The organism is Amazonocrinis nigriterrae CENA67 (assembly GCF_016056305.1).
In the GTDB taxonomy this organism is placed as follows: domain Bacteria; phylum Cyanobacteriota; class Cyanobacteriia; order Cyanobacteriales; family Nostocaceae; genus Amazonocrinis; species Amazonocrinis nigriterrae.
In genome coordinates, this window is record NZ_JAECZC010000010.1 from 100,835 (window position 1) to 158,505 (window position 57,671).

Below are 57,671 nucleotides of genomic sequence, written 5' to 3' on the forward strand. Positions count from 1 at the left end.
AATTACCAATTACCAATTACCAATTACCAATTACCAATTACCCATGCCCAACTTCACTTACCAGGTCTGACACAAGGTGTTGGACTAGCAGAAGCGGGATCGGCGTAAATTGCTAAAGTATGATAATCTGGGGCATCTTTTTGGTATAACAATCTGAAAGTGTAAAGCTTAGTTTTACCCTGCGCTTCAGTAATCACTGTTAAAAGTGTATTATCCGTGCTGGGCAACCCAGGAATTTTAATTTTTTGAATTCGTCTGAGTTGAATAACATTTGCTCCTGAGTTCTTACAATCTGCTGAATTCATATTACTTTGTTGACCGAATTGCATACAAATCGGCCCATCAAAATCTATCGTTACTTGTGATGGATCATTTAACCAAACTTTTTTAATTGTTTCTCCAGCGGGAATAAAGCTTAAGTTTGTACCTTGTTGATAGGAAACTATCAAAGTGGGCACTACTCCTCCTAAACCCTGTGCTTGGCAGGAAAACATAGAACGGAGGACGCTATTAGCCACAGCACGACCTGCCATCATTAACATTGCAGCCGAAAAAATTAAGCTTGCCAGAGGTAAGAATTTCAATTTACCTGAGGTTTTTCCCCGAAAATTAGTGTATTTCATGGCTGCAAATAAGTGCTATGGTACAAGTTTGATTGAGATGTCAAAATAGTTTAATAAGAAGATGTTTGGAAAAAGCCAAAAACTTACTCCCCATTCTTGACTCTCTGAAGTAAGGTTTCTAAGATTCAAAAAGACTTTTCAAACATTCTCTAAAACTGCATTGTTTGATTGACATATATTTCAACTTCTCTGCCAGCTTTCATAAACCAAACATTGGTTTGTTGCATCATTTGAGCGATCGCTTGCTGATTACGTTGTGCTATTTGGGGGACTAAAGAGTTTAAACCACCTTCTACAACCCCAGCTGTAAGGTTGCGTCTGTTGTCAGTAATTTGAAAACAGTTAGTAGAACTAGTAGTACTACCATCACTACTAGTATAAGTGTTCGGAGTACATTGTACTTTGGTATCAGCACGATTAAATAACTCTGCTGCTTTACCGATACCTCCCAATACAAACAATCCTGCATCCATAGATGCTATGGATGAAGATGAATTGGGAAATTTACTTGCTATTAGAGGTTTACCTTGAGTGCCGCGAATAATAATCGCATTGTCTGGTAAGCTTCTTTCGCTGATATTACCATTCTTATCTTTAATAATTATTTTGACTACATCCAACTGCAAAAAGCCTTGCTCAGAGATGGAGCGAACTTCAGTTAATAGCTCTGTCTTTGCAGGTAGAGCAACGCTACCATCTATAGCTTTTAGTGGTTCTTTTAACTGCACAACAAAGGTGTTTTTGGCTTCGTCTTTGTCTTTATCGTTATTATTATTAATATTTCTTGATGAGCGAGTAGTTTCCCCAAATATAGCTGTTGCTAACAAAGCTTTGGCACTAGTCCCTACTTTCACAGATTTTGAGTTTTGCGATTGTGCTTGGCTCACTAAAGAATTTGGTTGTTGTGGCATTGGGTTAGGATTTGGGTTGATATTCTGTGATGCCACACTGGTATTGTTAAGAGGTGGAGGACTAGCTATATTAACAGCAGACTGACCAGTGAAAGACACTTGTCCGTAGCTACCCAACTTCGCCAATTTTGCCCACTGTTCGAGGGGGTCAGGTGGGGATGGTTGGGTGTTTGGGTTGACAACTGGCGGTGGTGGTGCTGATGGCAAAGCAGCAACAGGAATTTGTGGGCGAATAGCTTGTGGATAGGGAGGGTTTTGTATTGGACGCTCAACTGGTACTCTCTGAGGCACGTAAACTGTGCGTACAGGTGTTTGTTGTGTCGTTGTGACTCTGTTTGTGGAAGCAGGTGAGGCTTGTACCCGTTGACTAGATGGAGTTGCTGAACGAGAACCAGTAGTGGTTGTAAGTCTCAAATTTTGTTGTGCTGCTGTCACCGCGTCTGCTTGTTCAGCTAGGGCTAATTTTGTTTTGAGAGTCTCAACTTCCTGTTCTAAAGCTTGCTGGCGGGATTCAGTCGTTGGTTGCGATTTGGCTGTTGAGGAAACTAGATTATTTGCTGGCTTTTGGTTGGTACTACTCATTAACTGCGATAGAAACACGCCAGCCACCATAACCATAGTTAAGGTAGCACCGCCCACCAAGGCTAATTTAGCGAAGGGGTTAGATGAAAGAGGTTGCTGTGTTGGGATTTCTTGTGGTTGAGAAGCCTCTGACTCTGGGACGGTAGACTCTTCTGTGGCTTCGACATCAATAGTTGGTGATTCTTCTAGCAAGCCAACTAATCTTGCCATCTTAGATTCCCAGTTTGAAGAATCTACTTCGAGTTGGGAATTTTCGTTACTTAGAGTATCTGGATTTTTTGCAGAAATTGAATAAGAAGTCATTGTGTATAGCTTGGTTGAAATTTCAAGAACAATTTTTATCTGTTGTTGCACATATATTGTAGATTTTCAACCTAGCTTGGCCAAGCCGGTAAGCTGCAAAATGCCACGGCAATGGCCCAACATCTGGCAGTGAAGTTGCTTGCTGATCTATTGCTTCGACAAAGATTTGTTTATTAAATGGAGTTGAAGTTCCTATATTGTCATAACTGCTAAAAGTTAATTGATTGGCAAGCATCTCTACCTTCCACCTACCCTCACCTACTGCTATTGGTTGAGAAATTTTTTCTATTACCAAAACCTGTTCAGTTCCTCTTTTGAGGTCTGCCAACTGGGGAGTTGCACTTAAATTTGTAATTTCTGATTGAAATTTTGGTTTTAAATCATTAGTTAAAAGTTGTGAACTAATTTCCCAAATTGTTTTTGGCGGTTGTCGTTCTGACCAGGTAAGCATGAGGGTCATAGTTTCACCCACAAAGCGGCGAATTGTCTCTGGATTTCGCTCGACACTTGGTTTGGGGTCTACGGTTATCGCCTGACCATCAACAAGTTGTACTAAACTTTGAGGTGTTAATTGTCGGCTTAAATTTTTTAACAGAGAACTGTGGAACATTAGTAACAGTAAGGTGAACAGATGTAAGCCAAATGTTCCTACAGCTAACAATGGTAAAATACTGCTTTTTTTATTTTCTGTTTTTAGGATTTGCATAAATAGACTTGTCAGTTGTCAGTTGTCAGTTGTTAGTTGTAATATCGTTTTTTTGTGAGGCTGGGCCAAACCTTTTTAACTTTTTATTTCTTTGTGTTCTTGGCGTTCTTTGCGGTTCGTTTCTCTTTCTTATACTTAAGTCATAATATAGTTGAGCGCATCTTCGTACAAAATTGGTAAAGTTGTCATTGGTATTAGATTTTGGCAGTTTTTATGTAAATAGATTTTTGGAAATATGTAAAATCAAATTTATCTGATGAAGTTGCCAGATTTATTTCTATTGGTACATTGCTTTAATTGCTCTTCTGTTAAGTTGCTATATTCATCTAACAAACACAGATTACGAATTTCATAAATTTCTAGTTTATCAGCGCGGTTGCTATAAATTGCTTTTTGCAGGTCGGTACTATTATCGTTTTGGGGATAAGGATAATAATCCACTGCACGAACGAGTAAATCTTTATTAAAAGGAGTTATTTTGCTTCTATTATCAATTCGTTTTTTTTGAATTAGGTCAGCTACCATCCCGACTCGCCATTTACCTGGGGCTATTTTTTTAGGTGGATAAACTCGTTTGATCACTAACTGTGCTGACATAGCTTGGTTGGGGTATGTAGCAAAAACTTCTGGTGGTGTCATTTGAGCGATCGCACTTAAGAAACCTTTACGAAAATCTTCTGATATGGCAAAACTAGCTACCCAACTACTAGTAGTAACTTTTTTGCTCCCTGCTACAGGTGTTTTCACCAGTATTCCAGGATCTGGTTGGGGTTTTGTGACTTCTTCAATGCTTGTTGGAGGTAAAGTTCCAGACCAGTTAAACATTGATGTCATGGTTTTAGTCACGAATTGTTGAATTGCTTCAGGGCTTCTTTCTAAATCATCAATAGCACCTACTGGTTTACCATCGATCATCTCTACAAAGTTAGGCGGCTTTCTCAGACTTAGTTGACGAATTTGCAACCCTTGGAAGATGAATAAAAGTATTACCAATAGATGCAGACTAAAAGTAGCGATCGCAAACGTTGTTAAAATATTCCCGGTTCGTTGTCTCTTCTTGTTGAGTAAATTTACCATCTTCTCATCCCACAACTACAATTTATTAATTACATTTGATGACACTGACTTTTTTAATTACGAATTACGAATTACGAATTACGAATTACCTATATCTTGTCCCTCACAAAAGAAGCTGTGTTACTAATAGCGTTAAAAACTGCAAATCCTCCTGCACCAGCCACAATCAAAGATAAAATTGGTGCTAAAATTCCGAGAAAAATTATGAACCACATCAAATCTGGATCGGCGTTATAATCTTGTCCTGGGCCATTAATAATGACTGCGGCAGTCAACACTGCAATAATATTGAATGATATCTTGGCGATTCCAGCAGATAAAAACCCCGTCAACCATGCAAAAATTGGTTTTCCAGCTACGGGAAGCAAAGACCCACCTACAGCCAATGGCCCTAAAGCTGCAATAAGCAACATGGTAGCTTCTATTAAATTCTGAAAAGCATATTGTAATGAAAATAAAAAGTTTTTAATAGTAGTTTGTACCGTGTTACCCAACAAAGCATTAAATGTAGTGTCTGATATAGCTCCTGTATTAAATCTAATCTGATTTACCTGATTTTCTAGCCTATCTATCCAAACTTTATTTCCATATAAATTTCTATATTGTAGCCAAAGAGTATCGATTTTTTCACCAGCTTGGGCAAAGCATTGGGTTTGTTGTTCACCTGTTAGTGACTGACAAGGACGTAGTAAAGAACCAGCTACTTCTTCAGCAACACTCAAACTCACTGCTTGCTGATAAGTTTGATCAACATCAACTGTGGTGATTACTTGTTGATTGACATTATTAAGGAAATTTCTCACACCTAATGTCAAATTAGAAAGGATGCTACCATTGTCAGAGTTGCTTAATAGCAAGACTACCAAAATAGGCCAAATAAAAGCTGATATGGGACGGGAATATTCGCTGTATATCAAATCTCTCAGCCATTGAATCATAAAAAACAGCAGAGTTCCGACTGCAAAAAAGATGCCTAGATTTGTCAGCGCTCCATATAAGTTATTAGTTGTGTTATTTTGTAATAAATTTAGCCATTGATTATCCCAACTTTCGGCGATGCTTCTGGCTGTTCTAGTACCATTATCGATAGTATCGTTGATGCCAAGTTGAGCAAGTATTGGCAAAATCTGAATCTGCATTTTGACTTTCTCTGAGAAAAAAGGTAGATGAATAGACTACATGTACGAATATTTGGGAATGAGATTTTTTTTCACGCAGAGGCGCAGAGGCGCGGAGAGTATGAGAGTTTTATCTGTTTATTAGTTATGGGTTGATTCGTACAAGTGTCTAATTATGAATACTAATTTTCAAGTTTTCTCCCAAATAAGTCTATTTGAGCAGTGGTGCGTAAAAGTCGTGCTGCTTCTGTTGATGCATCTACTCTACGCGCACGATTCGATTCTTCCATCTGCTGAGAAATGTTTGCTAGATTTAAGTTAGAGTATTGCAGAGATTGATTTGTCTGCAATGTTTGAGCATATGTTTCTGCTACAATTTTCACTTGTTCTTGTTGTATTCTCACGGTTTGTTGGTTGACAGTTAACAAAGAAAGTATTCCGCTAAATTGCGGATTATTTAAATTTGTAGCTTGTTTGGCTTGATTGATAAATTGCTCGATGATATTATTATTTTCATTGCTGGTTTCGCTAATACTTTTCAGTACTTCCTCAGTATTTTCTAACTTCGTTTTTGTTCGATTCTGAGCATCTGTTCCTAGAACACCTGTTACAACTCCACGGGTGAGAAGACGATTGAGTTCATTATTAACTGACCTTGCTTTCAATGATGGATTATTCTCAAATTTATCTGAAACAGAATAGTTATTAATATAATCTTGAATTTGTTGTCCAGCAGCAACAGGGTTTGGTATATTCAAATCACCATTAGCACCAGTAATATTACTTTGAGTCTGCAACTCTAGAGGCTTTAAAGTTTCGCTGAGATTATTGCTCAAATAGTTTTGCAAATCTGTAGAGTAAGATTTAAAATCAGTCCAAACATTGCCTAGTTGTGCTGTTGCTGGTAAGACTACTAATAAAGACAAAGTAAGTGTCAACAATGTAGTTTTACGCATGAGTTTATACCTCTAATAGCATAGTTAATGATGAGTCGATTTGACTCCTCTTCATACCTCTACCCTATCAGTAAAGAGGTTTCAAATGAGCTAAATTTGATTTTGTAGGCTAACGCACCATCCTAGATTTTCGGTGCGTTAGGACTATCGTCCATAACGCACCCTACTAGCCGAATTACGAATTACGAATTACGAATTACGAATTACGAATTACGAATTACGAATTACGAATTACGAATTACGAATTACGAATTACGAATTAATATTACCTCCCTTCTTAACTACCCTTGAGTGAAGCAACTAACTGACGTGCAAATGCAGAAACCGCTTCGTATTTATCACTGTAATGGCGCATCGCTTTTTGACGCGCAGCTTGTTCATGAGGATTGTTAGCAACTACTGCTAATTGTTCGTAACCTGGATAATAACGGCAAAAAGTATAAATGCCATTATCATCTAGTAGCCATTGGCTGTAAACTCCTTCTTTGCGAGGGAAAAAGCTTTCTGTAGCATTACGCGAAATAATCTCGCGGGGATATTTCAATATGTTGATAAAACTATCAACCGCCACTGGCTGAATACGTCCAATCAATCTTGTTGTTAAGTTTTGTAAAATCTTTGATGCTGCTTTTGATTTGGCAATGGTGTCGGGGTCTTGGGCTGATAATATAACTCTGATACCAGCTTTAGCGCCGTTTGCACAAATTCTGCCAACTAAGTCAGAAATTTGGTCAAATTCAAATAGAATTGGTGCTTCATCGATAAAGAATATGGAAGCTGGACTGCTTAATGCGCGTCGCAATGCTGCTGAATAAGCACTCAAAGATAGTACGGCTGCATCTTCGTTATCGGATAGGTTTCTTAGTGCAAAAACCAAAAGCTGTGCATCGGTGGGAAAGCTAGATGGTGCAGAAATTGATTGTCCGACGCGACTAGAAAGCCAGAATTGCAAGCGTAGGTGAATTTGACTTAAAGCATCTTCAACTCTACCACTCATGGTATCTAACAACAGATGTTCTGGTGAGCAGAAGTAGAGAAAATCTCTTAATGTGGGGGTTTTTTGCCAAGCGTCGCTACCAAAACCTCCTGCTATTGCTTGACGATATCGCTCTTGGATGCCTTCATCGGCAAAGAAGGCTCTTAATGCTAAGTTGAGAAGGGAACGGACGGTTTGTGATAGTAGCTGATTTTCTGTGGATGAGCCTAAAACCATCGTCATTAAGGCTGATTCTAGAAAACCAGTATAATCGAGCAAGCGATCGCGCTGTTCTTCTGGTGATAGCGATCGCAAATCTGGCTGTTCAAATAAGTTATTTGATTGTTTGGAAATATCAAAATACGCCCCATTCCCTTCCATAAACTCTGTATAGTCGGTAAATGTAGACGTACCATCTGGTTTAGGAAAGTCTAATGCGATTACAGGAATCCCATGAGCTAAAGCTTGAGTTAAAATTCCTGACACTAATACCGATTTACCTGCACGAGTTGTGGCAAACAATGCTAAATTTTTATGTTGATTAAATAAATCTAGATGTACTGGTGTACCCCCTTCTTCAGAAATCAACTCAAAACCGTGCTTATCACCTGCTTTAGTTAACACTAAAGGCATTAATCCCGGAACTTCACTTGTTAAATACAGCTGTCGGCGGTTAAAGGGTGTTACTAATAAACCTTCCCAAACTATCGGTAAAGATTGTAACCAAATTTTCCAGGTATATTCTGTTTCTCTAATTACCTGTGCGGGACGTTGAAAACAGTTTTCTATATATCTTGTAGCTTCATCTAATTTTTCTACACTGGGACGATGTACAAAAATTGCTATACCTGCATAAATAGGTACTGCGCCTTCAAATAATTGTTCTTGTGCTGCTACAGATTTCTTTAACTTTAATTGGGCATTAACATCAATAGTTTTACTTTTTTCTTGAGCCATGATGGCTGTCATATTTGACTGCTTCAGCACTCGTTGTAAGGTAGTTTTCACTATTGCCGGATTTGCCGCAGTTAATTGACAGAAAATTTCTGTATCTACTACTGTTTCTCTTGCTAGGAGTTCCCAAAAATAACGCAGTTGGGCAAATTTATTCGACCAACCACCGGGTTTCTCTAGAAATGTGAGTGCGCCAATGTAATTATTCTTAACATTAATCCAGCGGCGATCGGCAGTCGGTACACTAGATTCCATCAGCAAAGTTGTACTGTGGATATTTTCTACGAGCAATTTGCTACTATTTAAATCGGAAGCAACTTGTTCGTGTATACCGTTTTCATCTAAATGAATTAATTGAGGAATTTCTATAGGCTCTGTATCATTAAATCGTCTCCAGATGTTTTCCCAAAGTTCAGCGGCTGTCAAAGGCTTAATCTGCAATCCCATTTTGTTGGATAACAACTGCTCCCAGCGAGAAAAGCCTTGTTGGTAAGCATTATTGATGATAGTTTCAATACGCTGGTTTTCAGCATCTGCCAGTTCACCTTTAAATTTCAACCACCACAATTCAGCTTTACCTAAAAGTTTTTCTATCCAATCATCAGCATTTGTCGCATTTGGTTCAATGGTATAAGTAACATAAATCCGCAGAAATTTTGGCTTGCGAATCCCAGAACTAGTTAGTTCTCTAGCTCTGGCTCGTTCTGCCATCAATAAATATTTGATATCCCGTGATGGTGTATGCTTGATTAAGTCTGCTAGTTCTTGTTGGCGCTTTTTATCTGAACTAAAAGACCCCATATGCAGTGTCATTTTTTCACCGTATGGTATGTCTTTTAGACCAGATTCGATATTATTAAAAATAGTATCTATTTGTTCATCTCTTAAGGTCGTATGAATACCCCGACATTCAAAACCAAAAACGAAGCAAAACCTATCCCTTTGGGTTCCTTTTGTCAAAATATAAGCGCCAATATCACGCCCATTCAGCGAGATGCGTAGCATTGTTGCCAGATGTAAAGCATCTTCAAATGGTGTTAATCTTACGTCTTGACCTGCGATGCCTATGCTTTTTTTTCCGATTTTTTGCTTCATGGTTAACTTCCAGCAAGCTTTGATAACGAGCAAAGCCTCTAGTCCAAGTGGGAACTCCAATAAATTTACTTAAAAAGCGCCAACTCCTACCACCAGTTAATATCCACCAAGTCGCTATTCCCCAACCTGCAATTAGTATTGTCCACAACCATCTTTGAAAATCGTCTGGGAAAAGTCCCCCAAAAATTCCATTGACAATAAAGTATGAAGTTAATGCAATGACTATCCAGGGAAAAATCTGATCGGCGGGAAGTGGCCCTAAAGATGGTTGACTACCTAATATTTGATTAACTGGGCGAAATTCTTGTTCCCCTTTTTCAGCCATAACACATTTTTGAATTTTGCTCGATTCTACTAGAAATAATTACCTACCACTACTATCACCAATTACAAAGCCTGTGAGTACATCGGCAACAGTCACAGCCAGTACGACCAATAAAGGAACTCTCGCGACACTTTGCCAATCTTCATCTTTCCGCACTGCGTTAATTACACCAATTAAAGAAATGGCTATATAAAGTAAATAAATTCCTCTCAATACGTTGAAAATTAAACTTACTGCTGTGTTAGTACCAGTACTATTTGTTGTTGCTCCTTGTGTCAGGTTGTTTTTAAAGAAATCTTCAGCTTTCTTAAAAAATTGTGCTTGTGCAGGGGCTGCAAAGTAGTCTAACCAAAACAAACTGAGAATTGTGACTACTGCCAATATTTGTAATGGTACAACCCATTTTTTCGGTAAGTCTACTTGCTGACCAATTTTGTGTATGACTATTGCTATCAAACTGCCAAGTAGCAAGCAAAAAAGTAAGATAGGGCTTTTTAAGCTGATGACGCTTAAAAATACAGCGCAAGCAAGCAGAAAAGGTACAGATTCAATTAGGCTAAGATAGCAAAATTCTAGTATGCCTTTTAATTTATAAGATGTTTTGGTAGCACGACCAGCTACAACTTGGTAAAACTTTCTCACCTGATAACTCTTTCTAGACATGTGCTAATTTTCCTGCTAATTATTGATTACCAATATCGTAATTTTATCTGAGTTGTCATCATTACAAACTTCATCTTAAAATTCGATGAATTTACATCGTTTAACAATCAATTATGATGTTAGTTTATAATACCTACTTATCATATTAAACATTATTAAGACTTTGTTAATGCCTTTTTAATATTTGGTTAAATATATACTTGATTAAGGCTTATTTTGGGTTTTTATAATAGTCACAAAACTGCAAAAATTTGCTATTTCCAAGTTTCGAGCCTCATTTACTCTTCGACTCATCTATTGACAATGGAAAAAAATCTATCCTGCATACTATTGGAATTGCTATAAATGATTGATAACTTTGCCAGATGCTGTAATTACCTGTTCCACATTTGGCGTTGCATATCTAATAATATTGACTGATGACAGCCATTGGTCAACGACCTCCTGCTTTTTTAGTGTGCTTGAGCTAATTACATGCAATTTTTAATTCTATTATTTTTGATTTACTCCTTTGCTAGGTTACTTTTAGGTAGATTATTGAGGCATATTGACGAAGATTTATGTTTTTTGACAACTATCTTCTAAAATAGTGCAGGTACTAAAACTTGCTACGCTCTTGCTACCACAATCACCCCTCTCGACTAGAAAATCCAGTTTTGATTTTAACGCCAAAAGGAAAGTTGTCAAAAACAAAACTGGCAGTTCTTGATTTACTGCCGTGGTTTTAAGACAACTACAATACAGACATATACTGGTCATTGATAGCCATCACATCGATATAGCGCCAGTTAAGCACCTAAGTATAAACTTATCATTATTATCATTGTGCGACAATTTCCCAGGCAGATGGATGAGTTTTTCTGCGGTATGGCTAATTTGTACAAAGCCATATCTGACACAAATCCCAGTGTGTCTACGCCCGCCTTCACACCACCTTTTATACCACTGTTGTATAGTTCCGGTGTATTGCTCTTTACCACGGGAATCATGTCTAGAATTTTATCAAGTGCGATCGCTCGCCTTTGCTCATGTTTTGAATCATCACTATAGCAAGTTAGTTCTATGTAATTACCTACACCTTACTTGATTTCGAGGTGAGCCTTTGCACATTTTTGTTAAAAGATTTGAAAATTTAAGTAATTTTGTCAAGTTTAGCACAATTGTATCAGTTTTTTTTTATACAAAAATAATATTCACTATTTTTAGCCCATACGGTTAAACAACCAAAACTAGGTGTAGGCTGAGTGGGGAAAGGAGAAAAAGTTGTATTTTTTACACCCAGAAGCGAAATCAATAAGGGTACAGAGCTTTCCATCAAATCGTAGTTTTGGTGGTCTTTAATTAGTGGGGGGAAGAGAGCAAACACTAATTACCCCACACCCCACACCCTTGTTTTTGACCTATATTTCGACCCAGACTCGCACATGTTAATAACCCAGATGCCTGATTCTAGACATCTGAGTTTCTGTCAAAGTTTCTTAATTTGTGACTGGGCTGACAAGTTTAAATTTTATGCTTGATGTGTGAATAAAGAAGTTCGCGATCGCTTTGGGGATCGACAATCAAACATTGACAATTGTCTCCACCGGCATGATTTCCCAGGACGACAGCAACGCGACCCTTGGGGCAAACTCCCAAACAACTGGTGCTGACAACTCGAAATTCACCCCATAACCCCTCAAATTTCAGCCGAGATTTCAGCCAATTCTGTAAATCTTCTGAAGCCGTTGCACCTCTTTGATCGGAGCCAGATGGCGATCGCTCTTTCGCACACTGTGAACACACAAGCACTAAACCAGACCCCCACCGAGAAGAAACAGTAGGAATAGTAACGCTTGACGGGTGAGAATTGAGGGGTGATGGTTGTTGAGAATTGTCAGAAAATCGCTGAATGATGCTTTTGATCAATCGCTTGATATACTTTTTCAGCTTCTTCATAGACAACCCCATCTATTTCTCTGACAGGATAGTGTAAATTTCCCGTTTAGTCTCCTCAAGTAGCTCCCGCACCCGATTCATCCGCTCTACATTGCCGCTACGAGCCACCTGTATCACAACAGTAGCTAACTCTCCTACTACATTCCGCAACTCGATAAACTCTTGAGGCTTGCCTTTCACAAAGCTCTTGAAAGCATCCCAAGGAGAATCTGAGGTTTCCTGTTGGGCACGTTCTGCTAGTAGTTGTCTACCTTGCTCTGTAATCGTATAAACCCGCTTACCGCTTTGCTGTTCGCTCGTCAGATAACCCCCTTCTTCTAACATTTGGAGCGTGGGATACACCGAACCAGGACTGAGGCGACGAAAGCCCCCATAGCGGGCTTCCATCGCTTTAATCAGGTCATAACCATGACTAGGGCGCTCAGATAACAATTCCAACAGCAAAAACTTGATATCACCCCGACGAGTGCGGTATTCATCTCCCCAACCACGACCAAACATCTCATCAACAAAGTGCTTGCCATGATCTTTTCCATGATGATGACGATGCTGGAAGTGATGGCTGACATGGAATGGTTCGTCCTGGCTTATTCCTGCCCATGCCGGTGTGGGAACACGAAAGCGAAAGTGTCTAAACATAGGTAAATTTGAAATCAACTTTCTCTACTATACGATATATCGTAACATATCGCGATATATCGGAAAAATATTGATGACTGATGACTGTTAACTATTGACTGATGACTATTGACTGTTGACCGTTGACCGTTGACTGTGAACAGTGGGATATTTTTTATTTGGAAGTCCGTTATCAAATTTGCTCTAAAACCAAACACATATTAGAAAACTTCCCCAGTCCCCATTACCCAATCCCCAGTCCCCTTTAGCCAATGGATCAAAATCAGATCAACCTTCTTGAGTTGAAACTACGTGCAAAGGCTTTGAATGAGCGCAAAGCCGCTCTAGACGAACTGGCTACGTTGCCATCTGAAGTTGCTGTGCCCATACTCCAGAAGCTAGCTATTGAGAAAGACGTTGCATTGTGTCGCCTCGCTGTGATGGGTTTGGGTAATCACCGCACTGAAGCTTCATTTCAAGCTTTGCAAGAAATTTTGGAGCATAACCAAGATGCTAACGTGCTATCAGAAGCAGCGAATTCACTTTTGGAATTTGGCGATGTGGCGATTCCCCTGCTGCAACAGCTATTTGAGCGGTCTGACAACTGGTTAGTTCGTTCCTCAGTGATTTATATGCTGATGGAAACCCAGCATTACGAGGTTTTATTAGCTTTGGCAATGGATTCTCTTGAAGATGAGACACCAACTGTTCAAGAAGCAGGCATTCTCGCTTTAGGTCAAGTGTTGAAATCATCCTTGAAAAATCAGGCTTTGGCATTGTTAACAGAACTTGCAGCAGATTCATCTTGGCAAAAGCGGTGGCGAGTTGCGATCGCACTTGCTGGCTGTCAAGACCCCCAAGCCAAGCAGTTAATCGCTAAACTCCAGCAGGACGAAAATTTTCGGGTAGCAGCAGCAGCTTTAGAAACTGCATCAAAATAGAAATTTGGGAATTGGGAATTGGGAATTGGGAATGGGGGTGATAGTTAGATTGCTACAAGCAACACAAGCAACAAATGTATCCCAAACATAAATTAGCAGTAAGCTGTTTTAGGGACTTTTAAATAAAAAATATCCCATTCTAATTGTTCATTCCTGACTCTTCACAGTCATCAGTCATCAGTCCACAAATCTACTATGGCAACAATTAACGACAACTACCTCAAGCTGAAAGCGGGTTATCTGTTTCCGGAAATTGCACGACGGGTTAATGCCTTCGCCGAAGCCAATCCCGATGCTAAAATTATCCGTCTAGGCATTGGTGATGTCACCGAACCATTACCAGAAGCTTGCCGTACAGCTATGATCAAAGCTGTAGAAGAAATGGGCGATCGCGCTACCTTCAAAGGTTACGGCCCAGAACAAGGCTACGCCTGGTTACGGCAAAAAATTGCTGCTCAAGATTTCCAAGCGCGGGGAGCAGATATTGATGCATCAGAAATCTTTATTTCCGATGGTTCCAAATGTGACACTGGTAATATTCTCGAAATCTTCGGTCATGACAACATCATTGCCGTTACAGACCCAGTTTATCCCGTATATGTAGATACCAATGTTATGGCGGGAAATACAGGAAATGCCAATGATCAAGGTGAGTTTGAAGGCTTGGTATATCTACCAATTTCCGCAGACAACAACTTTACTGCTGAGATTCCCTCAAAGAAAGTCGATTTAATTTATCTGTGTTTTCCCAATAACCCCACTGGTGCAACTGCTACCAAAGAACATTTAAAAGCATGGGTAGACTACGCCAAAGCCAATAACTCAATTATTTTCTTTGATGCAGCCTACGAAGCGTATATCACCGATCCTTCGATTCCTCACTCCATCTATGAAATTGAAGGTGCCAGAGAAGTTGCGATCGAGTTTCGTTCCTTCTCCAAGAATGCAGGCTTTACTGGAACCCGTTGTGCATTAACCGTCGTACCCAAAACCTTGACTGCAAAAGCAGCCGATGGTTCAGATGTGGAACTGTGGAAACTGTGGAACCGTCGCCAATCGACCAAATTCAACGGTGTGTCCTACATCGTCCAACGGGGAGCAGAAGCAGTTTACTCTCCAGAAGGACAGGCACAAATCAAAGCATTGGTGAGTTTTTATTTAGAAAACGCCAAAATTATTCGTGAACAACTGACAGCAGCCGGTTTGGCTGTATATGGTGGCGTGAATGCACCTTATGTTTGGGTGAAAACCCCCAATGATTTATCTAGTTGGGAATTCTTTGATAAATTGCTCCACACAGTCAACGTTGTCGGGACACCTGGTTCTGGATTTGGTGCTGCGGGTGAAGGCTACTTCCGAATCTCAGCATTCAATAGCCGGGAAAATGTAGAAGAAGCAACCAGGCGGATTACTGAGAAATTCAAAGTGTAATTCGTAATTCGTAATTCGTAATTCGTAATTCGTGAGGCAGCCACCGTCTTGGACGCCACATCCTCTACTTGGGGAGACCCCAAGACCGGAGTGGCTCCGCTTTCCGTCGTTAGCGCAGCGTTAGCGAGTCTCCGAGCGTCTGGGGGACTGCCGTTAGCAAGAGCGTTAGCGAGCTTGCGAGCGTCACCCGAAGGGTAATTCGTAATCAAGAAAGTTAGATATGGTCTGCTTTCGGGGTTTGAATGTGTTGCCGGATTTTAGATAATTGGTGTAATACCAATTTTGGATTTTGGCTCAAAGTCTTGACCACAAGACTGTTCCGTGGAATCTCAAACAATACCACTTATCCAAAATTGGTATCAAAGTTTCTAATGGGCAATGCCCACCCTACTAACTCAATTACGAATTACGAATTACGAATTACGAATTATGCGGGTAAACTTGCAAACACTTGGTTGACTATCTCCTTAGTTTTATCTTCCAAACGCAGCCAATCTACTTCACCGAGTTCATCAATTAAACTAGTATCGATATTAACTGCTTCGTTCTCTGGACTATAGTCAAGAAAACAAACTTGATAACACAGTTCCCACAAATCAATACTGACTTGTTGCTCTTGACGTTGCAAATTCAGATGATATCCTGGATGGGGCATTGGCAGACGAGCAAGGGTGTCTCTGATTCTGTCTCCTCGTTCTGGTGTTGCGGTTTCCATTTCTTGCAACAACTGAGTTACTAGCGTTTTCGTCTCATCAGTGGTGCTAGCTGGCCAAATTAGTACATCTTCGTAAGTTCCCTTCCAGGCAGATGCATCAAGATGTTTACGAATATTATCGATAACGCGAATGAAAGCAGGTTGCATGAGGAGTTCAGCATACTGCCATGTCACTGGGTTTGTTATTCTAGGTGGCATCGGTAATCAACAGGGGCACTAAAAGAAGAATTAACAGTCTGCATTTATTAAAAAGCTGAGTTTTAGTCTAAATCTTTTCTCAAGATAGCGGATTTCATTGCAGAAAATTTGGAGATATTTATTACTAGCTGGAAAATTTAGGTAATAACTCTGGGGAATAATATGATAGGCAAGCTATTAGACCATCGTTACCAAGTAATTAAAGTCCTTGCCGCAGGAGGATTTGGTCAAACTTACATTGCCCAAGATACCAGGCGACCGGGAAACCCGATTTGTGTTGTCAAGCATCTGCAACCTGCTACTGACCCCAGAGTTTTTGAAACTGCGAAGCGTCTATTTAACAGCGAAGCCGAAACTTTAGAACAACTGGGGAACCATGACCAAATACCCAGGTTGCTGGCTTACTTCGATGAAAATCAAGAATTTTATTTAGTACAAGAATTTATTGAAGGACATACCCTGACAGAGGAACTCATACCTGGTCAGCAATGGAGTGAAGAGCAAGTAGTTCAACTGTTACAGGAAGTTCTGGGCATCTTAGAATTTGTTCATGCTCAAGGTGTGATTCACCGAGATATTAAGCCAGATAACATTATTCGTCGTGCTTCTGACAATAAGTTAGTTTTAGTAGATTTTGGGGCAGTGAAGCAATTGCGATCGCCACTAGTGACCGTTGGCGGACAACCCACTGCGACAGTAGCTATTGGCACTCCTGGTTATATGCCGACAGAACAAGGGCAAGGTAAACCCCGTCCCAACAGTGATATTTATTCCCTTGGCATTATCGCTATCCAAGCACTCACAGGAGTACCGCCAGCACAATTGCAAGAAGACACTGATACAGGTGAAATCCTTTGGCAGCATTTAGCAAACGTTAACTATCGATTAGCAGCAGTGTTAACCAAGATGGTGCGTTATCACTTCAAAGACCGCTACCAAACGGCGAAGGAAGCACTGCAAGCATGTCAAAACGTCCTTAATCCTGTGTTGGCAGCTGCCAAACCACAAGAATCTGTAAAAAATCACAGTTACCAACCTACTAATCCTGTATCTCAAGTATCTCGCCAGCCAACTGTTGCTGTTGCACCAGCAAATCCTGCCACTGCCAAACCAAACCGCCAGAGAAACTCTAATAAAACCGACCCACTGCCGCTTTTAATTGGCATATTATTAGCAGGTAGTGCTGCTGCCTTAGCAGCAAATGTATTTCCAAATATCAAAGATTTCGCTGCTAATTTTACAGGCAATAATGCTGCTACAACAGGCAAGTGTTCGGCTGTGGTTGTAGGTAATTCTAATATTCGTTCCGAACCAAGTTCTATTAATTCTGATAATGTTTTGCGAACAGTTGGCGATGATACTAAATTTGAGGTGACTGGCAAGCGGACAAAACGAGGTTGGGTAGAAGTTAAACTTAACTCTAATCGTTCGGCTTGGGTAAACTCGCAAGTGATAGCCAATAATGATCAATGGATTTCTTGCCTCCGGGATCAAGGCATTGCCATTAAAACAGTAGATGATAGTTCTTTAATTACTTCTCTACCAGTTCCCAAACCCAGACAAAAATCTAGAGATGTAGTAATTCCATCGTCAGAAATATCAAAAATACCAACTTCGGAATCAGAAAATTCTGACTCGGAAAAATCAGTGCAATCGCAGCCTAGTGTTGATAGTGGCAAGATTGTAGAACAAGCAAAAAAGAAGTATGATTCAGGAGATATAGTAGGAGCGATCGCACTCCTAAAATCAATTCCGGCAAATGCTTCTTCTAGTATTAAAGAAACAGGTGCCATGATTAACCAGTGGCAACAAGATTGGGCAAAGGCAGATGCTTTATTTAATGACATCAACAAAGCATTAGAAGATGGTCAATGGGATAAAGTTTTAGATTATAAAAACCACCCTGAAAAGTTGCCTAATACTCAGTACTGGCGAAATAAAATAGAACCGTTATTTAAACAAGCAGCCGCAAATTTGGCCAAACAGGTACTTGAGAATACTGAAAAACCAGCTAAACAAAATCATTCTCAGCAGGAACTTCCTAATACCGAGAAACCAGCTAATAGAAGCAATCCCCAGCAGGAATTACCCAATACTGACACAACAGAGGCAACTCCTGAAGGTGGGCTGTAGGGGTGCAGGGTGGCAGGGGTGCAGGGGTGCAGGGGAGAAATAACAACTGACCACTAACCACTGACTACTGACAACTAACTCTTAACTCCTAACTTCCCCCAACTGACATAGGGGAGTTTGGCAGCTGTTTGCCGTATTTGGTTGGTGTTAGCTACCAACTGACCGCAAGCGTCCCAGCTGCCAGAAATGAACATGTTTCTAGAACCTTCGCCTATGGAAACTGAAGCAGTATAATCACCAATTTGTACTTGCAAGGTTTCCAGATTAATTGTCACTGGTGCTTGAGGATTGGCGGCTACTAAATCTTGCAGTTGTTTAACAGTGGCTGCATCAACTGTCACACAGGGTATACCCATTGCCACGCAGTTACCGAAAAAGATTTCCGCGAAGCTTTCGCCGATGAGGGCTTGAATTCCCCATTTTGCGATCGCTTGTGGTGCGTGTTCCCGCGATGAACCGCAGCCAAAGTTACGGTTAACGATTAACACTTTCGCGCCCTGATATTGGGGTTGATCAAAGGGATGTTCACCTTTGAGTGCTTTACGGTCATCAATAAACGCCCCTTCGCCTAACCCATCAAAGGTAACGGCTTTCAAATAGCGGGCCGGGATAATGCGATCGGTGTCTATATCATCACCCACTAAAGGAATACCACGCCCTGTAACTTTTTTAACTTCACTTACCATAAATTTATCGAGATAGCTAGACGAAAATAAATACAATCATCCAAGTTGGGAATAGGTAATGGGTAATGGGTGAGATGTGATGGCTAATAGTAAAATCCAATTCCCAATTCCCAATTCCCAATTCCCAATTCCCAATTCCCAAAATTACAACAACTCCCGCACGTCTGAGACTTCACCTTTAATTGCGGCAGTGACAACCATTGCCGGACTCATCAGCAATGTGCGGCCAGAAGATGAACCTTGTCTGCCTTTGAAGTTGCGGTTGGAGGAAGAGGCGCTGATTTGTCTGCCTTGAAGTTTATCGGGGTTCATGGCCAAACACATCGAACATCCGGGTTCACGCCATTCAAACCCAGCTTCTTGAAAGATTTTATCTAGACCTTCGGCTTCTGCCTGTTCTTTGACCCGTTCAGAACCAGGAACAACAAAGGCTTTAATTCCTGCGGCTACGTGGCGACCTTGGGCTATTTTGGCGGCTTCTCGCAAATCGCTAATCCTGCCGTTGGTGCAGCTGCCAATGAAGCAAACATCAACTTTCGTACCTTTGATGGGTTGACCTGGTAACAAATCCATGTAGCGGTAGGCTTCTTCAGCTACAAAGCGGTCTTCTTCGGGCAATTCTTCAGGCTTGGGAACTAACTGATTAATGCCAATACCTTGACCGGGTGTGATTCCCCAAGTCACAGTCGGGGGAATTTCGGCAGCGTCGAATACCACAACATCATCGTATTCAGCATCAGCATCGCTCTTAATAGATTCCCACCAAGCGATCGCACTCTCCCATTCTGTATCTTTGGGGGCAAAGTCTCTACCCTTGAGGTAATCATAGGTGACTTGATCAGGATTGACGTAACCGCAACGGGCACCGCCTTCGATGGCCATGTTGCAGACTGTCATCCGTTCTTCCATGTTCATTTGCTCAAAGGTCGTGCCTGCATATTCATAGGCATAACCGACACCGCCTTTCACGCCAAGGGTACGAATGATATGCAAGATGACATCTTTAGCATAGACACCAGGGTTGAGGGTGCCGTTAACTTCAATTTTGCGGACTTTTAATTTCGAGAGGGCGAGAGTTTGGGAAGCCAGAACATCCCTAACTTGACTAGTACCGATGCCAAAAGCGATCGCCCCAAATGCCCCATGACTGGAAGTATGGCTATCTCCACAAGCGATCGTCATTCCTGGTTGTGTCAATCCTTGTTCTGGAGCAATCACATGAACTATACCTTGATTGCCAGAACCGATGTTATGAAAGGTGATGCCATTTTCTTTACAGTTCTGCTCTAGGGCTTGGATCATTTCTTCTGCCAAGCTATCAGCAAAGGGACGTGACTGATTTTCTGTAGGCACAATATGATCTACAGTAGCCACTGTCCGTTCAGGAAACAGTACTTTTAGACCTCGTTCCCGTAACATAGCAAAGGCTTGGGGACTGGTCACTTCATGAATTAAATGTAGCCCAATAAATAGTTGCGTCAGCCCTGAAGGAAGTGTACCAACGGTGTGTAAGTCCCAAACTTTATCAAACAGGGTACCTTTGCTCATACGTCAATGGTGATTAAACGAGTCAGACTCTTTATGGTATCAAAAAAAGTCAGGCTTGTTCTCTACGATTTACAGTAATTTTCAAACATTGACTTGTTCGTTGCTGGCTGTCAAAATTTTTACTGAACTCATCAAGTCTTCATCTACTTGAAGTGGGACTTCATTTCCTAGAAGGATAGAGCGGGAATACTAGAGTCTATAGGGTTGAGCAAGGTGGTTACCTATGAGCCAAAAATCTTCTATTTCCAAGACTTGTGCTTGTTGCCATGTTGCACACTGCCAGAGTGGGGAAGCAGGCAGACTCTTTCTCTGGTTTCCTGTTCCACATACCTTGACAAAAGTCACCTCTTACTTACAAGAGTTTGCTTTTGAGTATGAACTGATGCCAGGGCGACCAGGTATGAGTTTGAACTGTAAACCAGGACAAGCCAAAGAAATAGCCCGTAACTTGGCTCAAATACTTACACCGAGAGAATTAACAGAGACGCAAGTCCTTTTCATTCGAGGCGCTATCCAACCTCAACTCCAGGATTTTAGTGACATCGCCTCATTGCAACGCTTCATTAAGTTCAGCCAGTCTGAGTGGTTGGTTGAAATGCTGCTAAGGGAACGATTTACTAATTATTTCCAACCCATTGTCTCAATTAACGATACATCCCAAATTTATGGATATGAATCACTCTTGCGAGGACTGGATGAGCAAGGCAATTTAGTTTTGCCAGGGCCAATGCTGGAGTTAGCAAGCGAGGCTGGACTTTTGCCACAACTCGACCGACTTGCACGCCTTGGCACCATCACTCAAGCCACCCGCCATCAAGTTAGGGGGCAGATATTCATTAATTTTGCACCAATGGCACTTTATGACCCTGTTTCTTGCCTTCGCAGTACTGTGGAGGCAATTGATCAAGCGGGTATTTCCCATGAACGAGTTGTTTTTGAATTTGTGGAGTCAGACAATACTCAAGACATCAACCATCTGAAGGCGGTGCTTCAATACTACCGGGATCGTGGGTTTTTAGTAGCCCTTGATGACCTGGGTTCTGGCAATTCCAGCCTCAACTTGATGCATCAGTTACGCCCAGACTTTATCAAGTTGGACATAGGGTTAATTCGAGATGTGTATCAAGACCCGTACAAAGCTGCAATTACTGAGAAGCTTCTAGAAATTACTCAAAAGTTAAACATCCAAACCATTGCTGAAGGAATTGAATGCATTGAGGAATTGAATTGGCTGCGAGAACGAGGTGCAACTTTTGCTCAAGGGCATTTGATTGCTGGGGCCAGTGCGGTGCCTGTGACTGCAACCCCTAAATTTGATACAAATGGCTTAATTCTTACATCAGCACATTCTCAGCAGCTTGTGCAGTGTGTCCAACACCAAACCGAGTCTGAGCGAATTATCGCTGCGGTGACGCAACGCATCCGACAATCGTTGGAGTTAAACGAGATTTTGCAAACCACAGCAGCCGAAGTGCGACAATTATTTGAAGTAGACCGAGTGGTAATCTATCAGTTTGCGCCAGACTGGAGTGGCTCGGTGGCTGTAGAATCTCTAGCACAAGGGTGTATGTCCATTCTAGGATTTCACGTGATGGACACATGCTTTCAATCTACCCATGCAGTTTATTACCAACAAGGCAATACTAGAGCGATTGAAGATATTGAAACAGCAGGATTATCCCAGTGTCATCTTGAGCTACTGCGGAGTTTGCAAATCCGGGCTAACTTGGTTGTGCCCATCTTACACCAAGAGCGTTTGTGGGGATTATTGATTGCTCATCAATGCCGTAACACCAGACAATGGCAGCAATCGGAAATTAACTTGTTTAATCAGTTAGCATCCCAAGCTGCGATCGCTATTCAGCAATCTGAACTTTACCAGCAATTACAACTAGCAAACCAGGAATTACAACGTCTGGCCTCTTTGGATGGTCTGACCCAAGTGGCAAATCGACGCTGTTTTGATGATACTTTGAATGCACAGTGGCAACAATTGACACGAGAGCAAGCTTCGCTTTCTTTGATTTTGTGTGATGTAGATTGCTTTAAGCTTTACAACGATACTTATGGACATTTGGCAGGAGATGATGTTCTTAGAAAGGTTGCCAAAGCCATCTCTGTGACAGTTAAACACCCTGCTGATTTAGTTGCTCGGTATGGTGGAGAAGAGTTTGCTGTCATTTTACCCAATACTGATCTGGCAGAAGCCATTGCAGTTGCAGAAGATATTCAGAGTCATATTAGTGCATTACAACTGCCTCATCCCCATTCTCAGACCAGTGAATTCATTACCTTAAGTATTGGTGTAGCAAACATCACTTCTAATAGCCAATTATCTCCTATAACTTTAATTGCTGCGGCTGACCAGGGACTCTACCAGGCAAAAGCACAAGGAAAAAATTGTGTAGTGCAAATCGACTGTGACAATGCTGGGGGTAAGTAGAAGGCTCTTGAGCAGGGGAGCAGGGGGAGCAGGGGGAGCAGGGGGGCAATGAGGGTGAGAATAACTAAAGCAATTGCCAATGCCCAATGTTCATAAAGGCTACTTGGATCTGTGGTTTACCAGAAGCGTTGTTCTCATGCCTTCAAGCAGAATACCATTTGTATAGACAATTGAGTTGCTGTTCTATCTTTTCGACTTCTTGAGTTTGAAGTTGTTTGTATAGCTCTCTAAATCTCCTGAATAATACCAGAAATTCTCTTTGCTCAGGGGTTAGCTCAACAGATGTTTGTTGATCTTCGTATACAAGCATTTTCCACTCTTCATAGGTGATTTTTTGCTCTGCTTGTTCAAGTTGCTCATCAACGGTTGCTAACTCCAGAATTAATTCTTTTGCAGGATGCTGTGCTTTGCCAAGATAAAGTTTTGTAACAGCCTCTTCGTGAACAGACCAATAAAACTCGCTGGCTACGTAGGGATACAGCACAAAGCTGAATTGTTCTACAAACTCATCAGGTAACACAGCGGGTTCTCCACCATCTCGGTGGAATGATTCTGTTTCTATTTGCCACATGTAATCTAAGTGACCAAATGCTTGCCGATAGCCTGCAACTGAGTTACCGAATGGCAGTCTAGGATGTTCAGTTGGGTAGTGTGTACCTGCGTCAGGTGCTAAAAACACTACAAAAACGCCGCCTGTCAGCAGTGGCAAATGCTTATACCAACTGTGGACATCTTTCAGATGCTTAACAAATCGCTGGTGTTGCTCAATAGTTGGAAGTGGTAGCGATCGCATCAACTCATCTGAGATGACAATATTAGCTTTTTCCCAGAAACTGCTCATTTAACTCCATTGGTTGGTTCACCAATCAACAGCGCGATCGCATTCTATCCCAATCCTTCCTTAATGCCTCTACCGTACTCTGTTGCACTACAAGTGCGATTGCCCGTAATTGTCTCTAGTTTATCATATTTACCATGTGCTAATTTTTTCAGTTATCTGCATATTTGTGGGTATTTACTATTAATTCTCTGTATGCAACTACACCGTAAAAATTATTGATAACTTTTCTCTAAATTCATGACTATAAATTCTTGCCATTTTGTATGTTTAGTAGCAATTCATTCAGTCATAATTCAGTACATTTATTTGATTTTGGTAAATATAAATGCATATAGCTAGTAATTTAACTGGAAACTTTTTCAAAAAATTTTCTTTTGATTTCAGCCGTTTATGCTCTATAAAAGCCATTTTACGGTTATTTCTCAATATCGTAGTCTCATATAGCTTTATTGTAAAAGTATATTAATTAACTTTAAATAGAACGCGAGATTGCGGTCTTTTATCATGACTGAATTTTTACATTAGAGCCTTTTCAGTATTACCTGTAACAGAATCCTAGTGAAATTCATCAAATCTTGAAAAAGAAAAATCAGAGTAGTCTTATGAAAGAGCTAAAGTTTTGTTAAGATGCAAATGCTAGGAGTTTCTTCACGGGAATTATTCACTCAACGCTTGAAGAAGTTAAAAGTACTAGCAGCATAGAGTTAAAAAAAGGTGAAGCAATGACCACCTACATTTTCTTTGACGATGCCCTCCGGATGCTTACCAATGCCTTTTTGCTATCAGCAGTGCTGCTAATCGCAGCTTCTGGTATAGGTTTGGCAGTCATCGAAACGATTGAAAAGACAGGAGAACGCTAAACTTAGCCCTGGTGGTTGGTGTACTTTTTGTCGAAAGGCATTGAGTACGGGTGTTCACCGTGAAGTTATCCTGGGAACACTAAAACCAGAAAGTCTCACAGCGTTGCTGTATTACCTGAAAGTAAAGAAACGTAAAGGTGATAGTACCGCATCTGAGACCCAAATCCAGGAGCGAACTACAATGGGTTTATTTGATACAGTATTAGGCAAGCAAAACCAAGTCCAAGAATTATTTAGTCCAGCGGAAGCTTTTGCTGCTATCACCCTGGCCGCGACAGCCTCAGATGGTTATCTTTCTGATGAAGAAGCCCGTGGGATCTCTGCTGCGCTGTCTCGGATGAAGCTTTTTAGAAGTTATTCTGATGAGGTAATGAACAGGCTGTTTGACAAACTCCTGGGCATTCTCCGGCGGGATGGAATCAATACGTTGTTTAATATGGCGAAAGAATCTCTACCCCAAGACTTGCGGGAAGCAGCTTTTGCAGTAGCGACGGATCTGGTTTTAGCCGATGGGATCGTAACTCAAGAAGAACACAGCTTTTTAAATGATCTATATTTGGCTTTGGGTGTTTCCAGTGAGATAGCACTGCAAATAGTGCAGGTGATGTTAATCAAAAACCACGGTTAAGGTGATATTGCAGAATAATTACTTCAGTATAACCAAGCTTTAAGTATTATATAAATCAAGTGTGCCAAAGGAGTATAGCTCTCTTTGGCAATGCTTTTAGGATATTTGTGAAGTGCGATCGCACCACAATCTGTAAAATATTAACCTTAGTGCTTTATATTTTCTTTAAAGAATTACTAGGATTAAGAGAATTTTCTTTTTCTACTCAGGCAATCCAGCACCAGAAAATCTGGATGCTTTTGCTTCACAAATTGAAACAATTAATATTTAGCAATAATCTCAACTATCATGCCTTTGTCCGCTAGTCTAACTCAGTTAATTGAAGTTCTCTTAGCCCAGCCTGTAAACTTATCTGAAGCTGCTTTAGCCCAAGTCAGTAGCGGGATACAAACAGACAGCCGGATATTAAAGCCAGGTGAAGTCTTTTTAGCTTTACGGGGTGAAAAATTTGATGGACACGAATTTGTGGCAACAGCCATTGCGAAAGGTGCAACAGCAGCAATCGTTGATTTCGGCTACGAAAATCCCAAATTGCCTGTATTACAGGTAAAAAATACCCTAGAAGCATATCAGAAAATTGGTAGATGGTGGCGCGATCGCTTCGATATTCCTGTGATTGGGGTAACGGGTTCTGTGGGCAAAACCACAACTAAGGAACTAATCGCCGCAGTCTTAGCAATTCATGGGCAAGTTCACAAAACTTATGGAAATTTCAATAATGAAATCGGTGTCCCGAAAACTTTGTTAGAACTCGATGCCAAACATGACTACGCCGTGATTGAAATGGCAATGCGAGGTAAAGGACAAATTGCCGAACTCACACAAATAGCGCGTCCCACCATTGGGGTGATTACAAATGTGGGAACGGCACATATTGAATTACTGGGTTCCGAAGTTGCGATCGCTGAAGCTAAATGCGAATTATTAGCCGAAATGCCCAAGGATAGTGTAGCAATTCTCAATCATGACAATCCTTTGTTAATTGCTACAGCCAAGAAAGTTTGGTCAGGAGAAGTTTTAACTTATGGCTTATCTGGCGGTGATATCCAAGGGCAGCTGATTGATAACGAAACTGTGGAAGTGGCAGGAATGCAATTGCCTTTACCTTTACCTGGTCGTCACAATGCCACGAATTTTTTAGCAGCGTTGGCAGTGGCGAAAGTGCTGGGTATTGATTGGTCAACCTTGAAAGGCGGTGTACAGGTGAATATGCCCACAGGGCGATCGCAGCGGTTTGTTTTGCCTAATGATGTGGTAATCTTAGATGAAACATACAATGCTGCACCAGAAGCTATGCTAGCAGCGTTACAGTTGTTGGCAGACACACCTGGAAAACGCAAAATAGCCGTGTTAGGTGCGATGAAAGAATTAGGAGAGCGATCGCGCTCGTTGCACCAACAAGTAGGGGAAACAGTGCAAAAGTTGAAATTAGACGGTTTGTTGGTATTGGTTGATGGACAAGATGCTGAAGCGATCGCGCTGAGTGCCGAAGGGATTCCATCGGAGTGCTTTACCACTCATGCCGATTTAGTTGCCAGATTAAAGACATTTGTCCAAGAGGGCGATCGTTTATTATTCAAAGCTGCCCATTCAGTAGGATTAGACCGCGTTGTCAATCAGTTTCGCTCAGAATTTCCTGGATGAGTCAGATGAGGGAGATGAGGGGGATGGGGGAGAATAACTAACTACCGATTCCCAATTCCCAATTCCCAATTCCCAATTCCCAATTCCCAATTCCCAATTCCCAGTCCCTATTCCCCATTTTTGCGTATCGCTTGTTTCATTTCGCGGACTGCTCGTTCTATCCCTACTAATGCTGCCCGACTGATAATGGTATGACCAATATTCAGTTCTTCCATTCCTGGAAGTGCAGCCACTGGATAGACGTTCCAGTAAGTCAGCCCATGACCAGCGTTGACTCGCAACCCAGATTTAATTGCTTGTTCGCACCCTTTAGCTAACACAGCTAATTCTTGCTGGCGCTTTGTTTCATCCCCAGCCTCAGCATATTGTCCTGTGTGCAGTTCAATAAACCGCGCCTGCACCTTGACAGATGCTTCAATTTGTGCTGGTTCAGCATCGATAAATAAACTGACTGGAATGCCAGCACCCTGCAATTTATCGACTATCTCGCCTATTCTAACAATTTGACCGACGATATCTAACCCGCCTTCTGTGGTGACTTCTTCCCGCTTTTCCGGTACCAAAGTGACATAATCTGGTTTAATGTCGAGGGCGATCGCTAGCATTTCATCTGTAGCGGCCATTTCTAAATTCAGGTGCGTTCTCACTGTTTGCCGCAACAAACGTACATCTCTATCTTGAATATGCCGCCTATCTTCCCGCAAATGTACGGTAATGCCATCTGCACCGCCTAATTCTGCCAGCACCGCTGCTGCTACTGGGTCAGGTTCCACAGTTCGCCGTGCTTGCCGAATGGTGGCAATATGATCGATATTTACGCCGAGTGTAGGCACCCCTATTTCTCCCTATCCACTGTCCTCAGAACTTGATTTTACCGGAAATATTGGGAATGGGTAATGGGTAATGGGTAATGGGTAATGGGTAATGGGTAATTGGGAATTAGGAATGGGTAATGGGTAATGGGGAATTGCTCCTTATCCCCCCATCTCCCCATCCCCCTCATCTCCCTCATCTGACTCATCCAGGAAATTCTGAGCGAAACTGATTGACAACGCGGTCTAACAACCTTCCACTTTGGGTACAAGATAGGGATCAGGTGATTGCCGAAGGTACTGGTGTCCAGTGGCGATATCAAACACCTCCAGATTATTCTCGCTCTAAAAAAAATCTTGCAAGGGAAAGTACACGCAATCACCTTGAGGGTACATTAGAAGCGATCGTGCAAAACTTGGTGAGAACCTTCGAGATGGAGGTATCATTTAAGACAAATTCTCAACAGTGGTTGTCCATTGTGAATGACAAGTTTCGTGTGAGTACCAATGGCGGATCTGAGTACACAGCAGCAGATTTGGCAGCACAAGGTACTTACAATTTATTTATGGCTGATTCCCAACATTACAAAGCTTCAGTTGAAAGCTTTGAATCATCAGCACAACTCTTCCACACAACCTTTCCTCAAGGATTTCCTTGGGAGGTATTGGAAGTGTTCTCAGGGCCACCAAACGTCACATTTAAGTGGCGACACTGGGGACATTTTGACGGTGCATACAAAGATTATGCACCTACAAAAGAGACAGTGGAAATTATCGGCATGAGCATTGCCCGTGTCACCGATGACTTGAAGATTATTTCTTTGGAACACTATTTTGATAACACGCTGTTCTTAGAGAAGCTAACAGCTGGTGGCAAACAGACAAATAGTGAAAGCCAGGGAAGTGCTTGTCCCTTCAGTTCTTGGTTCAAAAAATTCCACAAGAGTTAGATGCTAAGGGTACAGGAGGAAAACTGTACCCTGCAATTATTCATTAGTAAGCAAAGGACGAAAATGCAAACATATTATTACGTTTTGGCAAGTAAACAATTTCTAGTAGATGAAGAACCAATACATGAAGTGCTAAAGGAACGCACTCGTCACTATCACGAACAAGAAAAAGAAATTGATTTTTGGTTAGTGCAAAAACCAGCCTTTTTGGAAGCACCAGAATTGGCAGAAATAAAGGCGAAGTGTCCCAAACCGGCAGCTGCGATTATTTCCACTAATCCTCAATTTATTACCTGGCTCAAATTGCGATTAGAATATGTAATTACAGGAGAATTTAAAGCTCCTTCTCAAACAATTCCCAATCCTTTAGCATCTCTCACCACTGTGTCCTGATATAGTCAATAGTTAATGGTGAGTCAGTGCGATCTTGGGGAAACCCGTCCAACGCAGTGGCTCCCCATGAGCAACTGACGAATCCGGAGGGTCGATAGTCAATAGCAATTAACAACTGACAACTGACTATTGACCATTGACTAATAGCTAAATAAAATCTTTAAAAAAATCCAGTTTATGCATCCCAATTCTGTGCAGAAATTTGAGACTTTATTCAGTGCTTTAGGAGTAGCGATCGCGGGATTGATGGGTAGTATGACTTCTGCGGTTGCACAAACTACTCTTCCCGTTTGTCAACCACCGACTGCTGGAGAGTATCTTTTACTAGTAGTCAGCCCTACAGCGGAGAATCAGAAGCAACTGCGTAGTGCTTTACCCAATGAACTGCAAACCACAACCTGCAAATATCTCACTGAAACAGTGACACGCATAGGGGGATTTAAAAAAATTGACGATGCTAATCGTTGGGCGAGATATATCAATAATATTGCCGGTTTGTCTGCCATCATTACTACACGACCTGCCGATACAGCACAATCTTCCCCGCCACCTCAAACAGTTAGCTATAATCCCCAAGCACTAGGAGAAGGTTATGCCGTATTGGTGGATTATTTCAACCGCCCAGAACTAGCAAATAGCGTACAACAAACTGTGGGGGGTAACGTGGGTTTTGCTTCTTATGGACAACGCCCCTACTTGTTAGCAGTTCATACCACTAACCAACAAGAAGCATACAACACATTAGAAAAGCTCAACAATCGCGGTTTTTTTGCTGTCCTCGTAGATAGTCGCAAAGTGGTACTACTGCGGTCGGTTGTGCGGTTGCAGTAGTTGGTCAGTTGTGAGGCTGTGCGGTAAGGTAGCCTCTGTCTTGGACACAACTTGCTCTAATTGGGGAGCCACAGCGCCATAGCTCAGTGGTTCCCCAACTGGAGTAACTGCCGATCTCAAGAGTGAAGGGCGAGCTTGCAAGGGTCACCCGTAAGGGTATTGTCAGTTGTCTGACAATTGACTTTGGACTGTTTACGAGTAAGCATAAGCAGACCTGGCTAACCAATAGATGGTGATACCCAAAGCTGACCCAGCTATTACTTGTACTGGCGTATGTCCTAGCAATTCCTTGAGGCGGTCTTGGCTGAAGTCTGGTTTTTCATGAAATAATTCATCAATCATTTGATTGAGGATACGAGCTTGTTTGCCAGCAGCTTGGCGAACTCCTGCGGCATCGTACATGACGATGATGGCAAAAACTGTAGCCAAAGCAAAATCAGGGGATGCCCAACCAAGTGTTTGCCCAACACCAGCGGCTAAAGCCGTAACTAAAGCTGAATGGGCACTGGGCATCCCTCCGGTTGTGACTAAAACACGCACATTCAGTTTGCGATGTTTGATGAGTTCGATTACAAGCTTGAGTGCTTGAGCAATTAAACAAGCTACCAGAGCAACCAGCAGCACCCGGTTGTCTAAAATGTCGCCTATGTCCTGCATGGTGTTTTGGTATTGACTTAGTGATTGCGACTGGTGATATAGTGAGCGATCGCTTGAAGTGGCTGTGCTAGTTCCCCAAATGGTTCTAATTCTGCACAAGCTGCCTCAATTAGCTGCTGGGCTTTGGCACGGGATTCCTCAATGCCCCACAGGCTGGGATAAGTGACTTTCTTGGCTGCTATATCCTTACCAGCACTTTTACCCAACTGTTCTGTTGTTGCAGTGATATCCAGGATATCATCTACAATCTGAAATGCCAGTCCGATATTCTGAGAATAGCGAGTCAGTCGTTGCACATCTTCAGATGAGGCTCCAGCCACAATTCCGCCACAAACAACAGAGGCTTCTAACAGGGCAGCTGTTTTATGATTATGAATAAAATTGAGGGTTTCTAGAGAAATATCTGACTTACCTTCCGAGTCGAGATCAACCACTTGACCACCGACCAAACCAGCAGCTCCTAGTGCCCGTCCAAGTCGGGCTATTACCTGCAAAACTCGATCTCTGGCAACGCTTTGGGGGGTTTGAGTAGCAACAAATTCAAAAGCTAAAGCCAACAGACCATCACCAGCTAAAATAGCGATCGCTTCATTGTAGACCTTGTGATTGGTCAGCTTACCACGACGGTAATCATCATTATCCATTGCTGGCAGGTCGTCGTGAATCAGCGACATTGTGTGGATCATTTCCACTGCACAAGCTGCTGGCATTGCCATGTCGATTGTGCCACCCATCATTTCACAAGTAGCAAGGCAGAGAATGGGGCGCAAGCGCTTACCTCCAGCTAAAAGCGAGTAGCGCATCGATTCGTAAATCTTTTCTGGATAAATGACGGGTATAGCCTGATCCAGAGCTGCTTCACAAATCTTTTGCCGCTCTTTGAGATAGGCCAATAGGTTAAAAGTGGCTTCCTCCGGCATTTTCTGAAGGTTATCGGCTGCTACCATTCTTCAATTCCTTTATTTTTGGGCTTTTGGCTGTTTGTGGTATACGTCACAATTTTAAGGTGCTGTGGAGCTGAAAAACTTAAGCCTGAGATGAGGAGTTCAAAATTAAAAATTAAAACTTAAAAATTTATAACTCCTACCTAACTCTTAACTCCTAACTCCTAACTCCTAACTATTAACTCAGCACTCAGCACTATTAACTCCCTACCTTCCTGAAATAGCTAGTAACTGTGTTTTCCAACAGCAAAGCGACAGTCATAGGGCCAACACCACCAGGAACAGGGGTGATAAATTCTGCCACCCCAGCAGTTGATTCTAAATCCACATCGCCAACTAAGCGACTATTGCCACTAGCATCAGTAATGCGATTCATCCCCACATCTACCACAACAGCGCCAGGTTTCACCATGTCAGCAGTGATTAATCCTGGACGACCAGCAGCAGCAATGAGAATATCGGCGTTTTTGGTGATAGCGCTGAGGTCTTGCGATCGCGAGTGAGCAATGGTAACAGTAGCATCTGCTTCTAGCAGCATCAAGGCCATGGGCTTACCCACCAAAATACTACGTCCCACTACCACAGCTTGTTTTCCCTTTAAGGGTATTTCATATTCCTGCAATAGCCGCATCACACCAGCTGGTGTACAACTGCGTAAACCTGCTTCGCCTCGCACCAGTCGCCCCAAGTTCACAGGGTGTAGTCCGTCGGCGTCTTTATCCGGGTCTATCTGATGCAGCAGAGTGACAGCATCCAAGTGGTCAGGTAAAGGTAGCTGCACGAGAATACCATCCACCTGTTCATCTTGGTTGAGTGCCGCTATTACTTCCTCTAGTTCCTTTTGGGTGGTTTCTGCCTGAAAGTGTTTACCAAAAGAAGCAATGCCCACTTTAGCGCAAGCTCGCTCTTTATTGCGTACATATGCAGCTGATGCTGGATTATCGCCAACCATCAGCACCGCTAAACCAGGGGGGCGTCCAATTTTAGCTTGTGATTCTCTAATGCGACTAGAGAGTTCTTGATGAATTTTTGCGGCTAAAGCTTTACCATCAAGAATTTTGGCAGTTTTTGTTTCCATGAGAATTAACAGAAGATTCGCCTTGACTCCACATTTCAGTTATTTGTAGCGCAGTCAACATTTACAAATAACTCTTGAGTGTTGATTATTATGGTATTGCCGTTTTATGCCGTAGCGTCTCTCCAACCACAAGACCACAATGTTTATCTTCTCATGGGGAATGGGGAATTGGGTATTGGGGATTGGGGATTGGGAATTGGGGATTGGGAATTGGGAATTGGGAATTGGGAATTGGATTGCTATATTAATCATCACGTCTCACCCACCACCCACCACCCATCACCCATTACCCATTACCCATTACCCATTACCCAGTCCCCAGTCCCTTTTGTTAGCTTTAAACTGGCGACAAAACAAGCATTGATGTCAAAATTTGGTCAACTCATAGCCTTCATGCAACAAGCGAAAAATTTTTACCTTTTGTTCTGGGACGGGTACAGCATTATTCCCTACCGCTTAGGATTTACCTTGTTTCTGATAGCGGGACTTTGTAGTTGTGGTTCCTTAAACATGCTTGGCTTTCAAGCCAGCAACTTCAACTTTGGTAGTAATGTGACACCGATTCGGGAAATTAAACCACAACAAAACAAACAAACTACAGTTTACATTCAAGGGAAGGTGGAAAAGCGAGTGCCCTTAATCAAGCGGTGGGCGTATCAAATTAATGATACAACTGGCACTATTTGGGTTGTCACTAATCAAAGCAATCTCAAACAAGGAGCGAAAGTAGTAATTAAGGGTAAAGTTTGCTACCAAAGTATACCTTTAGCAAATCAAGAATTCGGGGAAGTTTATATAGAAGAAGAGTAATATTTTTTACTTTAAATTTTGTCAAAATTTATGAACAATCAACAAGTGCATGTAGCGATCGCTATTCTTTACCAACAAGACAAGTTTCTCATGCAACTGCGGGACAATATCCCGAATATTGCCGCTGCTGGTTGTTGGGGGCTGTTTGGCGGGCATATCGAACCCGGTGAAACGCCAGAGGTAGCAGTCAAGCGAGAAGTTTTAGAGGAAATCGGCTATGAGTTACCACCTTTTGATGAATTCGGCTGTTATCCAGATGAAAAAGTTATCAGACATGTTTTTCATGCACCGCTGTTGGTGGAATTAAATCAACTGGTTTTGACTGAAGGCTGGGATATGGGATTATTGACAGCGGCGGATATTCGCCAAGGTAACTGTTATTCGCACAAAGCTGGTGAAGTGAGACCTTTAGGAGGGATGCATCAGCGAATTATGCTGGATTTTATCGAGAAAAATCCACACAACATTTAACCAAGAGAATCCTTTTTGGAACACAGGTGACAGCATTTCCCAGTTGCCCATTTAGGAATCGTCTGGAAAATGCTGGAAAATATAGATATTGCCATACATTTGAAAATCAACTATGACTGAAGCCAAATCTACTAGTACAATACGCCGGGGAAGAATCTTCCCTGAAATTCAGTGGACAGAAGAACAAAAAGCCCAATGGAAAGCTGAACGTGAAGCATTTAAAAAACGCTGTCAAGCAATTTTTACTCAGGTACAACCGCAATTAATTAAAACTCACTACAACTGGTACATGGCAGTTGAACCAGAAAGTGGAGAATATTTTATTAATGAGGATGCATTAGTAGTTGCACATCAAGCACATGAAAAATACCCCAATGCTAGACTGCACGTCTTCCAAATTAATGAAACTGGGGTATGCGGCAAGATATGATTTTTGGCAAGTTTGGTGATGAGGATGAATTATTTTTTGAGATAGAATTAATAGCTGCTGATGGACTAGAAATATCGGTAGATGCACTTTTGGATACAGGATTTTCTTGGTAGTTGGCAATTAATAATCAAGATTTAGAAGCTCTTGATTGGATTTATCTTGAACAACAAACAATGCAAACAGCCCAAGGAGATGCAGAATTTGACATTTATTTAGGAAAAGTACGAATTGACAAAGAAGATTTTGATATTTCTGTCCATGTAGGGCAAGGACTGTCAGAAGTTTTACTTGGTCGTCAGTGGTTAAAAAATCGACGGTTGGTGGTGGATATGCCATCCAACGTGATGACGTTGGAATAATAGTTACAGCAATGCCCAATTCCCCATTCCCAAGAGGCAAAATAAAGTTAGATATCGTGTGGAGTCACCACTAATGCAATCAGCAAACAAACTGCCGCGATGGTTAACTATCGGATTGGCATTTCCTATTGCCATTCTCAACGGTTGGCTATTGCTCCAGGTTGTACAGTATTTTCAACCCCTGGTGAGTGTTTTTGCCGCCGCCACCCTGCTAGCTTTTGTTTTAAACTACCCAATTCAGTTTTTACAGGCAAAGGGGGTAAAACGCTACGTGGCAATTGGGGGAGTTTTACTGTTGACTGTGGTGATTTTAGTGGGTCTAGGCATCACTTTGGTTCCCCTAATCCTACAACAACTCAATGAACTGGCTAACATTTTGCCCAGTTGGATTGATTCTGGCACTCAACAATTGCAAAATTTCCAAGAATGGGCTTTAAATCAACAGCAAATTCCCATTAATTTCAGCGGCTTATTTACCCAACTTCTCGACCGATTATCTAGCCAGCTACAGACGTTCACTGGTCAGATTCTGAGCTTTGCTGTGGATACTATTAATGTTGTTGTCAACGTGTTGCTGGCGGTGGTGCTAACTATTTATATGATATTAAATGGCGATCGCCTGTGGGATGGAGTTTACCAGTGGTTACCCTCACATATTTCGTCAAAAGTGCGACAACTGTTGAGGAAAGATTTTCAGAATTACTTTATCGGTCAGGCAACACTGGGTGCTGTACTGGGAGTAACAATTACACTGGTGTTTGTGGCGCTGCGAGTTCCCCTACCTTTACTTTTTGGCATTGGCATTGGTTTGTTCTCTCTCTTCCCCTTTGGCACGGGTATAGGTATCGCTATAGTTAGTCTGTTAGTGGCGTTGCAAAACTTTTGGCTGGGAGTAGAAGTTTTAGTTGTAGCTGTCGCAATTGATCAGGTAAATTCTAATTTTGTCGCGCCCCGTATTCTTGGAGATTTAACTGGCTTAAATCCGGTGTGGGTAGTAATCTCCTTGTTGGTGGGAGCGAAATTAGGAGGAGTGCTGGGTTTGCTAATTGCCATTCCCACAGCCAGCTTTATCAAGGATATTGCAGATAGTTGGCGTGCTGGGGCTTTTTATCAGCTACCTGATATTGAGTCAGAACCTGCAAAGGTCACAAGTGATACCGCAGGAACTCATAACTAGTCATTAGACTTCTTGCAGAAGTGGGGAAAAGGGTAAGGGGTAAAGGGGAAAGGGCTAATAAAAACCCTTTGTGTCTTCGTGCCTTTGTGGTAAAAAATTTTGAACCACAAAGGCACAAAGTATTTTCAAGTCAGCTTTTCATTGCTTTGGTAGAGTTTGACTAGAGGTAAACTTCTTTTGGGAATACTGCTGACAAAAAGTTGCCTCATATCATCTGATATATACGAAAACAATAAACTCAAAACAGCAATTACTGTTGATAACAGCACTAGTTTTAAGGGGATACCTATCAAGATAAAAACCAATGTTAAAAGTGCAAATATTAAGGTGTTGATATTACCAAAAAACCGTGCTTTATCTAGCAAAATCATCGATTTACGACAACTAGGACAGTGCTTAGTATGCCTGTGCCATCTGTCGTAGAGTTGTTCATCTTTCAATTTTGTGAGACTTTTTTCCACACCCATTTGCCATGCAGGATGACCTCCTGCAAATTCATCTAGCCACTTCCTAAAAGTTATAATGCCCACATCAGAGGGTGCAGGCAAAAAGTATGCATTTTGCCATTTTTTATCTATTGATGACTGATTCACTTCTTGAGAGTGCATAGCCGATAAATCTTGATCGTTGAGCTTGTATGTAGATAAATGCTGTAACGCAATTTGCAAATCTTTTGGCAGTATTGACAGCAAAAAGTTCTTTTTACCAGAATTATGTTGTGCAATATATTTAACAATGTAGCGACAGTAACCCGGTTGTGTAGGAATAAAATACGCTTGTAATAAAGTTATTTCTCCGTTGGGATAACGGTATATTGTACTGTTACAGCAGGGTGGAATAAACCTGCGTATAGCATCCATATCTTTGTTTAAGAGATTGTAGCCTTGATGTTTGAGGGTAAAACCTCCTTCAGCAGATATTTCTCCAACTGCTATAAAATTTTGCATGGGCACGGCCATTTTAGGAGAAAAAGTCTCTATTCCTTCATGAAGAAATTCGGCATGAGCAGGATCAAAAGTACTTTCAACAGATACTGTGTAACCTGCGGGAACTTCTATCATGCTCCACGGGATGGAAGATATATCAAATTCAGATTCAGATAAATCAGATAAAATAGCCGGGTGTTTTAAGTTACAATCCTCGAAGGCGGTTGCACTATTATCTGGCCATACCCAAAGTAATTCCTGGGTAACTTGTGTGGGATATGTAGTAATTTTAGACCTGAAACTATCACAAGCAGTTGCTTCTACCTGGCTACCTGCCAACATCGGTATTTTAGTGCATTTACCTTCACTGTTAAAACACCATCCATGATGTCTACACATCAAGTTTCCATCTTCATTGATGCTTCCCATGGATAGTTGTACCAGCTTGTGAGGACAAACATCATCCATGACTATCCACTTGTGATTTTTGTCTCTCCAAATCACTAGTTTTTTGCCAAGAAGCGTGACAGGAGTAGGACAAGATGTGTCCAAGTAGCTTAACGGACTAATGGGATACCATTGCTGAGTCCATGAAAATTGAGTTGCCATAAGAAGAACTATGAATTTATCTGTGAAACAGAATCTTATTTAAGAATCTTTTAGATAAACTCATAGAATTGTTCATGAATCCTTAGAGGGAATTAGGGAAAAAGTTTTGGATATATGTTAGTTGTCAGTTGTCAGTTGTCAGGAGTTATTTCTCCCTCATCTCCCCCATCTCCCCTAAGAGGATGTTTGGAAAGTCTTAAGTATACTAGAAACCCCTCTCCAAACCTCTCCCCGAAACGGAGGAGCCACTGCGCTATCGCGCTTTGCCGACAGCCGCGCATGTGGCGTCAGAGGCTTTGAATTCCCCCTTTGCGTGTCGGAAAGGGGGTCAGGGGGTTAGGTCTTGGATGACTTTGATGTTTCGCATAATACTTTTCAAACATCCCCTAAGAACGTCTGACATTCAAGCAACACCATTCTTTTCTTTTCCAGAGGGTGGCAACAACCCAACCATGTTCTTCTAAGGCATCAGCAACTGCTTTGGATTGTTCTAGTAATATGCCGCTGAAAATAGCCCATGTACTTGGTTTGGCGATCGCAGTGATTTCTGGAATTAATTCGATAATTACATTAGCCAAAATATTGCAGACTATGCCATCAACTGGTTGTCCACCAATTAGTCTCGTCACTATGTCTACACTACCTTCGGCTGGTATCAACCGTTCTGGACTAATGTCGTTCAAGGCGCGATTACTAAAAGTGGATTGTACTGCTAAGGGGTCAGTATCCACTGCGTAGACTTTCTCGGCTCCCAACAATACTGCTCCCATAGAAAGAATACCAGAACCGCAACCAATATCCGCAATTACCACAGGTTCACGTTTGCTAGTCTTTCCAGCGAAAGCTTCAGGTAAATCGGTCATCCGCATTTCGAGTGATTCTAAACACAGCTGAGTTGTGGCATGAGTTCCCGTGCCAAATGCTACTCCTGGGTCTAAACGAATCACCAATCTTTCTGATGATTCTGGTAATGGTAGCCACGCGGGGTTGATGAGGAAGCGATCGCCTATTTCCTGCGGTTGCCAATATTGTTTCCAGCTACTCGCCCAATCTTCCTCATCAATTAAGCGCCAGTGCAGGGTAGGAACAGATAATCCTACACACAAAGCATCTTGACGCAGCCACAGCGACAGCGCTGCCAAATCTAGTAGCTGTGCTTGATATCTCGCTAGGTAAGCCTTCACTATACAGGAATTACCTTTGCTTTCACTAGCTGTACCACGACTACCAAAATTTTCCAGTCGCCAAAAGACGGAATCTTCCAGCGCCGGCTCACATAAAATTTCTAGTTCCCACCAGGTGTTTGCCATTTCTAAGTGCTGAGTGCTGAGTGCTGAGTTATGAGTTTGAGAGAGTTAGGAGTTATGAGTTTGAGAGAGTTAGGAGTTAGGAGTTGGGAGTTGGGAGTTGAGAGTTAAGAGTTATCCTCTTTACTTGTAACTCCTTACTGTTGACTCTTAACTTTTTTCTTCACTCAGCACTCAGCAGTAGAGACGATTCGCCGAATCGTCTCTACTCAGCACTCAGCACTCAGCACCCAGCACTCAGCACTCAGCACTTTTATAGTGTGACTGTAAACGCGTCTCGAATTCCAGGGACTTTGGTAATTTCAGACAAAATCCCATCGGGTAAGGGGTCGTCGATACTCAAAGCCATGACCGCATCACCACGCACGATTTTGCGGCCTACCTGCATACTGGCAATATTGACATTAAAGCTGCCCAGTAGGGAACCGAGTTTGCCAATAATTCCTGGCATGTCACGGTGCAGGGTAAACAACATGTATTTGCTTGGTGGTACGTTAATTGGGAAACCGTCAACGTCGGTGAGGTGGATTTCTTTGTCGCCTAACAAAGCGCCTGTGACGGAATGAGTACCTAAAGTACCTGTGGCTTCTAGATGCAGTGAGCCGGCGTAGTCACGAGCTGAAGCATCGCGGGTTTCAATGACGCGAATTCCTCTTTCTTTGGCTTCGATGCTGGCGTTGACATAATTTACCCGTTCCCGTAGGGCTTGGTAAAGTAGTCCTTTGAGGGATGCAACTACTAAAGGCTGACTTTTGTTGGTTGCCAATTCACCTTGCAGTCGGACGTTGAGTAATTCGACTCGTCCGCCGGCTAGCTGTCCTACCAAGTTGCCTAAGGTTTCAGCTAGCTGCATGTAGGGTTTGAGTTCTTCGAGGACATCGGGGCCGAGTCCTGGTATATTCACTGCTGAACGGGCGGGTAATCCGAGAAGTACATCGCGAATTTGTTCAGCTACGTCTATGGCTACGTTCACCTGGGCTTCGGTGGTGGATGCGCCTAAGTGGGGGGTGAGGATGATTTCTTTACCTAGCGATCGCAATTCTGATTCACCCAGTGGTTCGCTCTCGAACACATCCAAGGCCGCACCTGCAATTTTACCGGCTTTGATGGCTGCTGCTAAAGCTGTTTCTTCGATGATGCCACCACGAGCGCAGTTAATAATCCGGGCGGTGGGTTTCATCTTTGCCAAGGTGACGGCGTTGATTAAGTGGGTGGTTTCCGGTGTTTTGGGAATGTGGAGTGTGATGTAGTCTGCTTGTTGGAAAAGCAAATCTAAATCCACCAATTGACAACCAATTTGTTCGGCTCGTTCTGTAGAGATAAAGGGGTCGTAAGCTAAGAGTTTCATCCCCATTGCTTTGGCCACGGTGGCTACATGGGAACCAATTTTACCCAAGCCAACAACGCCAAGGGTTTTTTTGTAAACTTCTGCACCAATAAAGCTATTGCGATCCCAAGCGCCGCGTTTAACTGAAGCGTTAGCATCGGGGATGTGACGAGACAAAGCCAACATCATGGCGAGGGCGTGTTCGGCGGCGGCGATGGTGTTACCTTCTGGAGAATTGACTACTACAATTCCTTTACGTGTGGCTGCGGGAACATCCACATTATCCACACCTACACCTGCACGACCAATGATTTTCAACTGTGTACCAGCTTCAATAATTTCTTGAGTAACGCGGGTGCCAGAGCGAATCATTAAGGCGTCGTATTCGCCAATAATTTCTATTAATTCCGCTGGTTTTAGACCTGTTTTGACATCTACAGTCGCAACTTGGGAGAGAATGTCAATTCCAGCCTGGTCAATGGTATCGGAGACAAGAACCTTGGACATGATTAATTCATTTTAAAGTTAGAGGTTTTGCTGCACAAGACTTTTTAGTTTAGTCTTTATCCGTGGCAATTCAGCAAAAATTATGCGTTTTTATATCAATTTAACTTTCACTCACGTCCTGTAATATATAGTATCAGAGTAACAGTTGAGGGGATGCGATCGCGCTGTCTCCTGGTATTGAAACATGAGTGGCTGTGTGTGCCACCCTGAGGCTAAATATAAACCATAACTAGTACCAAAAATCAATATATTTATTAATAGTTAAAAGTTACCAAATCTACGGATGAATGGGGCATGGGGCATGGGGTATGGGCAATGGGGCATGGGCAATGGGAAAGAATTTATTAATGCCTTATGCTTTAAGTGACGAGGCGACTATGGCTCTTTACGCCACTTGCGCTTTCGGTGAATGGAAAGCGATCGCTCTGCTTACCGAGCAAATGGCTATAATTCAGGCAACAGCGAAGTATAGCTGTAGTCACCTAAGTTAGGACAGTGCTGATTGCTCAAAGCCTTGAAATAACCGGGTTTATACTCAGCAACGCCACATACTCCACTTGGTGAGGCAGTCGCAGTATTGGTGAGTCCAGTCCCCGTCTTGGTGAAGCAGCGCCCGTCTTGGACGCCACATCCTCCACTTGGGGAGCCACCCCCGTGGGCGGGTCTCCCGACTTGAGGGGAGTGGCGTGAGACCCCAAGACCGGAGTGGCTCCGCTTTCCGTCGTTAGCGCAAGCGTTGCGCGAGTCTTCTCCCAAAGGGAGACGCCAAAGGCGAACGAGCGTCTGGGCGACTGCTGAACCCGTAGGGCTTGTTGCCAGATGGGGAACTGGCGATCTCAAGAGCGTTAGCGAGCTTGCGAGTGTCACCCGAAGGCGGCTTCTGCCGATTGCGATCTCAAGAGCGATCTTCGACGCAGGAGCGTCACTGCCGAACCCGAAGGGGCAAAGCACAATACGCTCAACATATGAAGCTTTTATGAACTTAATAGTTTGTTGTGCAGAGATGTCTTCAGCTTCAATCATAAAAATAAGTTATGTATTTCCTAGCACAATTGTTGATCACACAATATATTTCTAGCAAAAAATAAATTGCGTTTTTAGCAATAATTAAATGCGTTTTTAGCAAAAAATTAACTAAATTTAACAAGGTATTAGTTTTTCAATCAGGTAATTAAATATATCCGACCAAAGTTTAAAATTTTAATTTATGTTAATTTTGGGTGTGTATAAGCCTTTACATGGGTTTACAAGTTTAAGATTTCGTAAAGATAATTATATGACATAGGAATAGTGGTAAATAAATGATCATGCTCAGTAAACTCAAGTAAACACCAAAAAAACCAATTATTACGAGCTATTTACTGCGAATTTAGTCAATTATGACTGATGAAATTCATAGATAGCTTTTGACAAATTAATGAAACAGTTGCGTAAATTTTTCAGCCTGACTGCAAGCGATCGCCTGCTTCTGGTTAAGGCTGTGTTTATACTTGCAGTCATCAGGGTAGGACTGAAGTTGCTACCGTTTCAGCAATTGCGTCGTCTTTTGGCAAAGATTGCACAGCCAAAAGCTAAATTGCAAGCTATGGATGAAGCTTCTGTCAAAAAAGTTGCTTGGGCTGTGACAGTAGCAAGCCCATACTTACGAGCCATATGTCTTCCCCAGGCCTTGGCTGTGCAAGTATTGCTTGCTCGGCGTGGTTACCCCACTCAGCTACGCATAGGTTTTACCAGAAGCAAGAGCGGACAAATGTCAGCCCATGCTTGGGTAGAAAGTCAGGGGGAAGTTGTGATTGGTGGTGCAGGGAATATGGCTCGCTTTATTCCTATACCACTTCAAAGAGTAGAAAGCCATGAGAGTAGTAGTTGGCATTTATTTACTTGAATAAATGCAGGCTGTGAACAGAAAAACGAATTTTAACAATAAACCATTGAGGTGGCAATATGAATAACCAAGACAAGACTCCCGAAGGGATAACACCTAATTTGCCTTTATGGTCTTATAAATTACAGCAGGATTCAAAACTCGCTGTGAAGACGAGGAAAGATTTGGAAATTCATTTGATTACTTGCGCTTTGAAAAATGAGGGATTTAGGCAGGAATTAATTACTAACCCAAAGGCAGTAGTCGAGAAGCAAATAGGGACTAAGCTGCCAGAAGAGCTTGAAATTAAAGTTCTGGAGGAAACAGAAGATACCCTTTATATGGTGTTGCCTTGCAATCCTTATGAGGGGATTTCCGAAGAGGAACTGAAGGTTTTTCTAGGAATGACCTATGAGGATGTTGCACGTTGGGTACTGGAACAGCAGCGGAATGCTTTGCTCAGTGAAGAAAACAGTGTGAAGTTAATGGTTCAAGCTTGGAGGGATCAGGAGTTTAAGAACAAGTTGCTATTAAACCCTAAGATTGTTATTCAACAAGAATTAGCTAGTGAGATTCCGTCAAGTCTGAGCATTCAAATCCAAGAGGAAACAGCTAATAGCCTCTACATTATTATCCCAAGTATTTTAGAGAATTTTGAGGTTTATAACTTGGGAAGCGAAGTGTCAAATTTGAATATGCCGATAGTGATAGGGTCTGGAGGTGTGTGTCAAGCATCAGGTCGCTGCTTTACTTCTGATCGCACGAGTGGCGGACTATCTTGTTGTATACGTTTTTAAATAGTGGCATTTCTATTTAATAGAATTTAGGGATCTGCTGATAAATAACATACCAACAAAGAGGCATAACAATGCCATGGTCTGACAACAGCCGTTTTTGAAGATGGGATTTTATTTCAAGGCAGATCCCTTAATACAGGTTTTAACACTGATTCATAGCAGAGTTGTTTGATCTTTTATCAGCAACTGTATTTATTGTGAATACAGCAAAAATATAGTGTTTGTAATTGCTTTAACAGGAACAATACATATTAGACTTCTTGCAAAAGTCATTTTTTCGCGTTCTTCTTAGCGCCTTAGCGTCTTTGCGTGAGGTAAAAAAATATTTATGCAAGAGGTCTATTGTCAATAACAAGACTTCACCATGTACGAAGATGATTTTGATTTATCAAATCAAAATGCTAGAGCTTGGATTTCATTAAGTTGAAACTACAAACTTGAACAAATTAAAAGCCTACTGATGAGAGTGCTTGTCAAAGCAAAATCCAGTTTATAAAATCCAAAAAATTACAATACATATCTATATATTATAAGGTTATTGAAGTGAAATTTTCCCATCAGGATTTGCTGAAAATCATTGCTAGATCAAGTACAATCACTGAACGTTTGAGTGATGATTTCTTTGTTAGTGAAGAACAAAACAACTCTAGTGTTGTCAATTCCAGACTAGAGAAGTGGTGTCAAGTAGCAGCTGAGGGAAACTGGGAAAAATTTCAGCAGCGTCTAGCCTGGGACGGTCTAGATGTGAATACAGTTCGTCGTGTACTGGGAACTATAGGCATCAAAGATCAACAGGAGATTCCAGGCTGGGCAGAAACTTTGAATCAATGTCTGCAAGCTACTGCTTTGATAAAGCTTGATTTTTCAAAAGAAAAGACTTTAGAAACAAACCGTTGTTTAGACTCGCAAAAGCCCCTTCCTTTTGAAGAAATTTTGTTGCCCTTTATATATGTAGCCAGAGAGAAATTGAGTATCCAAACAGGAGCTAACTACGGTTTGCTTTCCAATGCAGCGCACGCTTGTCTAGAGCGTGGGCTTTTGGAATGGCTAGCCCTTGTTTGTGTGCATTCAATGGAACTAGAGTTTTCAATTTTTCGTGCTACCAAACAGTCTACCTTAGTTCGCTTGTTGAGTAAATCCACTACACAAATTTCTAAACACTATTACCAAGATTTTATTAACAATTTGCTGACAGGTGGATTGCTAAAGATTTTTATGGAATACCCTGTGTTAGCACGCTTGATGGCAACTGCAACAGATTTGTGGATTGATAATAACAGGGAATTTATTTCACGCTTAGCATCAGACTGGTCTGAAATTCAAACATATTTTCAGCCTGATACTGAACTACAACAAGTGATTGCTGTACAGCCAAATCTTTCTGATCGCCATTCTCATGGAAATTCGGTCATGGCAATTACCTTTGACTCTGGTTTGAAACTAATTTACAAACCAAAAAATTTAGCATTAGAACAGGCTTATTTTGAGATTCTTGAATGGATCAATCAGCAGAATATTTTACTACCATTCAAATTAATTAAAGTAATGAATCGCTCAATCTATGGCTGGGTTGAGTTTGTGGAAACAGTACCTTGTCAAAATCAAAAGTCAGCCAAGCGTTACTATCAGCGAGTAGGTATGCTTTTATGTTTAACCTACATTCTAGATGCGACAGATTTACATTATGAAAATATTATTGCCTGTGATGAACACCCCGTTTTGATTGATCTAGAAACGCTAATGCATCCCTGGGTGAAGTCAGCACAAGATTTGCAATTTGCTAATAGCGCTTTGCATGTGGCAAATCAGCAAATGTGGCATTCCGTATTGCGTAGCGGTCTATTACCCCAGTGGGAGCAAGGACTGGAAGGTCAAGTGCGTAGTGTTGGTGGATTACGGGACTTCAATCAACAGGAGGAGTTTTCCTCAGTTTTAGCGTTACATCACATTAACAGTGATGCAATGATACTCAGTTATGAAAACCAAAATACTCACAATTTAATAAATTCAAATACACAAAATGAAATCTATCTATTACTAAATGATTATTCGGCAGAAATTATTAAAGGTTTCTCGCAAATGTATAATTTTTTACTTATACATAAGTTAGAAATTACTCAGCCAAATAGTCTGTTACAAAAGCTCAATCATCAAATTATACGCTTTGTATTTCGCCCTACGAGTATTTACGCTTTAGTATTAAAAACCACACTACAACCGAGATGTTTGCGAGATGGTGCTGAGCAAAGTATCCAGCTAGATATTTTGAGCAGAGCAATGCTTTTATCAAAAAATAAACCTCTATTTTGGCCTCTGCTGAAAGTAGAACAGCAGGCTTTGGCACAAATGGACATCCCATTATTTGCAGCTTGCTCAGACAGTAATGCTTTAAAAATTACTCCTAATCAAATAATTGATAATTTGTTTATTGAGCCAAGTTTTAGCTGGGTTATTGACCGTGTGAATCAACTGAATAACGAAGATTTAGAACGACAAATTGGCTTTATCAAGGGAGCATTGTATGCTTACAGCGCTCATGAAATTGACCATTTTCTTCATGGTGAGAAATTAGATATTCCTTTGGATAGTACTAATATTTTAACTCACGACCAAATATTACAGCAGGCTATAGCGATAGCAACAGACTTACAGAAACAAGCAATTCGCTCTGCTGATGGTAGTACTACTTGGATTGCTCCTCAATACATACCTGAGTTACGGCGCTTTCAACTTCAGCCTCTAGACTATAGTTTATTTGATGGAATTTTTGGAACTGCTTTATTTTTGGCGGCGCTAGAAAAAATCATACCAGGCACTGGATTTCGTGAACTGGCACGAGGAGCTTTACAATCATTTCATAAAGATTTACAATCATCTTTTTTTGACCAATTTGCTAAACAATTTACTATTAGTGGAGCCGTGGGTTGTTGCTCCCTAATATATGTACTAGTTCGTATTAGTCAATTTTTGGCAGAGCCAGAGTTCTTAGAAGATGCTAAAAAAATTGCATCTTTGATTACTTCTGATATGATTGCTGCCGACCAAAAATTTGACATTATTTCAGGAGCTGCTGGTGCAATTTTGGGATTGCTAGCCTTGTATAATATCACTACTGATCAAGAGATTCTTTATCAAGCACTGGATTGTGGTCATCATTTACTAAAAAATAGAGTTACCAGTGATTCAGGATGTAGAACTTGGGCAACTATTGAGGGAGAATTACTGACTGGAGTTTCTCATGGCGCAGCCGGAATTGCTTACGCCTTACTGAGCCTGTATCAAGTTACTGACGAAACTGCCTTTCGAGAAGCTGCTCAGGAAGCTATTGCTTATGAACGTAGTGTCTTTATTGATGAATTAGGCAATTGGCCTGATTTGAGATCTTCACCAATAAAAGCTGATTTGACACCTAAATGCGATTGGTCTCATGGTGCTGCGGGCATTGGTTTGGTTAGAGTTGCTGGGTTAAGTATTCTCGATACCAATGAAATTCGTCGAGACATTGAAGTAGCAATAAAAACAACCCAAAAATATCAGTTGGATGGTGTTGATAATCTCTGCAATGGCAATTTTGGTCGAATCGAATTTTTATTTACCGCAGGTCGTAAACTGAATCTACCTGAATTAATTCAAACAGCAATGGAACAAGCTACTCAAGTCGTAACTCGTGCTAAACACAGGGGTGGTTTTGCTTATGGCTCTGCCCTTACTTTCCATCCTGGTTTCTTCCAAGGCACTGCCGGAATTGGCTACCAACTACTAAGATTAGCTTACCCAGACCAATTTCCCTCTGTCCTGCTGTGGGAGTAATCTATGATATCGTGTCCGGTTAAAGACTTATCATTAAGACTGCAAGGGAGCAGGGGCGAAAGGGTGCAGGGGAGATAATTTTAAGGTTTCTGCACACATACTCCGAATTATAAGTAATAAGCGCGAACGTGATATGACTCCCTCCACCTACAAATTAAAACATAAAATTCAAGGAGCATTGCGCTTAGGACGAGCGTTACAACTGGTGTGGCAAAGCAGTCCAACTTGGACGATCGCTCGTATATTACTCCTAATAGTACAGAGTACACTGCCTCTGCTTTCACTCTATCTGATGAAAGTAATTGTAGATGCAGTCTCTACTGCCATAGCAGCAGCCAACAAACAAGCAGCCTTCCAACAAATAGCGCTGCTAATTGTACTTACAGGCACAGTTAACTTGATTATTGCTTTATGTAGCTCGATCGCAGAACTGGTCAACACCACCCAGGCAGAAATCATTACCGACTACATGTATGGCATTGTTCATGCCAAAGCCATTGAAGTCGATTTGGAGTATTACGAAAATTCCCAATACCACGATACCCTGCAACGCGCCCAACAAGAAGCTTATTTCCGTCCTACCCATATCCTAAATAGTTTGTTGCAGCTAAGTGAAAATACTATTTCTTTGGTAGCAATTACTGGTTTATTATTATTCTTCCATTGGCAAGTTGCAGCTATTTTGTTCGTTGCCACAGTTCCTGGTCTGTTTGTACGTTTAAAATATGCCGACCAGATGTATCATTGGAAGCGCAAACGGACAGCCACACAACGCAAAGCTTATTACCTAGATTGGATGCTCACCAATAGTTGGCACGCTAAGGAAATTCGGCTATTTAATTTAGGTTCTCTGTTCAGTCGCCGATTTCGCCAATTAAGAAAGCAACTTTACCAAGAAAGCCTTGCTATCTCTAAAAGAAGTACTGTGACAGCGTTGGTTACCCAAACGAGTGCCACCATTGCAGTATATGGTTCCTACGCTATCATTGCTTACCAAACAGTTAAAGGCACTTTCACTCTCGGCGACTTGATAATGTATTACCAGGCATTTCAGCGCGGACAAAGTGCGCTTCAGGGGGTATTGGGTAGTGTAGCTGGTCTTTACGAAGATAATCTATTTCTCTCCAACGTCCACGAATTCCTTGACCTCAAACCCAGAATCATTGAACCATTGCATCCTCTCCCCGTTCCTCGACTGCAACACAAAGGAATTCAATTTCAGGGTGTAAGCTTTCAATATCCTACCAGCGATCGCCAGGGACTAAAAGATATCTCCCTCACTATTCAACCAGGGGAAGTAGTAGCCTTAGTGGGTGAAAATGGCGCAGGGAAAACTACACTGATTAAACTCTTGTGCCGATTATACGACCCAACGCAAGGAAGTATCACCTTTGAGGGCTATGACTTGCGCTGTCTTGCAACCACAGACCTGCGTCGCCAAATTAGCGTTATTTTTCAAGACTATGCCAAGTATTATCTTACCGCCAAAGAAAACATTTGGTTTGGCAACATCGACCTACCACCAGATGATGGACTCATTCAAAATGCTGCTTATAAAGCTGGTGCAGATGATGTCATCAGTAGTTTACCCAATAGCTATGAAACTATTCTAGGGAATTGGTTTGAAGATGGGGAAGAACTCAGTATTGGTCAGTGGCAGAAAATTGCATTAGCACGAGCTTTTCTGCGCGATGCCCAAATCCTCGTTTTGGACGAACCAACCAGCGCCCTGGATGCTAAAGCTGAAGAAGAAGTTTTTCAAAAATTCCGCCAACTCATCAAAAATCAAGCAGCTATTCTCATCAGCCATCGCCTCTCCACGGTCAAAATGGCTGATCACATTTACCTAATGGAGCATGGGCGAATTGTAGAAAACGGCACTCATGAAGAACTGATGCAGCTGGGTGGTAGTTACGCACACTTGTTTGAAATCCAAGCCAAAAATTACCGTTGAGGAGTCTATGACAACCTTAATTCAACCACCTAGTAAAGAACCAACAACTAACGCAGAAATAGAGTTACTTCTGTGCTGTGTCAGAACCTGCATTACTCCCCAAACAGCAGAGCAAATCAAAACTCTAGTCCAGCAAAATATCAATTGGACTGACCTCATGCAAACAGCAGCCCTTCAAGGAGTCATACCACTTTTATACCAAACCTTGAACACCACCTGCCCAGAAGATGTTCCTAAAACTATCCTGGCTCAACTGCGTAGCCAATTCCACGCCAACGCCCTACGCAACCTCTTGCTAACTCAAGAACTATTAACACTCCTAGCACTGTTTAATAAATACGATATCTGCGCTATCCCATTTAAAGGGCCAGTATTGGCAGTCGAGGCTTATGGTAATCTGGCACTGCGGCAATTCGGAGATTTAGATATTCTGGTTCGCAAACAGGATTATACAAAAGCCAAAGAACTGCTAATTACTCAAGGCTATTGCATGTTACATGACAGCCAACATGAAGCAAAATATCTGCAAGCTCAACTGTGCCATTCCCAGCGCCAAGTCAGCGTAGATCTTCACTATGGAATCCCCCCGTGGGAACTCGAACTAGAAACAGCAGGGTTTTGGGAAAACCTTCAGCCAGTATCCCTGACTAGCACAACAATACTAACTCTTTCACCAGAAGATCATCTATTAATACTTTGTATAAATGGGCATAAGGTATTTTGGCGGCATTTAGGGGATATCTGCAATGTAGCTGCAATGATTTGTACCCACCCAGAGATGAATTGGCAACGAATCATAGAACAAGCTCAAAGGTTAAGAATCAAGCGAATCCTTTATGTAGCCTTGGTATTGGCTAGTGATGTGTTAAAAATACCCTTACCAGAAGAAATTTTGTCAACAGTTAAAACTGCTCCATTCATCAGATGGTTAGCAATTAAATTGCATGAAAATTGTTTGTTTAAGACTGAAGATTTCAATCATTACTCTTCATCTGACCCCAGATTTAACTTAACGATAGGTTTATACAATCTGCTCATCAGTAAGTACAAATATAAAAATGTTTTCAATTGGTTGCGACTAACACGATTGATTAGAAAGTATGGATTTGCTTATTTGAAATATATGTTCAAACAGTTACACCAAACATGAAAACTGCTGTTGCTTTGTTAATCTTTAATCGACCTGATACTACAGAAAAAGTATTTGAGGCTATTCGTCAAGCCAAACCTCCCAAACTTTTAGTAGTTGCAGATGGCCCTCGTCCAGACCAAGAAGATGATATTAATAACTGTGCCGCTACCCGTGATATTATCTCGCGGGTTGATTGGGATTGCCAAGTTATGACAAATTATTCTGATGTCAACTTGGGTTGTGGTCGGAGGGTTTCCAGTGGATTAGACTGGGTTTTTAGCATAGTTGAACGCGCCATTATTCTTGAGGATGATTGCTTACCAAATCCTAGTTTCTTTAGATACTGTGAGGAGTTATTGGAGAAATATCAGGATGATGAACGGATTATGACAATTCTGGGAACTAATGGATTCAATAAATGGAAATCCACTAGCCAAAGTTACCACTTTTGTTATTGGCCTAGTCCTGTTTGGGGCTGGGCTTCTTGGTCTAGGGCATGGCGTTGTTATAATCACGATATCCAAGCTTGGGCTAATCCCAAAGTTCAGCAGCAAATTAGAAATTTTATGGCTGATGATGCTCTTTTTTTAGGAATGGCGTGGCGATTTCAAAGAGCATACCGCAATGAGGTAGACACTTGGGATTGGCAATGGTATTTTGCTATCCTGTCCAATTCAGGTATGGCTATTGTACCTGCTGTCAATTTAGTTGCTAATATTGGGTTTGGCCCCAAAGCTACACATACCAAGTCAAGACGACCAAGGGTAGTGAACCGAAAAACTTATTCTCTAGAATTCCCACTACTACATCCTGATGGTATGGCTCCTGATCTCGATTACCATCGGGAAATTACTAAAGTTAGACCTATCCAAGAATTTATCTTTAAAATTAAAGCAAAACTTCGTCCCTATAAAAATTATTTGTTGAATCTGATCAAACACAAAAATTTTTAGACACAAGTAGCGTTTTGATATTTCCAATTTTGGTTGAACAACAACAGTGCGATCGCTTCCCCAAACCCCAAACTATTTTCACCTCAACAGTTTAGGGGAACAGTGAACAATGCCGTTGCTCTTGGCAAGCGCGATCGCACTATTGGCATGTTTGCAGATACGATGGTTCTGGTGTACTCGCCTGCTGTAGGCATCGCACTTGAAGTGACTACTGCCCATATACAAGCGACAATTGTCTTACAGATTGTAGTCAATATTAATACTGTAACGCATACTCAACTATTTTCTAGTCTTGTAAAGATTTGTTAAGTAATACGAAAAGAACCTTTTGAGAAAGGTTGTTATGAATTGAGCATTGACAAACTAGGCAAAAAAAGAGTGGGGAAAATCAAGAAAAAACAGGCGATGGCTGCGCCAACGTCTTCTCCTTCGGAGACGCTAGCGCGAACGACGAACGCTAATCATTTTTGGAGTATAAATCATTTACGTCCAGAGTGTATTTACGGTTCAGACGATCAAAGCAATTACTAAATCATTCACTGCTAAGTATGAATGCGTAAGTTCTAGCTGATTGATTTTTTAGCTGATTTTTCCAGAAATACAGCGAATAGAGGGAACAAAACCAGGATTTATGGACTCAGATCTCCTAACCCACTAAAAAAGTGGACTATAGAAATTCCCCGCTGCTTTAAAGGGGGGCTTGTTCATATCTATGTTCTGGGCTTCAGTACGTAAGTCCTAGTTGTTTTAATAAGCAAGTTTGCTGCTCACTTAGACATATAACAAAGGAGTTAATGAGGGTGAAAGATTATATTTGTCAGCTTTTTGCAGAAAACGTTAAATTACCTTACGCTGAAATTTTTGAGCATGACTTAACACTTTCAGAAATTATTGCTCGTTCTGAACAACTTCACAACAGTATTGATCTCATGGAGGCATTTGCCAAAATTAGTAACACCATCAAAAAGCAGTATGGAACTGACATCCGCCTACCTGCTTTCTCATTAGATACAAAAATTTCAACAGTATTAGAAGTCTTCTTAGAAGAAGTCGAACGGGTGCAAATTTAACCGTAATCAAATAAAAAGTCTCACCAAGAGTAAACCTAGAAACTTGATAAATTGAATTTCATAAATATAAATATGGTAAATCTAATTTCTAGACCCAATATTGTCAACCAACTGTATAGCATTCTCGCTGAACAACGCAGTTCCTTAGTAGATTTAATTTGGGAACAACATAGTTTTCACGAAAAGCGCCGATGGAGCGCTGTGGAAATGATCAATGCGATTAACTTAGAAAATTTAAGCGAAATTGATAAAGCGAACATTTGGAATGCTGGACGAGCAGAATTAACCACCAAACCTGGAGCGGATCGTCTTGCAAGACTCGCAGATGCAGAATGTCGCCGCTGGCAACAGTCTAATCCAGTTTTAGCGAGTGTCATGCAAGCTTGCAGTACTTGGAGCCGTTACTGGAACGAGGAAGAAAGCTTTCATGAAAGTACACTCAATCGCTTATCTAACCTACTTGGTTTAGAAACAGTAGATGATCAGATTCTAATTGAGTTTCGGAAGATTTTTCCCGATGATGATATGCTCAGAACTCTAGTTTTACTGGCGATTTCTGAGATTACAGCCATAGTTAACTACTCATATTGTGCCAGTGTTGCTCAAGATCCTGGGTTGAAGAAATTGTTTAAGCAGATTGCTGCTGATGAAGCGCAGCACATGACCTACTTCATTAGTTTTGCCAAGGCTCTAGTTGATAGCCAAGAATACTCCCCAAAAGGAGCATTTGCTGTTACTTACTTGTTTGTTCGTGAAGGTGGCGAACTTTATGGTAGCCAGCGGCAGCATTTAGAAAAACGTGATTCGCATGTTAACTGGTGGGACGCACTCAAGTACGAGATGACAATTCCTGACAATATTGAACGTAAGCAAGGAATGATATTTTCTGCCCTCAGACAAATTACAGGTATTGAGGTGAACTCAGCAGCGGAAGTTGAACAAAAGTGGTTGGAATTGGTGGGATGTTAATAGGACTAGGACACGATATTCAACTAATAGGTGAATTAGAAAAAGTCGAGGCGCTTAAAATTCCAGGTATCTTCTTTACAGAAACAGAGTGTTTGTACTTCAGTCAAAGTAAAAATCCATTGCAAAGTATGACGGCTCAATTTTCTGCTAAAGAAGCCCTATTTAAAGCACTGAAAGTAGCCCCTCAATTCTATTGGACAGATATAGAAATACAACACAACTCCAGCAAAGCTCCATATTTCCAGTTTTACGGTTCCCTTGCAGAGTATTTTACTCGTCAAAGTTGGACTGCTCACATTTCCATTTCCCATAGTGGGGATTATGTATCTACCGTTGTAATCATTGCACTTCAGACATAAGCGTGGCAACTATTAATTTATTCAAGATTGTTGAAATGAAGTTTGAACCAGTTAGTCTAACATTGCAAGTACGCCCAAACGACCTTGATAGTTTAGGTCACGTCAATAATGCTACGGTCTTGGAATATCTAGAAGCAGGGCGATGGTTATGGCTTGACCACCACAATTTACGTCATGGTCAGCGCATTTTACCTGTAGTGGCGCGGATTGAAATCAATTATCGTCGGGAAATTTTACCAGGAGAAGTTAAAGTAATTACGAAAATAGAAGATACAGAAAAAGAGTATCGCTATCAAGCAGTATTCTGCCAAACTGTGGAAATATTCACTAATGGAACTGCCACCATAGCAGTTGATGCCCGCGTGAAAGTTGGATTTATTGATGCTGCTGAACGTACACTCAAGAGTTTGCAGGATTTTCTTGAGGAAAATATTGCAGCCAAGGCACTAGGAGGTGTGTCATGAAATTGCCTGAAGTAGCACTCACGCCAGAATTACAACTTCCAGTGCAAGAATCAACCACCATACTGGACATGATACATGCACTCAAAGACACTGATGCTCATATCGGTTTGTTCCTTGAGGAAGATCGCAAAGATATTAAGTTCTTGCCCTACTGTAATTTTTATCAGCAGATTATTGCATACTTAGCATATTTTCGCTCTCAAGGTGTGACAGTGGGAACAAGGATAGTGTTTCCCTTTGAAACTACAGAAGGTGTGCTTATTTCCTTTTTTGCTTTGATTGGACTAGGCGCGATTCCTTTATCGGTCAAACCTTATGGTATGGGTGTAGTGAAGGATAGCTATTTAGCTTTTGTCAACAGAATTGCTGATTTATACGATGCTGATTTGATGTTAGAAGCTCCTAGTATCAAATCTCTTGATTTTAGCCTCCAGCGATTGCCCTTACCAAGCACAGACTTTCAGCCTCAAGCATCACCTAATTTTGCTGCTATTACCTCTAGTGATATAGCTTTTGTACAGTTTTCTTCTGGCTCAACTGCTTTTCCTAAAGGAATTCCTGTCACCCACGGTAAGATTATGGCACAAATGCAGATCATTGCTAACTATGCTCAAACTAGACAAGGTGATGAAGCAGCAAGTTGGTTGCCTCTGTATCATGATATGGGATTAGTAGGTGGCTTTCTGACAACGTTGTATCGCCGGCTAAATCTGCACTTAAGTACACCAATGAAGTTCTTAATTAATCCTATAGGTTGGTTGAGGGAGCTTTCAGAAAAACAAATTGCTATCACTGTTATTCCTGATTTTGCTATTAGTTACTGTCTGCGTCGGCTAGAAAACAGCGAAACTACAGAAATTGCTGATTTGAACTTAGAAAACTTACGAATAGTTTTTAATGGTAGTGAGCCAATTAATATTAAAAGACTATCTCAATTTATGGAGATGTTTGCTCCGTATGGATTGCGGCCTACGGCTATTAAGCCTTGCTATGGTATGGCTGAAGCTGTTTTAATGATTTCTTGTTGTCAGTTAGAAGATATTCCGAGAGTGCTGACACTGGCAAATGGTTGCCAAGCTATTTCATTAGGTAAACCGTTGAGTGATTTTAGCGTGCGTTTAGTATCTGAAGACGGAACTTTATGTCGTGAGGGTGAAATAGGAGAAATTGAAATCAAGGGTGGTAGTTTAGTTGATGGGTATTGGGAAAACGATTACCCGTTTTATAACCCTGATGGCTTCTTTCCTACTGGTGACTTAGGTGTAATGAGTGAGGATGAGCTTTTCATTACTGGCAGAATCAATGATCGTTTTAAAATCAACGGTCAAAGTTATTTTGCTACTGATTTTGAACACAGCTTAGAGTCCTTGTCCTTCGTGCAACCAGGCAAAGTTGCTGCTATTCAAGCAGATGAAAATATTATTATTTTGATAGAAACCAAGCAAACTAGTGTACTCCAACAAGTAAGTCAGTACAAACAGCAAGCAAGTCAAATAATTCTTAATCACATTGGTGTGAAAGTTCCAATAGAACAGATATTTTTTATTCGTCCAGGGCTGTTGGTAAAAACTAGTAGCGGTAAATTGCAACGAAGAATAATTGCTGAAGCTTATATCAGAGGTGAAATCACTCCTGCTACTTCATGTCAGTGATATCAAATCCGGCTAATCACTAGACGCAAAACAAGCGATCGCTTTGTAACAGCAATCGGTTGCACAGAAGACGGTGAAATCTTCTCTACAGCCGGGTGCTGTTTTTTATACTCCACAAAGATACTGCAAAGATTTTTAATTTATAGTTGGGATTATATAGGAATCATATTTGATTTCTGAAAAAAACTCAGTACACTTCTACCCCCTTTTTCCTGTTCCCTGTTCCTTACCTACACAAATAATTTCAGAAATCAAAGCGGATTGCTATAGTTATTGATCTAGAATTTTTAATAAAGCTTGCCGATAAATATTTATCCCCTCATTGTTTAAATGAACGCCATCTTCCGAACTCAAATTATCTTTTAAAGCATCATTTTGATTTAAAGATTCAACCGCTTCTATTTGATATGATAGATTATTTTTTATTGCAACTTGCTGCATGACACTATTAATCTGCTTAACTCTAGTGTTTGTCGCTGAAATAGTAGGATCATTACTGGCTAAAACTGTTGAATAAAAAGCTGGAATTAACAATATTTCATTACCAGCTAATTGTTGTATAAGAGAAATTGATTCTTGCAGCTTTTCTGCAAATAATTCATCACTCATTCCATACCATGCATCATTTGCTCCAATAGCAATTACAGCCTTTTCGCATCTTAATTTAGTAGGAATCAAAAGTTTCAGTTGTTCAACAAGTGAAATTCCACTTAAACCATTTAAAGCAAAATTAAAAGTATTTTTTCCCAAAGTATTACCCAGTTCAGCTGTTACAGAATCGCCAAATAGGCAAGCAGAGTATTGTCTACCTTTGGTCGCAAATTGTTGATACTGCACTTCAACTTTCCATAAAATTGTAGAACTTAAATTATCTTGAGGTGCTATTTTTGGTGGAGATAGATTGAATTTACTTGCTATCTCTAATATTGTAGGAACATTAAACACTATTCTTTGACTGGGATAAGCTTCTAAAAAGCTAATAATTCCCAAACCTTTTGGGGAATTAGCCCCTAACATAATCGCACCATCTAATGCTTGTATCCCTGCTTGATCACGACGAACTATACCTTGGGAAACAAAAGCTAAATTATCTTTTACCAACTCTGTATCTAATAGCTGATCTAAAGCTGTCAAATCAAGCGGCATTTCCACTTGTAGTGCCTGATAAAATTCTTTTCGTTCTTTTTGACTAAAAAATTTGAGAATAAATTCTAAACTAGAAGAAATTTCTTGTTTTTCTGCATAATTACGTAAATCGGCAACAGGTAGCGATTCTTCTAATAAACCGTAGCGAAAAATAATTTTCTCAGCAGCAAAGCAGGGAATGAAACTCATCCCTAGTAATAGCACAAAGCTAAATATACTCATCATCAGATAACGTAAATTTATCATAAATCAGTTATTACCTTTAGTGTTTGCTCTCATTACAAATCAATCATAAACTTGCGACTAGAAAAGCTGTTGTAGTAAGGCTAAGAAAAAACACCATTACTTCCGAAACATTTACCAACAACCGCTCAACCTAATGGTGCTGTCTTATGCAAGCTGAGGCTTTGTGGAATGTAGGCACGGTTGGTTGGGCGGTGGCTGTGGGTTGTCGGCAGATTGTCACGAAGTAGCCAGGGATTGATCGCTGGGAAATACATACCCAAAAGCGATTTATGCACACTTATAGCATGAGTGTTATATCATGTCCGTTTAAACACTTATCATATAGCGGGGGTTGGTAATTGGTAATTGGTAATTGGTAATGGTAGAAAGCAATTACCTATTCGCTATTACCCATTACCGACTAAACCAAGCATATCGTAAGTAATTAGCCGGACATGATATTAGTCGAGAAAGACAACAACGGGAAACTGCTTATGGCGTTGGAAGCAGTATTAGCTCTACCTGGAGAAGCGATCGCTAGCTCAACATCGCTGATTACAAATCGTACAGCATTACGGAGCCGGAACTGCTACTCGATTGCCAGGAACAATCTGTGGCTGATATGAAAACACCTCTCGACTATTGGGATCAACGCTCACCTTGATCCAATGTACGTCGTTGGTACCGTTGGACTGATTGTCACCAAATGTTTCAACACGAGTGAAGTTTTCGAGTCGTCTGCCTTTAACATCTAGAAATGGCTTGTCAATACGGT

Annotated in this window: 55 protein-coding genes (1 of these 55 cut by a window edge); 30 read left to right on the forward strand and 25 right to left on the reverse strand. The window is 41.3% G+C overall.

Going from position 1 to position 57,671, the window contains the following annotated elements:
- Positions 1–53: 53 nt before the first annotated feature.
- From I8748_RS08370 to I8748_RS08410, 9 genes are all read right to left on the reverse strand, one after another.
- Positions 54–623 (reverse strand): hypothetical protein, encoded by a 570-nt coding sequence (locus I8748_RS08370; protein ID WP_198124165.1) that lies wholly within the window; start codon positions 621–623, stop codon positions 54–56.
- Positions 624–772: 149 nt separating this feature from the next.
- Positions 773–2,419, reverse strand: a complete 1,647-nt coding sequence (locus tag I8748_RS08375; RefSeq protein WP_198124166.1) for a TrbI/VirB10 family protein — start codon at positions 2,417–2,419, stop codon at positions 773–775.
- 22 nt (positions 2,420–2,441) lie between these two features.
- On the reverse strand, positions 2,442–3,125 hold the full coding sequence (locus I8748_RS08380; protein ID WP_198124167.1) for a hypothetical protein: 684 nt from the start codon (positions 3,123–3,125) through the stop codon (positions 2,442–2,444).
- Between the two features lie 249 nt (positions 3,126–3,374).
- A complete protein-coding gene (locus tag I8748_RS08385) occupies positions 3,375–4,202 on the reverse strand; it encodes a hypothetical protein (RefSeq protein ID WP_198124168.1) in 828 nt (275 codons plus the stop codon).
- Positions 4,203–4,291: 89 nt separating this feature from the next.
- Complete coding sequence (locus I8748_RS08390) at positions 4,292–5,341, reverse strand: hypothetical protein (RefSeq protein WP_198124169.1); 1,050 nt, start codon at positions 5,339–5,341, stop codon at positions 4,292–4,294.
- Between the two features lie 161 nt (positions 5,342–5,502).
- Positions 5,503–6,276, reverse strand: coding sequence for a hypothetical protein (locus I8748_RS08395; protein WP_198124170.1), 774 nt, complete (start codon positions 6,274–6,276; stop codon positions 5,503–5,505).
- 277 nt (positions 6,277–6,553) lie between these two features.
- Positions 6,554–9,301: a hypothetical protein gene (locus I8748_RS08400; RefSeq protein WP_198124171.1), complete on the reverse strand. Its 2,748-nt coding sequence runs from the start codon at positions 9,299–9,301 to the stop codon at positions 6,554–6,556.
- Positions 9,234–9,626 carry a hypothetical protein gene (locus I8748_RS08405; RefSeq protein ID WP_198124172.1) on the reverse strand — a complete coding sequence of 131 codons (393 nt, stop codon included), beginning with the start codon at positions 9,624–9,626 and terminating at the stop codon, positions 9,234–9,236. The genes I8748_RS08400 and I8748_RS08405 overlap by 68 nt, the downstream gene beginning before the upstream one ends.
- A 39-nt stretch (positions 9,627–9,665) precedes the next feature.
- On the reverse strand, positions 9,666–10,289 hold the full coding sequence (locus I8748_RS08410) for a hypothetical protein (protein ID WP_198124173.1): 624 nt from the start codon (positions 10,287–10,289) through the stop codon (positions 9,666–9,668).
- Positions 10,290–11,114: 825 nt separating this feature from the next.
- Here I8748_RS08410 and I8748_RS08415 point away from each other — a divergent pair.
- Positions 11,115–11,339 (forward strand): hypothetical protein, encoded by a 225-nt coding sequence (locus I8748_RS08415; RefSeq protein ID WP_198124174.1) that lies wholly within the window; start codon positions 11,115–11,117, stop codon positions 11,337–11,339.
- Positions 11,340–11,792: 453 nt separating this feature from the next.
- On the opposite strand, the gene I8748_RS08420 is transcribed toward I8748_RS08415, so the two are convergent.
- A complete protein-coding gene (locus I8748_RS08420; protein WP_198124175.1) occupies positions 11,793–12,227 on the reverse strand; it encodes a (2Fe-2S) ferredoxin domain-containing protein in 435 nt (144 codons plus the stop codon).
- Positions 12,228–12,239: 12 nt separating this feature from the next.
- Complete coding sequence (locus I8748_RS08425; RefSeq protein WP_198124176.1) at positions 12,240–12,866, reverse strand: PadR family transcriptional regulator; 627 nt, start codon at positions 12,864–12,866, stop codon at positions 12,240–12,242.
- 251 nt (positions 12,867–13,117) lie between these two features.
- Here I8748_RS08425 and I8748_RS08430 point away from each other — a divergent pair, with 251 nt between their 5' ends.
- Together I8748_RS08430 and I8748_RS08435 are read left to right on the forward strand one after the other, a co-directional pair.
- A complete protein-coding gene (locus I8748_RS08430; protein WP_198124177.1) occupies positions 13,118–13,786 on the forward strand; it encodes a HEAT repeat domain-containing protein in 669 nt (222 codons plus the stop codon).
- 195 nt (positions 13,787–13,981) lie between these two features.
- Entirely contained in the window at positions 13,982–15,217 is a 1,236-nt protein-coding gene (locus tag I8748_RS08435; protein ID WP_198124178.1) for an LL-diaminopimelate aminotransferase, read from the forward strand.
- Between the two features lie 427 nt (positions 15,218–15,644).
- Here the strand turns inward: I8748_RS08435 and I8748_RS08440 are convergent, their stop codons facing one another.
- Complete coding sequence (locus I8748_RS08440; RefSeq protein ID WP_198124179.1) at positions 15,645–16,130, reverse strand: hypothetical protein; 486 nt, start codon at positions 16,128–16,130, stop codon at positions 15,645–15,647.
- Positions 16,131–16,292: 162 nt separating this feature from the next.
- Here I8748_RS08440 and I8748_RS08445 point away from each other — a divergent pair, with 162 nt between their 5' ends.
- Positions 16,293–18,263 (forward strand): serine/threonine protein kinase, encoded by a 1,971-nt coding sequence (locus I8748_RS08445; protein ID WP_198124180.1) that lies wholly within the window; start codon positions 16,293–16,295, stop codon positions 18,261–18,263.
- A 74-nt stretch (positions 18,264–18,337) separates the two neighbouring features.
- Here the strand turns inward: I8748_RS08445 and leuD are convergent, their stop codons facing one another.
- Together leuD and leuC are read right to left on the reverse strand one after the other, a co-directional pair.
- On the reverse strand, positions 18,338–18,949 hold the full coding sequence (gene leuD / locus I8748_RS08450; RefSeq protein WP_198124181.1) for a 3-isopropylmalate dehydratase small subunit: 612 nt from the start codon (positions 18,947–18,949) through the stop codon (positions 18,338–18,340).
- 144 nt (positions 18,950–19,093) lie between these two features.
- Positions 19,094–20,497, reverse strand: a complete 1,404-nt coding sequence (leuC, locus tag I8748_RS08455; RefSeq protein ID WP_198124182.1) for a 3-isopropylmalate dehydratase large subunit — start codon at positions 20,495–20,497, stop codon at positions 19,094–19,096.
- A 223-nt stretch (positions 20,498–20,720) separates the two neighbouring features.
- On the opposite strand from leuC, the gene I8748_RS08460 reads away from it, so the two are divergent.
- Positions 20,721–22,940 carry a diguanylate cyclase domain-containing protein gene (locus I8748_RS08460; RefSeq protein ID WP_198124183.1) on the forward strand — a complete coding sequence of 740 codons (2,220 nt, stop codon included), beginning with the start codon at positions 20,721–20,723 and terminating at the stop codon, positions 22,938–22,940.
- Positions 22,941–23,082: 142 nt separating this feature from the next.
- Here the strand turns inward: I8748_RS08460 and I8748_RS08465 are convergent, their stop codons facing one another.
- Complete coding sequence (locus I8748_RS08465; RefSeq protein ID WP_198124184.1) at positions 23,083–23,781, reverse strand: hypothetical protein; 699 nt, start codon at positions 23,779–23,781, stop codon at positions 23,083–23,085.
- A gap of 722 nt (positions 23,782–24,503) precedes the next feature.
- Here I8748_RS08465 and I8748_RS08470 point away from each other — a divergent pair.
- The 3 genes from I8748_RS08470 (at position 24,504) to I8748_RS08480 (ending at position 26,913) form a co-directional block, all read left to right on the forward strand.
- On the forward strand, positions 24,504–24,641 hold the full coding sequence (locus I8748_RS08470) for a hypothetical protein (protein ID WP_198124185.1): 138 nt from the start codon (positions 24,504–24,506) through the stop codon (positions 24,639–24,641).
- Between the two features lie 181 nt (positions 24,642–24,822).
- Complete coding sequence (locus I8748_RS08475) at positions 24,823–25,269, forward strand: tellurite resistance TerB family protein (protein WP_198124218.1); 447 nt, start codon at positions 24,823–24,825, stop codon at positions 25,267–25,269.
- Positions 25,270–25,557: 288 nt separating this feature from the next.
- Positions 25,558–26,913: a UDP-N-acetylmuramoyl-tripeptide--D-alanyl-D-alanine ligase gene (locus tag I8748_RS08480; RefSeq protein ID WP_198124186.1), complete on the forward strand. Its 1,356-nt coding sequence runs from the start codon at positions 25,558–25,560 to the stop codon at positions 26,911–26,913.
- 107 nt (positions 26,914–27,020) lie between these two features.
- Here the strand turns inward: I8748_RS08480 and I8748_RS08485 are convergent, their stop codons facing one another.
- Positions 27,021–27,746, reverse strand: a complete 726-nt coding sequence (locus I8748_RS08485) for a pyridoxine 5'-phosphate synthase (protein ID WP_198124187.1) — start codon at positions 27,744–27,746, stop codon at positions 27,021–27,023.
- A gap of 212 nt (positions 27,747–27,958) precedes the next feature.
- On the opposite strand from I8748_RS08485, the gene I8748_RS08490 reads away from it, so the two are divergent.
- The 3 genes from I8748_RS08490 to I8748_RS08500 all read left to right on the forward strand — a co-directional run bounded on the left by I8748_RS08490 (position 27,959) and on the right by I8748_RS08500 (position 29,899).
- Positions 27,959–28,675: a SnoaL-like polyketide cyclase gene (locus I8748_RS08490; protein WP_198124188.1), complete on the forward strand. Its 717-nt coding sequence runs from the start codon at positions 27,959–27,961 to the stop codon at positions 28,673–28,675.
- A gap of 63 nt (positions 28,676–28,738) precedes the next feature.
- Entirely contained in the window at positions 28,739–29,068 is a 330-nt protein-coding gene (locus I8748_RS08495; protein ID WP_198124189.1) for an MgPME-cyclase complex family protein, read from the forward strand.
- Between the two features lie 177 nt (positions 29,069–29,245).
- The gene (locus tag I8748_RS08500; protein ID WP_198124190.1) at positions 29,246–29,899 is read left to right on the forward strand and encodes a hypothetical protein; all 654 of its coding nucleotides are present in this window, start codon (positions 29,246–29,248) and stop codon (positions 29,897–29,899) included.
- A gap of 192 nt (positions 29,900–30,091) precedes the next feature.
- Here I8748_RS08500 and I8748_RS08505 read toward each other — a convergent pair whose 3' ends face one another.
- The 3 genes from I8748_RS08505 to folD all read right to left on the reverse strand — a co-directional run bounded on the left by I8748_RS08505 (position 30,092) and on the right by folD (position 32,578).
- Positions 30,092–30,556 carry a divergent PAP2 family protein gene (locus tag I8748_RS08505; RefSeq protein ID WP_198124191.1) on the reverse strand — a complete coding sequence of 155 codons (465 nt, stop codon included), beginning with the start codon at positions 30,554–30,556 and terminating at the stop codon, positions 30,092–30,094.
- 17 nt (positions 30,557–30,573) lie between these two features.
- Positions 30,574–31,503 (reverse strand): geranylgeranyl diphosphate synthase CrtE, encoded by a 930-nt coding sequence (crtE, locus tag I8748_RS08510; RefSeq protein ID WP_198124192.1) that lies wholly within the window; start codon positions 31,501–31,503, stop codon positions 30,574–30,576.
- A 196-nt stretch (positions 31,504–31,699) separates the two neighbouring features.
- The gene (folD, locus tag I8748_RS08515; protein ID WP_198124193.1) at positions 31,700–32,578 is read right to left on the reverse strand and encodes a bifunctional methylenetetrahydrofolate dehydrogenase/methenyltetrahydrofolate cyclohydrolase FolD; all 879 of its coding nucleotides are present in this window, start codon (positions 32,576–32,578) and stop codon (positions 31,700–31,702) included.
- A 90-nt stretch (positions 32,579–32,668) separates the two neighbouring features.
- Between folD and I8748_RS36020 the strand changes: the two genes are divergently transcribed.
- The 6 genes from I8748_RS36020 to I8748_RS08540 all read left to right on the forward strand — a co-directional run bounded on the left by I8748_RS36020 (position 32,669) and on the right by I8748_RS08540 (position 35,825).
- Positions 32,669–33,388 carry a hypothetical protein gene (locus tag I8748_RS36020; protein WP_318781202.1) on the forward strand — a complete coding sequence of 240 codons (720 nt, stop codon included), beginning with the start codon at positions 32,669–32,671 and terminating at the stop codon, positions 33,386–33,388.
- Between the two features lie 30 nt (positions 33,389–33,418).
- Entirely contained in the window at positions 33,419–33,859 is a 441-nt protein-coding gene (locus I8748_RS08525) for an NUDIX hydrolase (RefSeq protein ID WP_198124194.1), read from the forward strand.
- A gap of 112 nt (positions 33,860–33,971) precedes the next feature.
- Complete coding sequence (locus I8748_RS08530; protein ID WP_198124195.1) at positions 33,972–34,289, forward strand: hypothetical protein; 318 nt, start codon at positions 33,972–33,974, stop codon at positions 34,287–34,289.
- Positions 34,274–34,402: a hypothetical protein gene (locus tag I8748_RS36025; protein WP_318781203.1), complete on the forward strand. Its 129-nt coding sequence runs from the start codon at positions 34,274–34,276 to the stop codon at positions 34,400–34,402. Before I8748_RS08530 ends, I8748_RS36025 begins: the two co-directional genes overlap by 16 nt.
- Positions 34,403–34,648, forward strand: a complete 246-nt coding sequence (locus I8748_RS08535; RefSeq protein ID WP_318781204.1) for a hypothetical protein — start codon at positions 34,403–34,405, stop codon at positions 34,646–34,648. It begins immediately after the preceding gene.
- Between the two features lie 73 nt (positions 34,649–34,721).
- On the forward strand, positions 34,722–35,825 hold the full coding sequence (locus I8748_RS08540) for an AI-2E family transporter (protein WP_198124196.1): 1,104 nt from the start codon (positions 34,722–34,724) through the stop codon (positions 35,823–35,825).
- 125 nt (positions 35,826–35,950) lie between these two features.
- On the opposite strand, the gene I8748_RS08545 is transcribed toward I8748_RS08540, so the two are convergent.
- From I8748_RS08545 to serA, 3 genes are all read right to left on the reverse strand, one after another.
- Positions 35,951–37,360, reverse strand: a complete 1,410-nt coding sequence (locus I8748_RS08545; RefSeq protein WP_198124197.1) for an aromatic ring-hydroxylating dioxygenase subunit alpha — start codon at positions 37,358–37,360, stop codon at positions 35,951–35,953.
- Between the two features lie 386 nt (positions 37,361–37,746).
- Positions 37,747–38,670 (reverse strand): 50S ribosomal protein L11 methyltransferase, encoded by a 924-nt coding sequence (prmA, locus tag I8748_RS08550; protein WP_198124198.1) that lies wholly within the window; start codon positions 38,668–38,670, stop codon positions 37,747–37,749.
- A gap of 250 nt (positions 38,671–38,920) precedes the next feature.
- The gene (gene serA / locus I8748_RS08555) at positions 38,921–40,501 is read right to left on the reverse strand and encodes a phosphoglycerate dehydrogenase (RefSeq protein ID WP_198124199.1); all 1,581 of its coding nucleotides are present in this window, start codon (positions 40,499–40,501) and stop codon (positions 38,921–38,923) included.
- A gap of 329 nt (positions 40,502–40,830) precedes the next feature.
- Between serA and I8748_RS08560 the strand changes: the two genes are divergently transcribed.
- The 13 genes from I8748_RS08560 to I8748_RS08620 all read left to right on the forward strand — a co-directional run bounded on the left by I8748_RS08560 (position 40,831) and on the right by I8748_RS08620 (position 55,525).
- A complete protein-coding gene (locus I8748_RS08560; protein WP_198124200.1) occupies positions 40,831–40,992 on the forward strand; it encodes a hypothetical protein in 162 nt (53 codons plus the stop codon).
- Positions 40,993–41,918: 926 nt separating this feature from the next.
- A complete protein-coding gene (locus I8748_RS08565) occupies positions 41,919–42,386 on the forward strand; it encodes a lasso peptide biosynthesis B2 protein (protein WP_198124201.1) in 468 nt (155 codons plus the stop codon).
- Positions 42,387–42,445: 59 nt separating this feature from the next.
- Positions 42,446–43,162, forward strand: a complete 717-nt coding sequence (locus I8748_RS08570; protein WP_198124202.1) for an NHLP leader peptide family RiPP precursor — start codon at positions 42,446–42,448, stop codon at positions 43,160–43,162.
- 543 nt (positions 43,163–43,705) lie between these two features.
- A complete protein-coding gene (locus tag I8748_RS08575; protein WP_198124203.1) occupies positions 43,706–46,972 on the forward strand; it encodes a type 2 lanthipeptide synthetase LanM family protein in 3,267 nt (1,088 codons plus the stop codon).
- Positions 46,973–47,105: 133 nt separating this feature from the next.
- Positions 47,106–48,926: an ABC transporter ATP-binding protein gene (locus I8748_RS08580; protein ID WP_198124204.1), complete on the forward strand. Its 1,821-nt coding sequence runs from the start codon at positions 47,106–47,108 to the stop codon at positions 48,924–48,926.
- Positions 48,927–48,933: 7 nt separating this feature from the next.
- A complete protein-coding gene (locus I8748_RS08585) occupies positions 48,934–50,076 on the forward strand; it encodes a nucleotidyltransferase domain-containing protein (RefSeq protein ID WP_198124205.1) in 1,143 nt (380 codons plus the stop codon).
- Entirely contained in the window at positions 50,073–51,011 is a 939-nt protein-coding gene (locus I8748_RS08590; RefSeq protein WP_198124206.1) for a glycosyltransferase family 2 protein, read from the forward strand. Before I8748_RS08585 ends, I8748_RS08590 begins: the two co-directional genes overlap by 4 nt.
- 33 nt (positions 51,012–51,044) lie before the next feature.
- Entirely contained in the window at positions 51,045–51,320 is a 276-nt protein-coding gene (locus I8748_RS08595) for a hypothetical protein (protein WP_198124207.1), read from the forward strand.
- A 491-nt stretch (positions 51,321–51,811) separates the two neighbouring features.
- The gene (locus I8748_RS08600; protein ID WP_198124208.1) at positions 51,812–52,081 is read left to right on the forward strand and encodes a hypothetical protein; all 270 of its coding nucleotides are present in this window, start codon (positions 51,812–51,814) and stop codon (positions 52,079–52,081) included.
- A 72-nt stretch (positions 52,082–52,153) separates the two neighbouring features.
- Complete coding sequence (locus I8748_RS08605) at positions 52,154–53,050, forward strand: ferritin-like domain-containing protein (protein WP_198124209.1); 897 nt, start codon at positions 52,154–52,156, stop codon at positions 53,048–53,050.
- On the forward strand, positions 53,044–53,409 hold the full coding sequence (locus tag I8748_RS08610) for a holo-ACP synthase (RefSeq protein ID WP_198124210.1): 366 nt from the start codon (positions 53,044–53,046) through the stop codon (positions 53,407–53,409). Before I8748_RS08605 ends, I8748_RS08610 begins: the two co-directional genes overlap by 7 nt.
- A gap of 35 nt (positions 53,410–53,444) precedes the next feature.
- Positions 53,445–53,873, forward strand: a complete 429-nt coding sequence (locus I8748_RS08615) for an acyl-CoA thioesterase (RefSeq protein WP_214662478.1) — start codon at positions 53,445–53,447, stop codon at positions 53,871–53,873.
- Entirely contained in the window at positions 53,870–55,525 is a 1,656-nt protein-coding gene (locus I8748_RS08620; protein WP_198124212.1) for an AMP-binding protein, read from the forward strand. Before I8748_RS08615 ends, I8748_RS08620 begins: the two co-directional genes overlap by 4 nt.
- A gap of 270 nt (positions 55,526–55,795) precedes the next feature.
- Here the strand turns inward: I8748_RS08620 and I8748_RS08625 are convergent, their stop codons facing one another.
- From I8748_RS08625 to I8748_RS08630, 3 genes are all read right to left on the reverse strand, one after another.
- A complete protein-coding gene (locus tag I8748_RS08625) occupies positions 55,796–56,917 on the reverse strand; it encodes an alpha/beta hydrolase (protein WP_198124213.1) in 1,122 nt (373 codons plus the stop codon).
- A gap of 125 nt (positions 56,918–57,042) precedes the next feature.
- Positions 57,043–57,192, reverse strand: coding sequence for a hypothetical protein (locus I8748_RS34550; RefSeq protein ID WP_214662479.1), 150 nt, complete (start codon positions 57,190–57,192; stop codon positions 57,043–57,045).
- Between the two features lie 276 nt (positions 57,193–57,468).
- Positions 57,469–57,671, reverse strand: the 3' portion of a protein-coding gene (locus tag I8748_RS08630; protein WP_225896359.1) for a hypothetical protein. The gene runs 916 nt beyond the window's last position; 203 of the gene's 1,119 nt are visible here — the last part of the coding sequence; its start codon lies beyond the right edge, outside the window — the gene reads right to left on this strand; it ends in the stop codon at positions 57,469–57,471.

What these genes read in the sequence shown, in the direction of transcription:
- I8748_RS08370 (WP_198124165.1), bottom strand. Translation starts at nt 623, where the DNA reads ATGAAATACACTAATTTTCGGGGAAAAACCTCAGGTAAATTGAAATTC.
- I8748_RS08375 (WP_198124166.1), bottom strand. Translation starts at nt 2,419, where the DNA reads ATGACTTCTTATTCAATTTCTGCAAAAAATCCAGATACTCTAAGTAAC.
- I8748_RS08380 (WP_198124167.1), bottom strand. Translation starts at nt 3,125, where the DNA reads ATGCAAATCCTAAAAACAGAAAATAAAAAAAGCAGTATTTTACCATTG.
- I8748_RS08385 (WP_198124168.1), bottom strand. Translation starts at nt 4,202, where the DNA reads ATGGTAAATTTACTCAACAAGAAGAGACAACGAACCGGGAATATTTTA.
- I8748_RS08390 (WP_198124169.1), bottom strand. Translation starts at nt 5,341, where the DNA reads ATGCAGATTCAGATTTTGCCAATACTTGCTCAACTTGGCATCAACGAT.
- I8748_RS08395 (WP_198124170.1), bottom strand. Translation starts at nt 6,276, where the DNA reads ATGCGTAAAACTACATTGTTGACACTTACTTTGTCTTTATTAGTAGTC.
- I8748_RS08400 (WP_198124171.1), bottom strand. Translation starts at nt 9,301, where the DNA reads ATGAAGCAAAAAATCGGAAAAAAAAGCATAGGCATCGCAGGTCAAGAC.
- I8748_RS08405 (WP_198124172.1), bottom strand. Translation starts at nt 9,626, where the DNA reads ATGGCTGAAAAAGGGGAACAAGAATTTCGCCCAGTTAATCAAATATTA.
- I8748_RS08410 (WP_198124173.1), bottom strand. Translation starts at nt 10,289, where the DNA reads ATGTCTAGAAAGAGTTATCAGGTGAGAAAGTTTTACCAAGTTGTAGCT.
- I8748_RS08420 (WP_198124175.1), bottom strand. Translation starts at nt 12,227, where the DNA reads ATGAAGAAGCTGAAAAAGTATATCAAGCGATTGATCAAAAGCATCATT.
- I8748_RS08425 (WP_198124176.1), bottom strand. Translation starts at nt 12,866, where the DNA reads ATGTTTAGACACTTTCGCTTTCGTGTTCCCACACCGGCATGGGCAGGA.
- I8748_RS08430 (WP_198124177.1), top strand. Translation starts at nt 13,118, where the DNA reads ATGGATCAAAATCAGATCAACCTTCTTGAGTTGAAACTACGTGCAAAG.
- I8748_RS08435 (WP_198124178.1), top strand. Translation starts at nt 13,982, where the DNA reads ATGGCAACAATTAACGACAACTACCTCAAGCTGAAAGCGGGTTATCTG.
- I8748_RS08440 (WP_198124179.1), bottom strand. Translation starts at nt 16,130, where the DNA reads ATGCCACCTAGAATAACAAACCCAGTGACATGGCAGTATGCTGAACTC.
- I8748_RS08445 (WP_198124180.1), top strand. Translation starts at nt 16,293, where the DNA reads ATGATAGGCAAGCTATTAGACCATCGTTACCAAGTAATTAAAGTCCTT.
- leuD (WP_198124181.1), bottom strand. Translation starts at nt 18,949, where the DNA reads ATGGTAAGTGAAGTTAAAAAAGTTACAGGGCGTGGTATTCCTTTAGTG.
- leuC (WP_198124182.1), bottom strand. Translation starts at nt 20,497, where the DNA reads ATGAGCAAAGGTACCCTGTTTGATAAAGTTTGGGACTTACACACCGTT.
- I8748_RS08460 (WP_198124183.1), top strand. Translation starts at nt 20,721, where the DNA reads ATGAGCCAAAAATCTTCTATTTCCAAGACTTGTGCTTGTTGCCATGTT.
- I8748_RS08465 (WP_198124184.1), bottom strand. Translation starts at nt 23,781, where the DNA reads ATGAGCAGTTTCTGGGAAAAAGCTAATATTGTCATCTCAGATGAGTTG.
- I8748_RS08470 (WP_198124185.1), top strand. Translation starts at nt 24,504, where the DNA reads ATGACCACCTACATTTTCTTTGACGATGCCCTCCGGATGCTTACCAAT.
- I8748_RS08475 (WP_198124218.1), top strand. Translation starts at nt 24,823, where the DNA reads ATGGGTTTATTTGATACAGTATTAGGCAAGCAAAACCAAGTCCAAGAA.
- I8748_RS08480 (WP_198124186.1), top strand. Translation starts at nt 25,558, where the DNA reads ATGCCTTTGTCCGCTAGTCTAACTCAGTTAATTGAAGTTCTCTTAGCC.
- I8748_RS08495 (WP_198124189.1), top strand. Translation starts at nt 28,739, where the DNA reads ATGCAAACATATTATTACGTTTTGGCAAGTAAACAATTTCTAGTAGAT.
- I8748_RS08500 (WP_198124190.1), top strand. Translation starts at nt 29,246, where the DNA reads ATGCATCCCAATTCTGTGCAGAAATTTGAGACTTTATTCAGTGCTTTA.
- I8748_RS08505 (WP_198124191.1), bottom strand. Translation starts at nt 30,556, where the DNA reads ATGCAGGACATAGGCGACATTTTAGACAACCGGGTGCTGCTGGTTGCT.
- crtE (WP_198124192.1), bottom strand. Translation starts at nt 31,503, where the DNA reads ATGGTAGCAGCCGATAACCTTCAGAAAATGCCGGAGGAAGCCACTTTT.
- folD (WP_198124193.1), bottom strand. Translation starts at nt 32,578, where the DNA reads ATGGAAACAAAAACTGCCAAAATTCTTGATGGTAAAGCTTTAGCCGCA.
- I8748_RS36020 (WP_318781202.1), top strand. Translation starts at nt 32,669, where the DNA reads ATGGTATTGCCGTTTTATGCCGTAGCGTCTCTCCAACCACAAGACCAC.
- I8748_RS08525 (WP_198124194.1), top strand. Translation starts at nt 33,419, where the DNA reads ATGAACAATCAACAAGTGCATGTAGCGATCGCTATTCTTTACCAACAA.
- I8748_RS08530 (WP_198124195.1), top strand. Translation starts at nt 33,972, where the DNA reads ATGACTGAAGCCAAATCTACTAGTACAATACGCCGGGGAAGAATCTTC.
- I8748_RS36025 (WP_318781203.1), top strand. Translation starts at nt 34,274, where the DNA reads ATGCGGCAAGATATGATTTTTGGCAAGTTTGGTGATGAGGATGAATTA.
- I8748_RS08540 (WP_198124196.1), top strand. Translation starts at nt 34,722, where the DNA reads ATGCAATCAGCAAACAAACTGCCGCGATGGTTAACTATCGGATTGGCA.
- I8748_RS08545 (WP_198124197.1), bottom strand. Translation starts at nt 37,360, where the DNA reads ATGGCAACTCAATTTTCATGGACTCAGCAATGGTATCCCATTAGTCCG.
- prmA (WP_198124198.1), bottom strand. Translation starts at nt 38,670, where the DNA reads ATGGCAAACACCTGGTGGGAACTAGAAATTTTATGTGAGCCGGCGCTG.
- serA (WP_198124199.1), bottom strand. Translation starts at nt 40,501, where the DNA reads ATGTCCAAGGTTCTTGTCTCCGATACCATTGACCAGGCTGGAATTGAC.
- I8748_RS08560 (WP_198124200.1), top strand. Translation starts at nt 40,831, where the DNA reads ATGGGAAAGAATTTATTAATGCCTTATGCTTTAAGTGACGAGGCGACT.
- I8748_RS08565 (WP_198124201.1), top strand. Translation starts at nt 41,919, where the DNA reads ATGAAACAGTTGCGTAAATTTTTCAGCCTGACTGCAAGCGATCGCCTG.
- I8748_RS08570 (WP_198124202.1), top strand. Translation starts at nt 42,446, where the DNA reads ATGAATAACCAAGACAAGACTCCCGAAGGGATAACACCTAATTTGCCT.
- I8748_RS08580 (WP_198124204.1), top strand. Translation starts at nt 47,106, where the DNA reads ATGACTCCCTCCACCTACAAATTAAAACATAAAATTCAAGGAGCATTG.
- I8748_RS08585 (WP_198124205.1), top strand. Translation starts at nt 48,934, where the DNA reads ATGACAACCTTAATTCAACCACCTAGTAAAGAACCAACAACTAACGCA.
- I8748_RS08590 (WP_198124206.1), top strand. Translation starts at nt 50,073, where the DNA reads ATGAAAACTGCTGTTGCTTTGTTAATCTTTAATCGACCTGATACTACA.
- I8748_RS08605 (WP_198124209.1), top strand. Translation starts at nt 52,154, where the DNA reads ATGGTAAATCTAATTTCTAGACCCAATATTGTCAACCAACTGTATAGC.
- I8748_RS08610 (WP_198124210.1), top strand. Translation starts at nt 53,044, where the DNA reads ATGTTAATAGGACTAGGACACGATATTCAACTAATAGGTGAATTAGAA.
- I8748_RS08615 (WP_214662478.1), top strand. Translation starts at nt 53,445, where the DNA reads ATGAAGTTTGAACCAGTTAGTCTAACATTGCAAGTACGCCCAAACGAC.
- I8748_RS08620 (WP_198124212.1), top strand. Translation starts at nt 53,870, where the DNA reads ATGAAATTGCCTGAAGTAGCACTCACGCCAGAATTACAACTTCCAGTG.
- I8748_RS08625 (WP_198124213.1), bottom strand. Translation starts at nt 56,917, where the DNA reads ATGATAAATTTACGTTATCTGATGATGAGTATATTTAGCTTTGTGCTA.